This window comes from Microcoleus sp. PH2017_12_PCY_D_A (assembly GCF_020738565.1).
Classification (GTDB): domain Bacteria; phylum Cyanobacteriota; class Cyanobacteriia; order Cyanobacteriales; family Microcoleaceae; genus Microcoleus.
Genome location: NZ_JAEQCI010000058.1, coordinates 29852 through 70414 on the forward strand (window position 1 = coordinate 29852; position 40563 = coordinate 70414).

The 40563-nt window shown below is 45.4% G+C and carries 38 protein-coding genes and 1 tRNA gene; 11 read left to right on the forward strand and 28 right to left on the reverse strand.

Translation table 11 applies throughout. The features are described from left to right. Nucleotides 1-115 precede the first annotated feature (115 nt). The 19 genes from urtD to JGK39_RS17915 all read right to left on the reverse strand — a co-directional run bounded on the left by urtD (nt 116) and on the right by JGK39_RS17915 (nt 17832). Nucleotides 116-862, reverse strand: a complete 747-nt coding sequence (urtD, locus tag JGK39_RS17830; protein ID WP_293251848.1) for an urea ABC transporter ATP-binding protein UrtD — start codon at nt 860-862, stop codon at nt 116-118. Between the two features lie 170 nt (nt 863-1032). Further along, nucleotides 1033-1779 carry a TIGR00266 family protein gene (locus JGK39_RS17835; RefSeq protein WP_293251850.1) on the reverse strand — a complete coding sequence of 249 codons (747 nt, stop codon included), beginning with the start codon at nt 1777-1779 and terminating at the stop codon, nt 1033-1035. A gap of 87 nt (nt 1780-1866) precedes the next feature. Next, the gene (gene urtC / locus JGK39_RS17840) at nt 1867-3009 is read right to left on the reverse strand and encodes an urea ABC transporter permease subunit UrtC (protein WP_293251852.1); all 1143 of its coding nucleotides are present in this window, start codon (nt 3007-3009) and stop codon (nt 1867-1869) included. Between the two features lie 26 nt (nt 3010-3035). Beyond that, the gene (locus JGK39_RS17845; RefSeq protein WP_293251854.1) at nt 3036-4193 is read right to left on the reverse strand and encodes an urea ABC transporter permease subunit UrtB; all 1158 of its coding nucleotides are present in this window, start codon (nt 4191-4193) and stop codon (nt 3036-3038) included. A 244-nt stretch (nt 4194-4437) separates the two neighbouring features. Continuing rightward, entirely contained in the window at nt 4438-5769 is a 1332-nt protein-coding gene (gene urtA / locus JGK39_RS17850; protein ID WP_293251856.1) for an urea ABC transporter substrate-binding protein, read from the reverse strand. A 355-nt stretch (nt 5770-6124) separates the two neighbouring features. Then, nucleotides 6125-6197 (reverse strand) — tRNA-Ala (locus tag JGK39_RS17855). A gap of 129 nt (nt 6198-6326) precedes the next feature. Then, a complete protein-coding gene (locus JGK39_RS17860) occupies nt 6327-7046 on the reverse strand; it encodes an HAD family phosphatase (protein ID WP_293251858.1) in 720 nt (239 codons plus the stop codon). A 133-nt stretch (nt 7047-7179) separates the two neighbouring features. Then, nucleotides 7180-8079, reverse strand: a complete 900-nt coding sequence (locus JGK39_RS17865; RefSeq protein WP_293251860.1) for a class I SAM-dependent methyltransferase — start codon at nt 8077-8079, stop codon at nt 7180-7182. Nucleotides 8080-8135: 56 nt separating this feature from the next. Continuing rightward, the gene (locus tag JGK39_RS17870) at nt 8136-10628 is read right to left on the reverse strand and encodes an ATP-binding protein (protein WP_293251862.1); all 2493 of its coding nucleotides are present in this window, start codon (nt 10626-10628) and stop codon (nt 8136-8138) included. A gap of 560 nt (nt 10629-11188) precedes the next feature. Beyond that, nucleotides 11189-11917: a TVP38/TMEM64 family protein gene (locus JGK39_RS17875; protein WP_293251864.1), complete on the reverse strand. Its 729-nt coding sequence runs from the start codon at nt 11915-11917 to the stop codon at nt 11189-11191. Nucleotides 11918-11988: 71 nt separating this feature from the next. Continuing rightward, nucleotides 11989-12975, reverse strand: coding sequence for an arsenosugar biosynthesis radical SAM (seleno)protein ArsS (arsS, locus tag JGK39_RS17880; RefSeq protein ID WP_293251866.1), 987 nt, complete (start codon nt 12973-12975; stop codon nt 11989-11991). Nucleotides 12976-13169: 194 nt separating this feature from the next. Further along, entirely contained in the window at nt 13170-13571 is a 402-nt protein-coding gene (gene arsC / locus JGK39_RS17885) for an arsenate reductase, glutathione/glutaredoxin type (protein WP_293251868.1), read from the reverse strand. Nucleotides 13572-13687: 116 nt separating this feature from the next. Continuing rightward, entirely contained in the window at nt 13688-14341 is a 654-nt protein-coding gene (arsH, locus tag JGK39_RS17890) for an arsenical resistance protein ArsH (RefSeq protein ID WP_293251870.1), read from the reverse strand. 7 nt (nt 14342-14348) lie between these two features. Continuing rightward, a complete protein-coding gene (locus JGK39_RS17895; RefSeq protein ID WP_293216436.1) occupies nt 14349-15056 on the reverse strand; it encodes an MIP/aquaporin family protein in 708 nt (235 codons plus the stop codon). A gap of 249 nt (nt 15057-15305) precedes the next feature. Continuing rightward, nucleotides 15306-15665, reverse strand: a complete 360-nt coding sequence (locus JGK39_RS17900; RefSeq protein ID WP_293216437.1) for a metalloregulator ArsR/SmtB family transcription factor — start codon at nt 15663-15665, stop codon at nt 15306-15308. Nucleotides 15666-15988: 323 nt separating this feature from the next. Next, entirely contained in the window at nt 15989-16243 is a 255-nt protein-coding gene (locus JGK39_RS17905; RefSeq protein WP_293216439.1) for a hypothetical protein, read from the reverse strand. A gap of 83 nt (nt 16244-16326) precedes the next feature. Next, nucleotides 16327-16695 carry a hypothetical protein gene (locus JGK39_RS33630; RefSeq protein ID WP_366048914.1) on the reverse strand — a complete coding sequence of 123 codons (369 nt, stop codon included), beginning with the start codon at nt 16693-16695 and terminating at the stop codon, nt 16327-16329. Nucleotides 16696-16713: 18 nt separating this feature from the next. Next, nucleotides 16714-16926: a hypothetical protein gene (locus tag JGK39_RS33635; RefSeq protein WP_366048915.1), complete on the reverse strand. Its 213-nt coding sequence runs from the start codon at nt 16924-16926 to the stop codon at nt 16714-16716. A 231-nt stretch (nt 16927-17157) separates the two neighbouring features. Next, nucleotides 17158-17832 (reverse strand): HEAT repeat domain-containing protein, encoded by a 675-nt coding sequence (locus JGK39_RS17915; RefSeq protein WP_293216441.1) that lies wholly within the window; start codon nt 17830-17832, stop codon nt 17158-17160. 364 nt (nt 17833-18196) lie between these two features. On the opposite strand from JGK39_RS17915, the gene JGK39_RS17920 reads away from it, so the two are divergent. After that, on the forward strand, nt 18197-20656 hold the full coding sequence (locus JGK39_RS17920; protein ID WP_293251872.1) for a CBS domain-containing protein: 2460 nt from the start codon (nt 18197-18199) through the stop codon (nt 20654-20656). A 695-nt stretch (nt 20657-21351) separates the two neighbouring features. On the opposite strand, the gene JGK39_RS17925 is transcribed toward JGK39_RS17920, so the two are convergent. From JGK39_RS17925 to JGK39_RS17960, 8 genes are all read right to left on the reverse strand, one after another. Next, the gene (locus JGK39_RS17925; protein ID WP_293251874.1) at nt 21352-23730 is read right to left on the reverse strand and encodes a tyrosine-protein kinase domain-containing protein; all 2379 of its coding nucleotides are present in this window, start codon (nt 23728-23730) and stop codon (nt 21352-21354) included. Between the two features lie 665 nt (nt 23731-24395). After that, nucleotides 24396-24542: a hypothetical protein gene (locus JGK39_RS17930; RefSeq protein WP_293251876.1), complete on the reverse strand. Its 147-nt coding sequence runs from the start codon at nt 24540-24542 to the stop codon at nt 24396-24398. Nucleotides 24543-25120: 578 nt separating this feature from the next. Then, nucleotides 25121-26548: an MFS transporter gene (locus JGK39_RS17935; RefSeq protein WP_293251878.1), complete on the reverse strand. Its 1428-nt coding sequence runs from the start codon at nt 26546-26548 to the stop codon at nt 25121-25123. Beyond that, a complete protein-coding gene (locus JGK39_RS17940) occupies nt 26545-26853 on the reverse strand; it encodes a hypothetical protein (RefSeq protein WP_293251880.1) in 309 nt (102 codons plus the stop codon). Before JGK39_RS17940 ends, JGK39_RS17935 begins: the two co-directional genes overlap by 4 nt. Nucleotides 26854-26963: 110 nt before the next feature. After that, nucleotides 26964-27521: a Uma2 family endonuclease gene (locus tag JGK39_RS17945; RefSeq protein ID WP_293296974.1), complete on the reverse strand. Its 558-nt coding sequence runs from the start codon at nt 27519-27521 to the stop codon at nt 26964-26966. 140 nt (nt 27522-27661) lie between these two features. Then, a complete protein-coding gene (locus JGK39_RS17950) occupies nt 27662-28216 on the reverse strand; it encodes a hypothetical protein (protein WP_293251884.1) in 555 nt (184 codons plus the stop codon). A 109-nt stretch (nt 28217-28325) separates the two neighbouring features. Beyond that, on the reverse strand, nt 28326-29003 hold the full coding sequence (locus JGK39_RS17955) for an ATP-dependent Zn protease (protein WP_293251886.1): 678 nt from the start codon (nt 29001-29003) through the stop codon (nt 28326-28328). Further along, nucleotides 29000-29140 (reverse strand): hypothetical protein, encoded by a 141-nt coding sequence (locus tag JGK39_RS17960; protein ID WP_293296976.1) that lies wholly within the window; start codon nt 29138-29140, stop codon nt 29000-29002. The genes JGK39_RS17955 and JGK39_RS17960 overlap by 4 nt, the downstream gene beginning before the upstream one ends. 107 nt (nt 29141-29247) lie before the next feature. On the opposite strand from JGK39_RS17960, the gene rseP reads away from it, so the two are divergent. The 4 genes from rseP to rpsN all read left to right on the forward strand — a co-directional run bounded on the left by rseP (nt 29248) and on the right by rpsN (nt 32702). Further along, complete coding sequence (rseP, locus tag JGK39_RS17965; protein WP_293251890.1) at nt 29248-30348, forward strand: RIP metalloprotease RseP; 1101 nt, start codon at nt 29248-29250, stop codon at nt 30346-30348. 125 nt (nt 30349-30473) lie between these two features. After that, nucleotides 30474-31211, forward strand: a complete 738-nt coding sequence (locus JGK39_RS17970) for a Uma2 family endonuclease (protein WP_293296983.1) — start codon at nt 30474-30476, stop codon at nt 31209-31211. 228 nt (nt 31212-31439) lie between these two features. Continuing rightward, on the forward strand, nt 31440-32084 hold the full coding sequence (gene nth, locus JGK39_RS17975; protein ID WP_293251892.1) for an endonuclease III: 645 nt from the start codon (nt 31440-31442) through the stop codon (nt 32082-32084). A gap of 315 nt (nt 32085-32399) precedes the next feature. Then, entirely contained in the window at nt 32400-32702 is a 303-nt protein-coding gene (gene rpsN, locus JGK39_RS17980; RefSeq protein ID WP_293142737.1) for a 30S ribosomal protein S14, read from the forward strand. A gap of 281 nt (nt 32703-32983) precedes the next feature. Here rpsN and JGK39_RS17985 read toward each other — a convergent pair whose 3' ends face one another. Then, nucleotides 32984-33313 carry a hypothetical protein gene (locus JGK39_RS17985; protein ID WP_293251894.1) on the reverse strand — a complete coding sequence of 110 codons (330 nt, stop codon included), beginning with the start codon at nt 33311-33313 and terminating at the stop codon, nt 32984-32986. Between the two features lie 65 nt (nt 33314-33378). On the opposite strand from JGK39_RS17985, the gene aat reads away from it, so the two are divergent. From aat to JGK39_RS18015, 6 genes are all read left to right on the forward strand, one after another. Next, a complete protein-coding gene (gene aat / locus JGK39_RS17990; protein ID WP_293296985.1) occupies nt 33379-33957 on the forward strand; it encodes a leucyl/phenylalanyl-tRNA--protein transferase in 579 nt (192 codons plus the stop codon). Nucleotides 33958-34026: 69 nt separating this feature from the next. Next, nucleotides 34027-35175 (forward strand): HEAT repeat domain-containing protein, encoded by a 1149-nt coding sequence (locus tag JGK39_RS17995; RefSeq protein ID WP_293322315.1) that lies wholly within the window; start codon nt 34027-34029, stop codon nt 35173-35175. Continuing rightward, complete coding sequence (locus tag JGK39_RS18000; protein WP_293308682.1) at nt 35132-35407, forward strand: hypothetical protein; 276 nt, start codon at nt 35132-35134, stop codon at nt 35405-35407. Before JGK39_RS17995 ends, JGK39_RS18000 begins: the two co-directional genes overlap by 44 nt. 285 nt (nt 35408-35692) lie before the next feature. Continuing rightward, a complete protein-coding gene (locus JGK39_RS18005; RefSeq protein WP_293296981.1) occupies nt 35693-36478 on the forward strand; it encodes a Uma2 family endonuclease in 786 nt (261 codons plus the stop codon). Nucleotides 36479-36916: 438 nt separating this feature from the next. Continuing rightward, a complete protein-coding gene (leuS, locus tag JGK39_RS18010) occupies nt 36917-39484 on the forward strand; it encodes a leucine--tRNA ligase (RefSeq protein WP_293251900.1) in 2568 nt (855 codons plus the stop codon). 101 nt (nt 39485-39585) lie between these two features. After that, nucleotides 39586-40482, forward strand: coding sequence for an alpha/beta hydrolase (locus JGK39_RS18015; RefSeq protein ID WP_293251902.1), 897 nt, complete (start codon nt 39586-39588; stop codon nt 40480-40482). Nucleotides 40483-40563 lie beyond the last annotated feature (81 nt).

The window sequence follows — 40563 nt, forward strand, 5'->3', positions numbered from 1 at the left end:
GTAATTCCCCGCCAACTAACCAGTAACCAGAACCTTAGTAAGGTGCGCAGTGCGCACCCTACAATTATATTTGATGCGTAATTCCCCGCCAACTAACCAATAACCAATAACTTCTTCACTCTTCTGGTTTTCCCAAATATACCTCAATTACGCGATCGTCATTTTGCACCTCATCCATCGTTCCCTCGCACAAAACAGCACCCTGATGCAAAACCGTCACCTTTTTAGCAATTTGCCGCACAAACTCCATATCATGTTCAATTACCAACACCGAATGACTTTCCGCCAGCGAAATCAGCAAATCTCCCGTTAGCGCCGTTTCCTCATCAGTCAAACCCGCCACAGGTTCATCCACCAACAACAAATCAGGAGATTGCGCCACCAACATCCCAATTTCCAACCACTGCTTTTCCCCGTGAGAAAGCAAACCAGCCGAAACATCAGCTTTATTCACCAAACCAATAGTTTCTAACAAACCCGCCACCGTCCGCTTTTCAGTAGCAGGAGCAGCCTTAAACAGAGTTGGAAACACATTTTTATTGCCATTGCAAGATAGCTCCAAATTTTCGCGCGGCGTTAAATTCAAGTAAACTCGCGGCGTTTGAAACTTGCGACCAATACCCAGACGCGCAATCTGATATTCCGACAATTTTCGCAAATTTTTCCCCTTAAATATCACTCGCCCTTCCGTCGGCTGCACCTTCCCAGTAATCGAATCGAGAAAAGTTGTTTTCCCCGCACCGTTAGGGCCAATGATAACTCGCAGTTCCCCCGCATCCATGCTAAAATTTAAACCGTTTATGGCTTTGAAACCATCAAAACTAACAGTCAAGTTTTCTATTTCTAATACTTTTTCCTTCATATTCTTCTCCTTAGTTTTAGTTGTAGGGTGCGTCAGTCAACAGTCTCTGGAAAAACCGAAAAATCTCCCGGCTGACGCACCCTACATTACTAGATTAATTGTAGGGTGCGTCAGTCAACAGTCTCTGGAAAAACCGAAAAATCTCCCGGCTGACGCACCCTACACAAGCATTAGCCACGATTGCTCATAAAGTCAAACGAAATATTGCTAGAACTGCTCGGGGTTGGAGTTGGCATTGCAGCCATAATCCGCTCAGCTAACTTCGAGAGTGGCAAACTTTGCAAATACACTTTTCCAGGCCCGGTTAGCTTGACCAAAAACAAACCTTCGCCGCCAAACAAAGCATTTCTAAAGCCCCCCACAAACTGAATATCGTAATCTACAGTCGGCGCAAAAGCTACCAAACAACCAGTGTCCGCCCGCAACACTTCACCAACTCCCAAATTTTTCTCAACGATTGTTCCTCCTGCATGAACAAAAGCTAGTCCGTCACCCTGTAATTTTTGCAGAATAAAGCCTTCTCCGCCAAAGAAACCGGCACCCAGCCGCTTGGTGAAAGCTACCTCAATTTCAATCCCGTTGGCAGCACAGAGAAATGAGTCTTTTTGACACAAAAATTTACCGCCAAGTTGGCCTAAATCGAGGGGAATCACTTTACCCGGATAGGGGGCGGCAAAAGCGACCTTTGCCTTGCGATTTCCGGCGTTGACAAAGGTGGTAATGAAAAAACCCGCTCCTGTCAGCATCCGCTTGAAACCTTGAAATAGGCCGCCACCTGTGGATGTTTGCATTTGGATGTCGCCTTCCATGTATGTCATGGTTCCAGCTTCAGCCCTGACGCCTTCTTTGGGGTCGAGTTCAATCTCGATGAGTTGCAAATCGTCGCCGTAGATTTTGTAGTCAATCACATCTGCCATATGTTGCCCCACAAGTTAAGTAACTGAGTATTTTACTACAAAGTCTTTCCTTGGCAGTCCGCAAGCATACCGTACATCATTTAGCAATCAATGTTCAATTTCTTCTTTTTCGTGCTGTACTTCGGGGTCTTGTTCCAGGCTGGGGTAAGTAGATGCGTACTTGGGTTTTCTGAACACGCGGCGGATTTGCTCAAAATCTTGATTTTGCAGCCATCCGACTAAGCCGTCTGGCAAGACTGTGACTACTATTAAGAATAGCGCGCCTTGGAAAAATAGCCACACTTCGGGGAATTGTTCGCTCAAGAAACTTTTGCCAAAGTTGACTAGCAGCGCTCCCAATATTGCTCCTGATAGTGTGGCGCGGCCTCCTACTGCTACCCAAATTACCATTTCTATCGAAAATGCAATATCCATGGCTTTTGGCGAAATTATTCCGGTTTGTACGGTGAATAATGCGCCTGCAATCCCGGCTAAGCCTGCGGATATTGCAAATACTAAAACTTTGTATACTGTGGGATTGTAGCCGGAGAAACGCAGGCGCACTTCGTCGTCGCGAATTGCTAGTAGCAAGCGACCGAAACGCCCGCTTGTCAGCCAGCGGCAGAGGGCGTAGGTTGCTGCTAGAAATAGTACGGTGAGAATGTAGAAAATATATTGAGTATCTCTGTTGTTGACTGTGGCTCCGAATAGGGTTTTAAAGTCTGTGAGTCCGTTGGTGCCGTTAATCAGTTTTTGCTGGCCGTTAAAGAAGTTGAAAAATACAATTGTTGCTGCTTGGGTGAGAATTGAAAAGTAAACGCCTCTAATTCGATTGCGGAATACTAAGTAACCTAAAAGTCCGCCCAAGATGGCTGGGACGAGCATTACTGCGACGACTGAGAAGGGAAATGAATAGAATGGTTGCCAAAACCAGGGCAGTTCGGTGACGCCGTAGAGGTTCATGAATTCGGGTAGTTGACTGCTGGCGTTTGGGGGAATTTGCAGTTTTAGGTGCATGGCGAAGGCGTAGCCACCTAGGGCAAAAAATACGCCGTGTCCGAGACTGAGCAAACCTGTATATCCCCAGATTAAGTCTATACCGAGAGCTACAATTGCTAGTGCTAAAAATCGGCCTAATTGGTTGAGACGAGCGTCGGGAAGTATTCCTGGGATGAGCAATATCAGTATAAGGGCGATCGCTCCTACAATTGCCGCTTCTTTGAACAGAGCCTTTTTTTCTGTATTCTTCATTTTTTTGGCGATCAAAGCTGTAGTTGTTAATTTTCAACTGTGCGTCCTTTTTGCGGAAATATTCCTCCCGGCCGCACTTGCAGAAAAGCCATAATTAAGGCGAATACCATGACTTTTGCCATGCTGGTGGTGGCGAAAAATGTAAAAAAATCAGCTAAGGGCTTGACAGGAGCAAACATTAATGCTAATGTTCCCGAACCGATCAGGTAATTGGCAGTGCCGATCGCCATTGCAGCAACTATACTGCCCATAATCTTGCCCACACCGCCCACAACCACCACCATAAAAGTATCGACTATATAATTTTGTCCGGTATTTGACCCTACAGAACCAATCAAACTAATCGCGCACCCAGCGACACCCGCCAACCCCGAGCCCAAAGCAAAAGTCAGCGCATCTACTTGCTCGGTAGGTATTCCCAAACAAGCGCTCATGCTGCGATTTTGCGTCACAGCGCGAATCCGCAATCCCCACACAGATTTTTGCAAAAATAGGTAAATTCCCGCCAAACAAATGCCTGTCAGCGCAATGATAAAAAGCCGAGCGTAGGGTAACTGAAAAGTTCCCAGCGGGATGCCGCCGCGCAGCCACGCAGGCGCAGTCACATCAACGTTTTGAGCGCCAAACCAAGGTTGAGTTACTGCGAGTTGGTAAGTTTGTGCTAAAAATGCGCTCGCGGCCCAGGAAATACCGAGAGACAGAGGTAAAATTATGGCGGTAAATGTGCTGCGAGTGCGATCGAAATCCGGGCGCCGCTTCAGTACCTGCAAACCCCCAAAAAACAGCAAACAGAACACCGCAATTCCCGTTACCAGCACCCAACTGACGCTGCGGACAAACTGCTGTAAAATCAAACTTACGCCCCAAGTTGCTAGCAGAGTTTCTAGGGGCCGCCCGTAGAGATGGCGAATCACTCCGCGTTCGAGAATTAATCCTACCAATGCTGCCACTAAAAAAGCGAGGGGAATGGCAAATAAAATATAAGTTTCAAAGGCAAATCCTCCGATACCTTTGAAGACATTCTGCACAACAAAAGTTGTATAAGCCCCCAACATCATCAACTCGCCATGAGCCATATTAATCACGCCCATCAGCCCAAAAATAATCGCTAATCCCAGGGCTGCAATTAGCAAAACAGCGCCGATGCTAATGCCATTGAATAAACCGTCCAACAACCCTAACACTACTTATTTTCCTCCTACTTTTAAAATATTTAGGGTGCGCAGTGCGCACCTTACCAATCTGTAGGGTGCGCAGTGCGCACCTTACCAATTTTGTGCAGTTATGTGAGGAACAAGCTATGCCATGGGCACCCTCAGCGATGTTTGACGTGGACATTTATGTAAGGATAAGGTGCGCATTGCGCACCCTACAAACTTCCGTTACATTCGTGGAGCGAATTCGTTGCCGAAGTTCTTTCTTCTCTACTTATGGAGCTTTGAATTTGCCGCCTTTTGCGGGGTCTGACCAATCGCAAGAAAAGCCTTTTGTTTCAGCGACAAACTGATTCCAAGGTATCGGCTTAACTGCTTCGGGCGTAGCAAAAGCGATTTCAAACAAACCATCTTCTCTCACTTGGCCCAACCGCACAAATTTAGCAAGGTGATGGTTAGTTTCCAGCGTAACTTTGCCGCCTGGGGCGTCAAAAGTTTGACCCAAAGCTGCTGCCCGCACTTTTTCCAAATCGTCTGGTGTTCCTGCTTTTTCGACGGCTTGCTTCCACAGGTAAACCATGATGTAAGCTGCTTCCATCGGGTCGTTGGTCACTCTGTCTTTGCCGTATTTTGCCTTGAAAGCTTCGACAAACTTTTTATTAGCGGGAGATTCCACAGTCATGAAGTAATTCCAGGCGGCGTAATGGCCTTTGAGATATTCTACGCCGATCGCCTTTACTTCTTCCTCAGCAATACTGACGGACATTGACGGATATTTGTCTGGGCCCAAACCTGCACCCTGCAACTGTTTGAAAAATGCGACGTTGCTGTCGCCGTTGAGGGAATTGAAAATGACGCCGCCCTCGGGCAAAGCTGCCTTGATTTTAGTGATAATTGGCGTGACTTCTGTACCGCCCAAAGGTATGTAATCTTCGCCAACTAATTCGCCGCCTTTGGCTGCTAGCTGTGCTTTGATAATAGTGTTTGCTGTGCGGGGGAAAACGTAGTCCGATCCGACTAAGAAGAATTTTTTGCCTTTATTTGCTAGCAGCCAGTCTACTGCTGGCTCGATTTGCTGGTTGGGCGCAGCCCCGGTATAAAAGATATTCTTGGAACACTCTTGACCCTCGTATTGTACGGGATACCAGAGCATATGATTTTTTTCTTCAAATACTGGCAATACTGCTTTGCGGCTGGCGGATGTCCAGCAGCCGAAGACGGTGACAACTTTGTCTTGATCGATCAATTTTTTGGCTTTTTCGGCAAAAGTCGGCCAGTCTGAGTTGCCGTCTTCTACTATTGCTTGGATTTGTTTTCCGAGGACGCCGCCAGCTTTATTGATTTCTTCGATTGCTAATTGTTCGGCATCGACAACGCTTTTTTCGCTGATTGACATTGTGCCGCTCAAGGAATGCAAAATTCCTACTTTGATCGTGTTCCCACTGCTGGCTGCGGGTGCTGCTGCTGATGGCGATCCGGTTGCTGTTGGAGAAGCGGCTGGGGTTGCTGTTGGAGTCGGAGTTCTACAAGCTTTTAGAAATAAACTTGATGTTAGGGTAGCAGAACTGTATAAGAGAAATTTCCGCCGATCGAATCGCTTTGTCATTTTTTCTTGATTACTCCTGAATAGTCAGTCAGATGATTGAGAATAATAACACATAGCGACTTGATATTAAGACTCGCTTTGGAAGACTGTTGTACCTTTAGATACAAAACTTATTATTAATTGACAAAATTAAGGTTTTGTGGGGATTGATGGCAACTGTGGCAGAAATGGGGTTTAGACACCAAGATACGTCATTTCAGCAATCAGTCTGAAATTAGAAGTCGGCTTTTTTTTAGAGCGATACCTGATGAATGTTGGGAGTTAGGCAGAAATTGCTCGATCGCACGACGCACACTCACAAGCAAATCTCAAACCACCTCACCCGCCCAAAATTTGTAGAAATATCCCTGATTTATGGAGAATAGCGGACTCGAACCGCTGGCCTCTGCGGTGCGATCGCAGCGCTCTACCAACTGAGCTAATTCCCCTGATTGACTTTCAATTTAGCATTTTAGATGCCCGATTGCCGAATCTCAAAGACTCATAGGTCGCCTTTGTCTTGACTTTGGCAGACAGTCAACTACCTTAGCACGTAATTGCTAAAAAAGTCAAGTGTTTTATGCAGCCGGCTCTGTGGGGGCGATCGAGCAAAGTTGGGCCACTCTATCTAACTCTAAATCAGCAAAATAGTCCACCGTCCAATTAGCTTGGCGCTGAATCATGTGAAACGGGTAAGTGTGAGTCACCCCCGCTACCTGAATCCCGGCTTTTTTCGCCGCTTCTATCCCCGCAAAAGTATCTTCTAATGCCAAACACTCGATCGCCTGCAAGTTAAATCCGGGATATTTCTGGTTGAGAAGTTCCACCGCCAACAAATAGCCGTCGGGTGCTGGTTTGCTCGCCATCAAGTCGTCGCCTGCGACAATTAATTCAAAGTTTGCAGCCAAACCCGATCGATCTAACACCAATTCTATATCCGATCGCATTGCCCCGCTAACTACCGCCATTTTCAGTCCCGAAACCCGAATTTTGTCAATAAATTCTGCCACACCCGAATAAATGGGCAATTTTTCCAAACTATCGATTGTTTCCTGATAAGCTTTTGCCTTGCCGCGCAGCAAGCGATCGAGGTATGTTTCTGTCAGATATCGTCCCCGGCGCTTCAGCAGTTCGGTAATACAAGTGCGATCGCTCTTTCCCAAGCACACTTCACGAAACTCCCCGCGTTTGAGTTGGAGATTTTCATCTAGCATCAGTCGATCGATTATTTTCTCGTGAATCGACTCGTCATTAATAATAACGCCATTAAAATCAAATAAAACTGCTTTTAGAGTCATTAGTTATTAGTCATTAGTCATTAGTTATTAGTCATTAGTCATTGGTAATTGGTAATCGGTAATCGGTAATCGGTAATTGAATACCAACTGTCAACTGTCAACTGTCAACTGTCAACCTGTATGCTGTCAACTGTCAACTGTAAGCTGGTATTCCCGGTAAATCACCATCCAAATCAGGAACCAAATCGATCGGATTCCACACCTTCGCCGCCCGCACCGGTTCCAAATCTTCCCCAGGAAGAGGTTTCACACCCTGCGTCACCTGATGCACCCACCAGTGATCCTGAGTTTGCACCGCCGCGAATCCAGCAGCCCCCGCCCAAGCATCCATACTACCAGCGGCGTAAGACTTAATATAAGGCTCTTCAAAGATATCAGTCAGCCACTCTGTCTGCCGTAAAGTTTTTTGATTTCCGTCCAAAATTGCCACTTGTCCCCCCACCTTCAGCAATCGGAAGCTTTCTCGCAAAATTGCCCGCGATACCGCAGGTGGCGTCTCGTGAAACAGCAAGGAAGCTGCAACTAAATCAAAGCTGGCGTCAGCAAAAGCCACGCTTTCGGCATTTCCGTGCAACCAGTCGATTTTTAACCCGGCTTTTTGCGCTTTCATGGAGGCGACTACCAGCATATATGGCGACAAATCCAGCCCGACAACTTCCGCTTCGGGAAAGGCTTGTTTGAGCATCAAGGTGGTCGAACCGGTGCCGCATCCCAAATCGATGATTCGGCGCGGTTTCACCCGCACAGCGTCAATTAAGCCTTGTCTGGCGACTGTTTCGTGGGGAAGCAAAACGTATTGCGTAATTGGATCGTAGGAAACGGCTGCACTGGGGTTGAGGTAGCCGCCTTCGATGCCGTGAAAGTTTTGACTGCTGTAATATTCGGGATAAACTAGGTTGGGTTGTCGGTGGCGATCGCCCGCTGTTTCCCAGTCGATACCTTCGTAGAGTCGTTTCAGTGCTTGTTCGTCGATCGCCAGTCGTATCAGGGGCGACAAAAAGCGCTCAAAAATTGTATCCTTGCCAACAGCCATAAAACTCCTTGCACAAAACCTCTTCTAATTTTAACCAAAGCCAGCCAACTTAGCATTCAATAAAGCTCCTTTACCTGCGCTGCACTCATCCGCGGCGGAACTTCCCTCTTCCTGCTTGCCTCTTGATGCCCCTCCGCGATCGGAATTTTTATCAAAAACTCCGTCCCCCCGCCCTTAGGTTGAGCAATTTTGATACTGCCACCGTGTCCGTCCACTACAATTTTGTAGCTAATTGCTAATCCCAAACCAGTGCCTTGCCCGACTGGTTTTGTAGTAAAAAATGGGTTAAAAATTTGGTCTTGAATGCTTTCGGGAATGCCCGGGCCGTTGTCGGCAATCGTCACCTTCAGAAATTTACCGCCATTTTGTCGAATTACTCCCGTGGAAATAGTAATGATTTTATCCAGGCGATCGATCTCGTTCAAAGCATCCATCGCATTGCTCAGCAAGTTCATAAACACCTGATTTAGCTGAGACGGATAGCACTCGACTGAAGGCACTTTTCCGTATTTCTTGACTATATAAATTCCATTTTTGATGCGGTTGGAGAGCAGCAGCAAGGTATTTTCCATACCTTCGTGAATGTCCGCCAGCTTTTTGTCAGATTCATCGAGGCGAGAAAAGTTACGCAAAGAAAGAACTATGCTGCGAATGCGTTCGGTTCCTATTTTCATAGAATTCAACATATGCGGCAAATCTTCCTCAATAAATTCCAACTCGATTGATTCGGCAAACTCTTCGATTTCCGGAGTAACTTCTGGGAAGGTTTGTTTGTAGAGACTCACCAAGTCTAATAAATCTTTAGTGTATTTGGTGGTGTGAGGCAAATTAGCCGAAATGAAGTTGACCGGGTTGTTGATTTCGTGAGCTATCCCGGCCACCATTTGACCCAGGGATGACATTTTCTCGCTCTGCACTAAATGAGTTTGTGTTTTTTTGAGTTCATCTAAGGCGCTATTCAGGAGTTTTACTTGGTCTTGGGTTTGACTGTAAAGGTGAGATTGAGTAATGGCGATCGCCAATTGGTCTGCCACAGCTTTTAACAGTTGGATTTCCTCCCCGCTCCAAAACCAATGGGTAGCATGGCTGCAAATTAAATAACCCTGCCGCTCGTTTTGAGTCTGGACAGGGACGGCTAAATAGCTATTAGCTTTAAGTTCGATCGGTTGACTTGTACTCTCGTTACCAGTGTCGATCGACAGAATAACTGGCTCGGATTTATCGCTGCGGACTGACAAATTTTCAAAAAAGTAAGGATCGAACTTTATCGCTTCTTTTGGACACTCAAATTCGCAAGATTGCCCCAGAATTTGTAATGTTTTATCCTGTGGTTCGTGCCAACCAAAAGCTGCCCGTTCTAGATGCAACAAATTTACTATTTCTTCCACTGTGCTTTGCACAATTTTGTCTAATTCTAGGGAAGCTTGAATGCGTCCGGCAATGCGGTTTAACATGGCTTCTCGTTCCGCTTGAGCTCGATTGTTTTCGGAGGAGTAAATTAGCCAAATTGCTGCTAGCATTGCTGGGACGAGCAGTCCACCGACGACGGATGTCAGCAAATTTAATGCTTGCAGTTGGGATTCAATATTTTCGCGGGGAATTACTAGAGCCATTGACCAGTTAACTTCGTTGAGGGGAGCATAGGCTACATACACCCATTTGTTATCTATTTTTACCAGTTCGATATTCGTCTGGTGGCTGGTCATATTGCGCGCAATTGCTGCTAATCCTGGGTCTTGTGATTTTAAAAAAGTTGGGGCTGGCAGGTCGATAGTTCCGATTAATTTATTGTTGGGATGAATAATTGGCACTCCTTCTGAATTAAGCACAAAAGCATAGCTGTCTGAACCGTGGTGCAAGCTGTTAGCTACAGAGGCTACTCGGTCTACTTTAATGCTGCCTGCAAGGACTCCAATTACTTTATTGGGAGTGGGAGGCAATGCCCAAATTGGAGATGCAATTATGATTGTAGAAAGCTTGGTGCTGCGTCCGATCAGCGGGTCGGAAACGTTGACGTTTCCGTTCATTGCCTTTTGAAAGTGTTTGCGGTCTTTGCTGTTCGTGGTAGTACCTAAAGTGTTCTGCACTGAGCCATCGGCTTGAACTAATGACAATACGAAATACTCTTTTAACCTGTATGTTTCTCCTTGCAAAATCGGTTCAACTAATTTCCAGTTGAGAGTGCGAACCGTAGGAGAGTAAGCGATGGTTTCTATTTCTGCTTTGCGACTGCTGAGCCACTTATCGATTTCTTCACTGCCTTTTTCTAATTTTAATAGTGCTATTGCCTTTAAATTGTCGAGGATTAGTCCGCGCACCACGAAATAGCTGATGCAAGCAGTTGTGCTAATGGTTAAGGCCGTACTGCCCAGAATGAGCAGGGTAAGTAAATGGCGGCGCTGCCTTCTGTGCTGCCAAAGACTGTGCGCTTGCTGGCACCGCAATTGAGCAGAATTACTTATTTTTTGCCACAAGCGGCGCAGCTTTTTTGTTTGATGGGGCGGCTGCACAGACACAGCTCGGCCTTGATTTGCTGGGTTTTGCATCATCAAATGTTCTCGTCGAGAGTCTAATAGATCAAACGGCATTTGTTATTGGTAATCCGGCAGAATTAATATTAGATAAATGGTGAGGGTCTGAGTCCTCATTGGTTATACCAATCAGGGGTAATACCACTTTTTATTTGTAACTTTTTGATTAAGAAATTGAAAATGACTGATTAATTTTGGGGCCAAGAATAGAGTTTACAGTGACGTTATTTGAGAGAAATGGTATTACATTTCTCGCTTCACAAACAAATTCCGATCGCGCGATAGCATTCTTTTTTAGCATTAACTTGATATTCAGACTTTGGCTTTACTTACTTGATATTAGTGATTTAAGATATAGTGGTTGTCAATTTTCTCTTCTGTACTTGTCAGCGATCTTACAAATTACCAATATGTGATCTGAATCACTTGAAAATTGCTATATCTTTAATATCTATCTCGTTTTTATAACAAAATTCTTGTAAATAACACAGAGAAAATACGGAGTTTTTTAAATTAGCAATGTATTATAATGTATGGTCAAAACAGTATTGACGATTTTACCAATTTGCGCTATGGCTTTAAGGAGAAATTTTTTCGTCTAAAGCTTTTTTGGCCAAGCGGGTTATATAAACGGTGAGGGCGATCGTTGCTACTAAACCAATGCCGTACAGCGCCCACTCAGCATTAGTGCGCGATCGCCCCTGCGATCCGATTGCAGCCAAACTCCCAGCCAGGGAACCGATATAAACATACATCACGGTTCCGGGAATCATGCCGATCCAAGATGCGAAAAAATAGTCTCTGAGAGATACCTGCGTGATTCCAAAAGCATAGTTAAGCAAATTAAACGGAAAAATTGGCGACAGCCGCGTCAGCAGCACAATTTTCCATCCTTCAGAGGCAACTGCGGAGTCGATCGCCTGAAACTTGAGATTGCCTTCTATCTGTTTGGAAACCCAATCGCGAGTTAAATACCTGCCTGTTAAAAAAGCGCAAGTTGCGCCCAAAACTGAGCCTACGGAAACGCAAACTGTGCCGCCTCCTACTCCGAACAAAACGCCAGAACCGAGAGTCAGCAAGGAACCGGGGATAAATAAAACTGTGGCTACAATGTAAATTAGAATAAAAGCTGCGGGGGCCCAAGGGCCGAGATGGGCGATCGACTCCAGGGCATTTTTGATAATTCCTTGAAAGTTAAAAAACTTTGCTGCCACAATCAAAGCCGCAGCTAAACCAATCCCTAAAAACAGCTTCCACTTATTTGATGGTGGTGGATTTTCTTCACCGGGCGATCGCAAATCATTCATTACTTCAACTCTCCACTCTGAATTACTAATTATGTAGGGTGCGCAATGCGCACCCTACTTATTCCTCCTTCTCAAATCAACGTACCGCCGCAACTAGAACCGCTACCCGCCGTACAGCCGTAGCAATAAGCAGCAGTTTGCACCTCTTGAATTAGATCTAAACTACCAGATTCCAGCAATTTAGCAACTGTTATCCTTTCCCCGCTGCCCGTTTTCGCGGGCAGATTTTCCATTTGGTTAAAATCGCAGTCGTAGACATTGCCCAAATAGTCGATCGACAATTCATTGCGGCACATTAAATAATCCAGAGTACCGGGATTAAAATTATCCTCCAAAAACTCCAGATAAGGCTTGTGCAGTTTTTTGTGTTCCAAATGAAACTTAGTCCGTCCCACAGGCAAATTAGTAATCGCGAACAATTGATTAAAACAAATCCCAAAATGTTCGGCTAAATAAACCTGATAATCTTGCTGTAACTTGCCCTGTTCCGGTGTCAGAGAAAACTTATCTGTGGTCGGCACTTGTGGATTGTACACCAAATCCAGGATTAAATTTGGGTTTTTCCCGTATCCCAACTGATTCAGCTTTTGCAGCGCCCGAATCGAACTGTCAAAAACACCGCTGCCGCGCATTTTGTCAACATTGTCAGCTTGGTAACAGGGAAGCGACGCCACAATTCTGAGTTGGTGCTGCGCGCAATATTCGGGAATATCTTCAAAGCCTTTTTCAAAGTAAATCGTCAAATTAGAACGAACAATTACCTCTTTACCTGTTGCCCTCGCAGCTTCCGCCAGCGGTTTAAAACCGTAAAGCATTTCGGGAGCACCGCCCGTGAGGTCAACAGTTTTAATTTGAGGAAAACGGCGAATGATTTCAATTAATTGTTCGCATATTTCCGGGGAAAGTTCTTCTGTTCGTGTCGGGCTAGCTTCTACGTGACAGTGACTGCAAGCGAGGTTGCAGCGTTTCCCTAGATTAATTTGTAAAACTGTAATCTGCTTTTTAGTTAAAGCTGAGTTGAGTTTGTTTTTGAAAGGCGTGATTGCGGTCTGAATCATGTGCTAAATTTTTTAGTATGCGATCGCAACGAATGTAGAGGCATTCCGGGGAACGCCTCTCATAATTTAGCACTAATTATCAAAGTCGGGGACGTATCAAAACCAAAGAAACCGGGTTTTTTGCGGTTTTTGCGAGCTATAATGCGTCTTCTCGAAAAAAATCCGGTTTCTGACCGCCCGTGCGTCCAGGACTATTAATCTGGCTTGAGAGAGTCAACTAATTTTTCAACTCGTGCTTTGATTTCATCTCGAACGCGGTGAAAAGTTGCGATTGGTTGTCCGTCGGGATCGTCGAGTTGCCAATCTTGAAATACTTCTCGCAAAACCCAGGCTTCGGGTAAATTCACGCCGCAGCCGCACAGAGAAATTACTGCGTCGTAATCTTCGGCATTGAATTCGCTTAATGGGTTAGATGTTTGATCGGTGATATCAATGCCGATTTCTGACATGACTTGAATTGCTGTCGGGTGAACTCTGCTTGATTCTAAACCGGAACTGGTGACGGCAATTTTGTCTTTGCCGATGGTTTTAGCGAATCCTTCTGCCATTTGCGATCGACAGGAGTTTCTTTTGCACACGAACATTACTTTTTTCATTGTTTTTGCTACTTCCGATATGATGTTCTCTCGATAAAATTGGTTCGATCGTTCGGACTTTAGTCCGCATCAATCAGAGGACTAAAGTCCGAACGATCGAACGTGGCCCGATCGCCTTAATTAACTTCCAGGGCGCGATTTGTTAGGGCGATCGCCTCGGAAGCCGCTTGTTCCTTGCGTTCGCTGTGGCGATCGGTCAAATAGTCAGCGTGTTCCCGCAACAGCAAGGTAAACTTGTACAGTTCCTCCATGACATCGATCGCGCGATCGCGAAAAGGAGAATCCTTCATTGTCCCATCATCATGAAACTCCTGATAAGCCTTAGCAACCGAAGACTGATTAGGAATCGTAAACATCCGCATCCAGCGGCCCAAAATCCTCAAAGTATTAACAGCATTAAAAGACTGCGAACCGCCGCTAACCTGCATCACCGCCAAAGTGCGGCCTTGAGTCGGTCTGACGGCCCCAATACTTAAAGGAATCCAGTCAATTTGATTTTTGATAATGCCCGTAATATTGCCGTGCATTTCTGGACTCGACCAAACTTGACCCTCCGACCAAAGGCTCAATTCCCGCAATTCTTGAACCTTGGGATGCGTATCGGGAACGCTGCCGTAAATCGGCAATTCCCGAGGATTGAAAAAACGTACTTCTGCACCCAAATCTTGGATGATTCTAGCCGATTCTTCCGCTAACAAGCGGCTGTAAGAACGCTCTCGCAAAGAGCCGTATAAAAACAGAATTCTCGGTTTGTGCGTGAAATTTCCCATGATACTTTCAATTACAATCTCGAAATCCGTTAGATATTTGTCGGTAAACAGCGACTGCTAACTGCGCGCCCCAAATCGGAGCAACCCAGTAAACCCAGTGGTGTTCCCAAATGTCGCCAATTAATGCCGGGCCGAGCGATCGCGCTGGATTCATGCTCGCTCCGGTAATCGGCCCCATAAATGCAGCTTCTAAGCCTACAGTCAAGCCAATTGCTATCCCCGCAAAACCGATATGAGCGCGCCTGTCAAGTCCCGAACCGAGAATGACAAACATCAGGATAAAAGTTAGAACTGTTTCTAAAATTAGAGACTGCAACCAATTACCGTTAAGAGGGATAGTTGCACCCAGATTTGCCACTTTTCCTAAGCTAATTAGCAGCAGTGCGGAAGCTGCGATCGCCCCCGCACACTGCGCCAAAATGTAAGGTAAAACTTTGTATTTTGGGAAAAACCCGCTCGCCCAAAATCCTAAGGTTACGGCTGGGTTAAAGTGCGCGCCGCTGATATGTGCGATCGCATAAATCATCGCGGCTACAACTGCACCAAATACAAAACTAACGCCCAAATGAGTTACAGAACCACCGCTAATCTTGTTAACCATCACAGCGCCGGTGCCTGCAAAAACTAGAATAAACGTGCCGAGGCCTTCGGCGATCGCTTCTCGGCTGCAATCTCGATTTTCGCCCAAAGCTAACTTTTTTGCTGCTGCACCCATCACTGTCAACTCATTGGTTCAAAACAATCATATCAAAAAAGTTTGATACGTCAACTATCAAGGTTCGTAGTGAGGACTTTAGTCCTTCTTTCTGAGGACTGAAGTCCTCACTACCAACCAATAGGCGTCAACTATCAAGGTTCGTAGTGAGGACTTTAGTCCTTCTTTCTGAGGACTGAAGTCCTCACTACCAACCAATAGCACTTACTTTAGGGGACATAATATTACTTATCAAAAAATATTGATGGGTCAACCCGCCTCAGCACAAGGCCGCGCCGGCAGCATCTGGCTGAAACGGCGGTACTGGGCGAGGTACTCTTCCAGGGCGATAAACTGAGCTAAATTGAGGCTGTAGTAGATCCAGCGGCCTTCTTGGCGGCTGCGAACTAAAGCGGCTTCTTTTAGGGTTTTGAGGTGAAAAGAGAGTTTAGACTGAGGGACTCCCAGCCGATCGCACAATTCGCAAACGCACAATTCCTGTTGCTGCAGCAACTCCAGAATCTGAATCCGCAGGGGGTCAGACAGAGCGTGAAAGCCTGCGGAGACCAGTTTTTGGGAAATCTGAGGTTGTGGAATGCGATCGGGCGCAATTTGAGAATTTTTAAGCATCAATTATAGGAGAAGGAAGAAGGAATAAGGAAGAAGGAATAAGGAAGAAAAGCAACGGTTTCAACAATTAAGAACGTCCTCACCGCCGGCCGCGGTTGCTCTATTAGAATTGAATTGCAAAAGTCCTTTCAATCAAATTTTATGACGATGCTCAGAGCAGCGTCCCACAAGAAAAAAAATTGTGGGATGGCTTTGAGCAGCGTCCTAAGTAATTTTACAATTCAAGTCTATTGTGAAAAAATCCATACAAAACATCATATTTTCTCAAGATTTATCCCAGAAAATTGGTGTATTTAGCATCAATAAATCCTTGGGAATCGATATTACTTCGGATTCTGTACCCGCGCCGGCACATCAGTCAATCCGGCTTTTTGCATCAGCGAAATCACGCCTACAGATAGAACCCCACCAATCACTACCCCGACAACTATCAGAATCAGAAAGAATTTTTGGAGAGTTTTTTTAGTAGCTGGGTGGTACTGTCTCGGCAATTCTTCACCTCGATCGTCAAGTTGTTGCTCTAAGGGGTCTAGCGGATTGGATGGATTTGAGTTAAAAGGATTTGGCGCTTGATTCATGGCTAGTGATGGTTAAAGGATGTAAACAACTATTTTAACTTGCGATTTGCCGTCGCAGCTTACATCATACATTCTGATTTTACTCAAGCCTCGATAAAATTTATTAAGATACCGAGGATTTTAGCAACATTATTGATAAAATATTCGTCTGTGTCAATCTCGATCGCAATTCCTTCTAGCTGAAAGAATTTCCAGATACTCCCAGTTGTCACAACTCCATAAATTGTCTGAATGTCATTTTCTTGACGCTGGTTAAATATTTGCGCTGCAATGGTTTCTGCCATGCACTGCCCCAAGCCGGATTGAATGTTGTCGTTTTTGGCTTCAACCAAGGCGATAACAGGGGATTCGATGACTAGCTGTTCGGGCGATCGGCTAATGAGAAAATCGCAATAACCGCTCAAACCCCTGGCAGGGTCTACATTAAACTCTCTACCTGAAAATAAACTCATCCGTTCCGGCAGCCGTTTTTAAATTTCCACTAATATCGGCGCGACAATTAGTTCGGAGCGAGCTTTGTCGGAATTAATCTCTAGTGCTAAAGGTAGATTGAATTGCAAAGTTTCTTGCAAAAAAATGCTGGGTTCTATTTCGGGGATGTCGGCAAACAAGCCAACCCTCCTAGTAAAAGTTATGCCAAAATTTGTCTTAATTTGTTCGAGGCTAAATTGACTGTATGGCATTTAACTCCCTCTTCCAACACAATCAAAAAACTTCTCGCCCTCATTCCTGGCCTGGAAAAACCTCTGCGTTTATCTGTGTTTATCTCCCCTGCATCTGCGGTTGTTCTATCAATCAAAGATTTAGGCAATTCAAGTCTAATAACTTGTTTAAAACATCCCAAAGAGGGCTGGGCGGGTTTATCTGATTCTACTGCTTTTACAGATTTTTGGTGAACCCGCCTCTAAAAAATTTTAGGCTTCTGTTTTCTCTAAGCGATTGAGAGAAAATGTTGCGGCCTCAGCTACTTGAGAATTTTTATCTTTTTCTAAGTATTTCAAAGCCGAAACGCTCTTCACACTCGGCAAATGCCCCAAAGCTTCAGCCAGCCTCTGCCGGATCAGCCAATCTTCTGACTGAGCAAAGTTGAGGATGCGATCGATCGCGCCCATGTCCTTAATTTCCCCCAAAGCCGAAATTGCCGCCTGCTGGATCACCACTTGCTCGCAGTCGAGAGCTTTCAGCAGCACGTCGCGAGCCCGGGGATCTTTGAGATTTCCCAGAGAAACAGCAGCACTGAAGCGCACCAGCCATTCTGTATCCTCATAAAAAGCGCGCACCAAAGCCTCAAAAGCTCTGATATCTTCCAGATAGCCCAAAGCACCCGCAGCGTCAGCACGAATGCCGTAATCCGGGTCTGTTTCTAGCAATTTGACTAGAATGGGATAGCATTCTGCTGTCGGTTTGACACCGAGAGCAAACACAGCCATCGATCGCACTTGCAAACTTTCGTCGTTCAACACCTTTTTAATCAAAGGTACCGCCGTTTCAGCCGGCACGTTCCGCAAGTTTGCCAAAGCCACCATGCGATCGGCTGAGTTTTCGCTTTCTAACTTGGCTGCAATTTGCTCTAAGCTTAAAGTTGTCATTATGGGTAGATTTTGTAGTAAAACTTTACATTCTGCTTATTTTGATTATAGGCGGGTCTCAGGAAAAAAGCAGGCAGTAAAAACCGCCCCAGGATTTGAGCTCAGTGAAATTACGGATTAGTGAGAGTATTAATCTAAAGCTCAAATTGCATGAAAATAATAAATGAGCAAGTCTATTATTTAAAATTCAACCACAGGCGAGGTGTTTGGGCCGTTCCCTAAGGCTTTGCCCGATTGTTATACCATTTACACAAAATAATGCAAATCGAGGGAAGCTCCAAACCCTTATGCAATAAGCTATTCCCCATCGAAAATCAAAAATAGAAAATGGTATTAGCCGTTCTCCGATCACCTGCAATTAACTATGCCCTTTTATCACCCGCCCTTTTACTCCTCAGCCTTAGAACAAGCGATCGACCGCTACCCCCTAACAGCCGGGCCAGAAACTTCCCTAGCAGTGGCGATCGCCCTGATGAGTCAGTTGCAAAACAGTTGTCCCCTAGTCAAAGGGCCTTTATCCTCAGACAAGGGGGCGATGAGCGAATCAGCCGCGCCGGACAAGGTGCGGGCCCGCTGCGTCCTCGTCGTGCAGAACCAGCAGACTATCACCACAGGCAACTTATCCGAAAACCCCAGTCGCGGGCTGTTAATCGGCATACTAACCCCCGCCGACTTAGTGAGGCTGATTGCTTCTGGCAAAATAAACAGCCTGCAAAAAGTAGCCCTCCACAAAATACCAATTGCCGAAGTCATGTCCCCGGTGTCGGTTTCCCTCACAGAATCCGACGATCAAGACGTGTTTACCGCTTTATCGTTATTTCGCCAGCACCGAATTCGCTATTTGCCTATTGTCAATCAATTCCGGCACTTGGTAGGAGTGCTGACGCGGGAAAGAATTCGCCAAGTATTGCAGCCTTCCAACATTCTCAAATTGCGGCGGGTAGCAGAATTGATGACTACGCCAATTACAGCGCCCCACACCGCCTCGCTGCTGAGCATCAGCGAACTGATGTCCGAGCATCAAGTCAGTTGCGTAGTCATTACAAAAAACAAAGAATTAACAATGGAGAAGCCCAAAGAGGACTCTACCTCGGTTTTTCATTATTCCTTTCACCAACCTTTAGGAATTGTTACCGAATACGACATCGTGCAGGCGCAGTATCTAGAACTAAATTTCGAGCAAACCCCAGCTCAAAAAGTCATGAGAACTCCCCTGCAATTTCTGGAACCTTCCGATTCCCTGTGGACGGCGCACAAACAAATGCAGCAGCAACAAGTGCAGCGGTTGGTGGTGTGCGGCGGGCGCGGAGAACTGTTGGGAATTATTACTCAAACCAGCTTGCTCAGAGTCCTCGATCCGACAGAAATGTACCGAGTTGTCAAACAGTTGCAGCAGTCGGTTTATCAACTGCAATCGGAAAAATTGGAACTGCTGCAAAGCCGCAATGCTAAATTGGAACAGCAGGTGCGCGAACGGACTGCCAAACTCCACGAACAGGTGCAGCGCGATCGGCTGTTAACTCAAATTTCCTTCCGAATTCACCAATCCTTAAACCTAAACGAGATTCTCCACGCCAGCGTCGATGAAGTCCGGCAAGTTTTGCAAGCCGACAGAGTGGCGATCGTGCGTTGGGAATCGAGCAATTGCGGCATTTTTGTGGCAGAATCCGTTGCCCCCAACTGGTCTTCTATCTTGGGAGAAATGATGCCAGACAATATTTGGCAGGAAGATGCCTTTGCGATCGAACAGGAGATTTATGCCGTCCCAGACATCGACAAAGCTAGTTTGAGTGCGGAAAAATATGCGCGCTTTCAGCAAGCGCAAATCAAAGCTTATTTGATTGTACCAATTTTGCAAGACGGCAATTTGTGGGGGATGATGTGCGTCCATCAGTGTTCCAAACCCCGGAAGTGGCAGGCTTCGGAATTGGATTTGCTGCTGCAACTGGCAACTCAAATCGCGATCGCCATTCAGCAAGCCCAACTCTACCAGCAAGTACAAAATCTCAACACCGACCTCGAACGCCAAGTCCAAGAACGCACCGCCCAATTGGAACAAAAAGTGCAGGAACTCCAGCATTTAAACATTCTAAAAGATGAATTTCTCAGCACGGTTTCTCACGAACTGCGGACGCCTTTATCTAATATGAAAATGGCTATTCATATGCTGAGAATTTCTCCCACACCAGACAGGCGCCAGATTTATTTAGAAATTTTAGAAACAGAATGTACTAGAGAAACCGATTTGATTAATGCTTTGCTCGATTTGCAGCGCCTCGAAGCAGCAACTTGTCCGATCGACCTCGAACCAGTAAACTTAGCAGTCTGGCTGCCTACAATTATCGACCCGTTTTACACCCGCGCCCAGAACCGCCACCAGCATTTGCGAGTAGAGTGCGATCGCCAACTCCCCACGATCAGTTCCAACCGCGCTAGTTTGGGACGAATTTTAGCAGAACTGCTCAACAATGCCTGCAAGTATACTGCCAATGACGGCGAAATATCTTTGAAAGTTGAGTGCATCAAGGGAGACGGGGAAAAAGAAGGAAGCGGCAAAAATTCCGCACAAGCAAGTGTTAGGGCTTCGGAAATTCAATTTACATTCAGTAACCAATCTTCCATTGCGATCGAAGAATTGCCTCGAATTTTCGATAAATTTTATCGAGTTCCCAACGCCGATCCCTGGAAACAAGGAGGTACAGGTTTGGGTTTAGCTTTGGTTCAAAAACTTGTGGAACAGTTACAGGGAAAAATTGAGGTTGAAAGCAGCAAGGGCTGGACTAATTTTACCGTCACATTTCCTACCAAGCCAGATACAAATTAGTCCGCCACTAGCCGATTTTAGATTTGAGATTTGAGATTTTAGATTGACTTGCAGCATTGAATCTGGGAAGTTGAACAGGAGTCTAAAATTTTGGGGTGGGTTCATCTTGTTTACTCTGATGATACCAAATCCGGGTTTACTACCCCCTTTTATTGGTAGCTAATTTTTCCCAATCTCCCCGTCTCTCTGTCAAAAAATAGAGATAGGGGTTATTTAACCCAGATTTACCAGAAAGAATTGGTTTAATATCATGTCCGATCGAACGATTACAATAAGATTGGTTCGTAGTGAGGACTTTAGTCCTTCATTTGCAAGGACTAAAGTCCTCACTACAAACCTTTTTATTACTGGCGATCGACCGGACATGATATAAAGCCTCTGCCTTTTAAGGAGATATTAAAATCCGACTATTCATTACTCCAATCCTCGGACTTCTAGGTAGAGGTCGCCCTCAATTGTCAACTGTCAACCCAACGACTGCGCTCGGGGGCAAGCTGTTAACAGTTAACTGTTAAATGTTAACTGTTAACTGTTAACTGTTAACTGTCATAGCAAGTCTGGGTTATTCACCCCCTTTATAAATTGTAGGGTGCGTCGCTCGTTTAATCTCGATCGTAAGCGAGAGTTGTTCCTAGCGACGCACCCTAGGATCTCTGTTAACTGTTAACTGTCACAGGTCAACTGTCAACTGAATCTCATTCTTTTTTGGGAGCTAGTTTGCGGATGCCAGACGGTACTGGTGTCAAATTCAAATATTCATGTTTATCTTCCACAAGTGATGATGATTTAGATATTTGATACTTCTTGCCTTTGGTAGGGTGATTAGCCACGGTGCCCAAGCAGGGTATGCCAAAATTTTCTAATTGACTGAAAACTGTTTTGACTACAGAAAACTTCACCTGGCGAACTGATACAACCATCAGTATTCCATCTGTGCGCGCCGCCAAAAAATTCGTATCTTTACTATCAACCAGCGGTGGCGTATCGTAAATAACTAAGTCAAATGTGGCGTGCAGTTCTTCCATTAAATACTGCATTTGAGATGAGGCCAGCCGTCTGGCAGTACCGGGGACAGGAAGACCGGCAGTTAATACAAAAAGATTCTCTGCTAGGTGCGATCGCTGGATAATTTCATCCGGTTCATTTTTATTTTCGAGCAAGTTGCTCAATCCATTGACATTAGGCAGTTCCAACAGCCTGTGCAGGCTGGGTGAATGCAAGTTCGCGTCTACCAACAGCACTCGCTGACCCGCCAGCGCTGCCACGTGGGCTAGATTTAAAGCAACGGTAGATTTGCCTTCGCCAACTGTAGCCGAACCAACTACCAAAGAGCTAATCGTTCGATTTGAAGAAAGAAAGCGGATATTAGTATAAAGAGAGTCAAAAGCTTCTATAAATTCCGAAGCATTTTTATGATTCCCCTGTTTGCCTTCAAGATAAGCATAGGCATTAGCAATAGAAGGCGGAAATTTTTTAGCATTTTTGTCACGAGGAATTACTCCCAATAAAGGCGCATCAAACGCATCTTTAATGTCATCAGCACAGTAGAAAACATTGCGGATTTTTTCAATAAGAATAGCCGCTCCCAGACCTAACACGAGTCCTCCAAAAATCCCCATCACAAAGTTGTTTGTACTTTTCGATGCCACTGGAATGTATTTGCCTGTTTTGATATCTTTGGGGATTTGGGGTTGAGAAATAACTTCCCAAGGTACTTGGCTTTGGGCTGCTTGGACGCGCAGAGTTTCCCGCTGAGTTAAAAGTTGCTGGCGGCTGGTGGAAGCTATGTCTAATTGCTGTTGCAGTTCGTTGTAGCGACGAGCTACAATCGGAAAATCTCTTACTTTTCGGGTCAAATCTTCTTTACTTTGGGCGATCGCCTGACTGCGAGCTTCTAAGACTTGAACTTGGTTCGCAGTATCCACCAATTGTTTGATCAAGCCTATGCGAATCGAGTTTTGAAAATTCTGAACTTTAGAATTGGCTTGAGAGCCTACCAAATTTTGTCCCAAAATGCGATCGGTTTGCTTGTTGAGCAAAGCTACTAAATTTGCCCGCTTGCGCTCTAAAGCTTCCACTATAGGGTTAGCAGATTTAAAACGAGCTGTTTCTACAGCAATCTGACCTTCTACTTCCTTAACCTTGGTCAGCAACTCTTTGTATTGAGGTTCTTCGCTTAAAGCTGAAGCGGCAATAGCTTCATTTGGTGTAAAATCCAATTGTTTTTGCAAGTTAGCGTACAGCATTTTCTGTTCCTGTAGCAGCCTTTGAGTTTCTAACTCTAAAGTTTCTATAGCCCGAACTTGCGCGATCAATTGCCCGCCTTGTTCTTTAGGATCGGTAATTTTTTGCTGCTGCTGTATCATCTGTAACTCAGACTTCAGGTCATTTACGCGCTTGTTGAGTCCCGGAAGCTGGTTTTCAATAAAATTAACACCTTGACCAATGCGAGTCTTGCGTTCGTCAAGGCTGTACTTTAAATATTTCTTTTTAGTTTCTTGTAAAACGAACTCAACTAACTCAGGGTCTTGCCCCAGGAAACGAACTTCCAAAATTTTAGTTTGCGTCAACTCATTTTCTCCGAGGCGCAACACGAGTAATCCTTTTTTAAGAAGTTCCTCGGTCATTTCTGGATATTTTTGTTGGACTTGTTTGGTAATAGCCGACAGCATCTGAGGGCTCTGGAGAATTTGAAGCTGAGTTGGATAGTCCAAACTAAAAAATTCTCGATTAGGCACTCCACCCCCCTCACCGCGATTGGCGAGGGCAGATGCGTCGGTAAGTCTTGCCTCAGTTGTCACGGGTTCCACCAGTATCCGAAAATCGCCTTGATATGTTTTCTTGCCTCCCTTGACCTTATAATAAACTCCACCGCCTGCTAGAGCTACAATCGCAATGATAACTAGGGCTTGTCGCCCAAAAGTCCTGAACAAGGGCTTGAGATTCAATCCTTTCTGAGGCGGCCCGCTTACTTCTTCTCCCTCGTCAACGGGAAATTGCTGCACCTGTCTGCTCTGGTTGCTAATTGGTACGATATGAGCGTCCTGTTCTTTTTCCATGTTGACCTCTTTCATATTGTTTTGGTAAAATCAGCTTGGTTCTGCGAGCCTTCTGGTTGATACTTTCACCCTTGACTTCAGGATATCACAGGAGATTCTGGGTTGGTTGGTTCTATTTCCTGCCCATAGTTCTCACTACTTTCACATAGTATACAAAAATAACTAAATCCATAGGTTGTGCCGGCTGCAAAAGTTATTTTACTAACCTAAGAGAGAGTTGTCTCCAACTGTATTTCTGTCGGCTGTGTTCTGCTTGTATTCCTGGTTTGTCGGTTACTGTGCCAAGTTTTTCTGGTATCTCTGAGCTTCACCGCAGCTCGCGCCATAACTTTACCAAAATTTTACAATTTCCCGTCACACCTGGGCCGCCGATCGCGCTGGTATTGCCTTGTCATTTCTGCCATTTTTGCGATCGCCACCAATAGCTGCACTACCTGTTAACTTACCCGCTTTCCCGATCGGCTAAAAAGTTTTGGATTTTCCACGTAGATATAATAATTAACACCATTGGGCCGATTTGTGGAACGACAAGTAATCCAATCAATTTCCGACAAAAATCTTTCTTTATCTTTTAATTGTCAACTTTTTGAAGATTTGGATGACTGTTTAACTTTACATAATTAAACTGCCGGACAATCATATCACAAACCGAGTTCAATAGTGGGTAAACGACATAAAAATTAATATTTTGTGATTGCAAAGTCGATCGACATTTGGAAAAACTCAAGGCTTCTAGATTTTGCTACCGGGCGGATGGCGCTGGGCGATGCGATGTTTTGTCGCAGAAACACGGGGTTTCTGGGCTTTTCCACAATTGCTAAAACCATCGCTGCGATTCGCCCATCCGACTATGAGAGCTATAGCAATACTAACGGGAAACGCGCAACGGGCTGTTTTTTTTTCGACAAACCGATGATATCATGTCCGATCGATTGACCCTAATAAGCAAGGTTTGTAGTGCGGACTTCAGTCCGCAACCGAAGAGCGGACTGAAGTCCGCACTACAAACTGATGGTAATCAACCGGACATGATAGGAAAGAAGTTTAGGACACCTTCGTAAGAAAATACAAATGGTTGGCAAGCGTTCTAATTATTGTTCGGGAATATCGCCCGGATAAGCTGTTGGCAATTGTGTTTTTTTTAGGCTGATTATAATTCAATACGGTTTACTTAAGACTATTTATGCCCCGGAGATCCCCCTCGCATCCCCCTGATTGTCGGGGGACTTTAAGAGCTTTCTTATCCCCCCCTTATTAAGGGGGGTTAGGGGGGATCGATCTTAAGTGAACCGTATTGGATTAGAATTGCATTGCCTCAATCTTTGATTGAGAGGAAAACCGCCGAGCGACGATGATGAATTTCATGATAGGAGAGCGCATGAATGCAATCAAAGTCTATTAAAGCTTAGTGATTTTGTGCTTTTTTTTCTCGAAGTTTCAACAAAATTTCTGCGTGAACTTCGCGGGTAATCGGATAGAAATAGGTGAGAATCATGCCGCAAATTAAAGCAATTGTGGGCAGCGGCCCGATCGCAACTCGAATCGCGAACAGTGCAGAATCCGGCTGTACGGGTGCAGCCTCTCCCTGAACAGTGGCAAGAAATCCAGCTTGTTCTAATGCTTGGCCTACCAACCACAAGCCGATCGCCAAACCAATTTTTTGCAGCAAAACCATAAACGAATAGAACACGCCTTCGCGTCTTTCGCCTGTTTGGAGTTCGTCGAGTTCAATCACATCCGGTATCATCGACCAAGGTACGAGATAAGCAGTGGAAACTCCCACACCTGCCATAACTGCTAACAGGTACATCTGAACTACTTGTCCGGGTTGCAGGAAAAACAGTCCGGCTTGGGCGATAATCCACAAACTCATGCCCATAAAATAAACGGCTTTTTTGCCATATCGCTCGCTAACTCTACTCCAAACAGATAACATGGCGAGTGCGGTGCCTTGAACTGCGATCGCAGTTTGGGTAAAAGTGGCTGGTGGCAGATTCATCCAGTTGATGACAAAGTAGGGCAAAATCGAAGCAGTTAATTGCACTCCCAGCCAAGAACAGAGGTAAATTCCAATTACGTACAAAAAAGGGCGATTGTTAAATGCAATCCGCAACTGTTCTGCGATCGGCAAAGAGGTAGAATTGTCTTCTAGAGGATTTTCTTGCAATTGAGAGAGGACGTGTTTGCGGGTTCCGAAAAAGCACCAGTACAAAGGCAATACTGAAATTACGGTACAGAGTGCGCCTAATATTATGTATTTTTGGATGTCATCTTTAACTAAGGCAAAGATAATTTGGGCGATAATTAACGATAAAATGCTGCCGCCGATCGAGAAAGTAAACCGGAAACTGTTAAGGCTAGTGCGTTCGTTGTAGTCTTGGGTTAATTCTGGGGTGAGGGCGGTGTAAGGCAGGTTGACGGCGGTGTAGGCGGTGTTAAACAATATGCCGATCGCCACATAGTACCAAAATAGTATCGTAGGATCTTTGCTGGGCACAATCCACTGCAAAAAGAAGAAGATCCCGAAAGGAATTGCGCCGTAAACCATCCAAGGATAGCGGCGGCCCCAGGGGTGAGAGGTGCGATCGCTCAGAACCCCCACAATCGGGTCATTTACGGCATCCCAAACCTTGCCAATTAGCAAAATGTTACTAGCAGTCCCCGCAGCCAAACCCGCCACGTTGGTAAAGAAAAACAGCAGGAAAAATACCAAAACATTCGCAGTAATTGCGGGGCCTAGGTCTCCCGCGCCGTATGCTAACTTTGTGGAGAAGCTGAGTTTTTTGGTTTGGGGGTTGTCGGCGGCCCTTTCAGGGGGGGAAGTGTTGCTCATAAACTTTGATTTCGGGATTTTTGGGCGATCGCAGTCTTTCCAGTAGGAGTATAACTCGCGCTACGCTGTAATACTAAGTTTTTTTTGGGCGATCGGGACTTTCCTGAAGAATTGGTAATTGGTAATTGGTAATTGGTAATTGAATAGTAGGGGCGGGTTTCACCAACAATCTTTAATGAGTACCAACAATCGAAATAAACCCGCCCCCACCCAGCGACAACAATCTTTAATGAGTACCAACAATCGAAATAAACCCGCCCCCACCCAGCGACAGAAACTCGATCGCACATTTTCAAATTTCCCAAAAAGGTCAATCGCCCATGGATAAATTACGTAGGGGCGCCTTTAACCAGCAACATTTATCTGTAGCCCCCCAAATCAATAAACCCGCCGCCTAACTATACAAATAACTCCCTTAAGGAAACAATCGCCCTACCTGAACTTCTATTTCGGGAAATGCCAACATTGACAAAATTCCATATTCATCAAATATAGTTTCTTGTCGGTAATTTCCCCCCACAGGTTCGCGAAAAACATAAACTTGCCGCGTGTTAACATCAAGTATCCAATAATCAGCAATTCCCGCCTCAGCATAAACCCGTGCTTTGCGGTTGCGGTATGTTTCTAAAGTCGTGTCAGCTACTTCTACCAACAACAAGATGTTAGCGGGGGCGGGATGAAAATCTTGGTACAGCCGAATGTCGATTTGCACGACAGCAATATCCGGTTCAGGTTCGGAATTTGCGCTCAGAGTAACGGGGTCTTGGATGCGAATTAAAGCGAGTCCTGCTAGCAGATTTCTCAGATAGTCTGCCGCACAGAGATTAGTTGCAGCATGGGGAGGATTTTTAGCACTCATTGAAACAATTTGTCCGTCAATTAATTCGACTCGTTCATCTGGATCGAGAATACCCGTTTCGGTCATGCGGCGGTATTCGTTTACAGTCCACAAGCGTACATCTGTTGCAGTCATTGCCCTATTTCCTGTTATAATTGGCGAAAAATTGACGGTGGCAGGATTTCTGACGTAGTTGCAACTAGGAAGTTGAATTTTTTAATTTTGTGAATTATTCAATCTCAAATCCCCAATCTCAAATCCCCAATCTCAAATTACTAGGTTAGCAATCTAGATTTGGCGGTAATTGCTCCTACACACCACAAAATAGCATTGACAATTTCCGAACGCTGGATGTCTTCTTCAGCTAAAAAACTGGCAAACTCTTCTTCAATATTCAAGTGGTCTGCAAAAGCATAAAGCACGCGCTTGTACTCTGTGGGCATCGGTGTTAATGTGGCTTTAACTAAATTTAACAGCGCGTTCAAACAGTTAAGCATAGTCCCTGATTCGTCATCAATATCTTCTGCATCGAGCAAGTACAGGGTTTCTGCTATGTCGCAAATAGCATCTATTTGTGTTGGCGGCTTTCCCAGTTCGCTGACATCGATATCGCAAAGTTTGAGAGCGTTAATTGCTAGTTCTGGACGGGTAAAAAATACAAGTTGACCGCCGGCTACTAAAGGCGGTTCTTCTTCTCCACAGACGATGAGAGTATAGAGATTCGGTACTTCGGTGTCGGGGTCGATGCGGAAACCGAACAGCCGCAGCAATTTTTCTTGATTTGGGTTGGCTGTTTGCAGTTTTGTTGCGAAAAGTTTTGATTGTGACATGATTTTTTAATGGCGATCGAATTAATGCTATTAAACCCGATTTCTATGCAAAATCGGGGCGGGAGTGAGACATCTACAAAGAAACTGGGTTAAAAAAGCAAGTTTTGTGCTACAAGTTTTGCTGGATGATGTCGCAGCATTCAGCGACGGTTGCTCTTTTTTCCATGGCTGCGACTAGGGCTTCGTAAGCGGATTGATGGCTTTCGATTAGGGTTTTTGCTCGCAGGGAACCCCAGTTTTGTTTGAGTTGAATTTCGGAAATAGGACGGCGCATTTGTGTTAAAATTGCGCTAATTTTTGTGCGGTCTTCTGCTCCTCCTCGGGCGTTGCCGTAAACAACTTTTTCGGCGACTATTCCTGCCATCCACACGGTGCAGTATTGGTCTAAAAGTTGGACGGAAAGTGTGCCGTTTTCGAGTTGAGATGCTAGTTGTTGGTCTGCAAATCGAACGCCGCCTTGGGCTGTTTGTCCTTGTTTGAATGCTTCAAGGGCGTTGAGGGCGTAGCTGGTGATGGGAATTCCTAACAGGTGGGCGACGAGGAAGTGTCCGGCTTCGTGGTGGAGGATGCGATCGCGCTTTTCTTTAGAACTTCCCCCCAGCAAATCTACTAATATTGTACCGCCTTGACCTTGCCACTGGAAAGTGTCCAGGGTGGCTAGCCCCAACAGGCAAAAGGTGGCGATCGCAGGTACGGCCTCTGGTAGGTTGAATAGGGGGCCCAATAATATGGAAACGGTGATGGCGAAGATAGAAATAGCGATAATATTCAAAGAAGTGTCTTTCATAATTGGGAATTGGTAACTGGGAATTGGTAACGGGTAATTGGTAACGGGTAATTGGTTTTTGAGGTAAACTCAGGTACGATCGCGCGATCGCGAAAGCCGCCGTGTCCGGTCGATCGCAGTACCGGGACTTCCGACAAAAAACATCATCTTCCAGTTTGACTGAAATTTGCAGGTCGGAAGCCACCAATCTTAAAAAGATATTAAAATAAATCAAAGTCAAGTAAAAGTGTTAGTGGAATCCTTCATGTCAGTTTTGGCAGCGATCGCAGTTTTAGGTATCTTGATTGTCGTTCACGAACTCGGCCACTTCTTGGCGGCGAGACTTCAACACATTCACGTCAACCGCTTCTCCATCGGTTTCGGGCCCATCCTGTGGAAGTACCAAGGCCCGGAAACTGAATATGCCCTCCGCGCCTTTCCCCTGGGAGGTTTCGTGGGTTTCCCGGATGACGATCCAGACAGCACTATTCCCCCCAATGACCCGAATTTGCTGCGAAATCGCCCCGTGATCGATCGGGCGATCGTCATTAGTGCAGGAGTAATTGCCAACTTAATTTTTGCTTACTTCCTGCTGCTGGTGCAATTAACCACCGTTGGCGCGCCCTCCATGAACTACCTACCGGGAGTTAAAGTCCCGGAAGTCGCTGCGGAAGTTAGTTCGGCGGCATTCCAAGCGGGAATTCGATCGGGCGACATTGTTCTGTCCGTTGATGGCAAGGAATTGGGCGCTTCCCGCGAAGCAATCAAATCTTTAGTCTCAGCAATCCAAGATCGTCCCAACCAACCCCTGGCGCTAGAAATTCAGCGCCAAGAACAAAAATTTGTGGTGACAGTTACTCCCGAATTGTCCCCCGACGGTAAAGGTAAGATTGGCGTGCAGCTAACTTCTAACGGTACCGTCGTGCGGCAGCGAGTCGGAATTGTAGAGGCATTTAGCAAGGCCGCGACTGAATTTGAGCGGATTGTAGTGCTGACGGTAGAAGGTTTTGGGCAATTAGTTAGCAATTTCAGCCAGACTGCTGAAAAGTTGTCCGGGCCCGTGGCAATTGTGGCCGCTGGTGCAGGGATTGCGCGATCGGATGCTGCGAATTTGTTTCAGTTTGCGGTATTAATTAGTATAAATTTGGCTGTGATTAATATCTTGCCTTTGCCTGCTTTGGACGGCGGTCAGCTAGCTTTTCTGTTAATAGAAGGACTGCGGGGCAAGCCTCTGCCAAACCGCATTCAAGAAAATGTGATGCAGACTGGTTTGGTGCTGTTGTTGGGTTTGGGAATTTTCTTGATAGTTCGCGATACTGCTAATTTGGCGGGCTTTGATTTGATGCGAACTCTTCGGCAGCAGTAGTCAGTTGGCAGTTGACAGTTGACAGTTGGCAGTTGATTGTTGGCAGTTTTCAGCAGTCATTAGTCATTACACAACTGATGACTGCTGAGCAATATAAATTAACCAGTAAATTAGGAGAAATAGCAATGGTCACACAACTGCAATCTCCCGAAAAAGCAAAGATTATCTATCCAGATGATAACGGCGAACCAATGTCAGATAATACCGAACAGTTTAGATTGATCGTGTGGATCAAAGAAAATTTAGAACTGTTATTTGCCAGCCGGGCTGATGTTTTTGTAGCGGGAAACTTACTGTGGTATCCAGTAGAAGGAAACAACAAAATTTCTCAAGCGCCAGATGCGATGGTAGTCTTCGGAAGACCGAAAGGTTATCGAGGCTCCTACCAACAATGGAATGAAGAGAACATTGTGCCGCAAGTGGCGTTTGAAATTTGGTCGCCGGGAAATCGGCTGACTCCGATGCTGCAAAAACTGAGATTTTACGAACAGTACGGCGTAGAAGAATATTATCTGTACGATCCGGCTAATGTGGATTTAACTATATGGGAGCGCCGAGAGGAACGATTAGAACCAATCGAACAAGTCAACGGCTGGGTAAGTCCAAGAATGGGAGTGCGGTTTCAACTATCAGAAACTGAACTGCAAATATTCAGGCCTGATGGAACACCGTTTGTGAGTTTTGTGGAACTCGCTCAACTTCGAGAACAAGCAGAATTAAGAGCCGAACAAGAACGGCAAAGGGCCGAACAAGAACGGCAAAGAGCCGAACAAGCAGAAACCATGTTGGAGCAAGAACGATCGCGCTCGCAAGCTTTAGAAGCTCGGCTCCGAGACATGGGAATTGACCCCAATCAGTTGTAAATGACTAATATCAAGTTCGATCGATTGACCGCAATAAGTAAGGTTCGTAGTGCGGACTTCAGTCCGCTCTCATGCGGAGAACTCAAGTCCGCACAGATCCGTTTTTGTTATGGTAATCGACCGGACATGATATAATATCAAGTTCGGTCAATCACTGATGACTAATGACTAATGACGTTCGCTCTTCTGGGACAGCACGAATGACTGATGACTAATGACTGATAACTAATGACTAAAAAGTTAAGTTTAAAACAAAAATCGCTCGAAATTCTAATTCGCCTCAAACGGCTGTATCCAGAAGCCCCTTGCACTCTCAACTATGAAACTCCGGTGCAGTTGATGGTGGCGACGATTCTGGCGGCTCAGTGTACGGATGAGCGAGTAAATCTGGTAACGCCGGCGTTGTTCGATCGTTTCCCGGATGCGGAGGCTTTGGCAAATGCTGATTTGGATGAATTGGAGCGTCTGGTGCGATCGACTGGTTTTTACCGGAATAAGTCTAAAAATATTAAAGCTGCTTGTTGGGCGATCGTCAACAAATTCAACAATCAAGTACCGCAGCAAATGGAACTGCTGCTAGAATTGCCCGGAGTCGCGCGCAAAACGGCTAATGTAGTCCTCGCCCACGCTTTTGATATTCACCAAGGCGTGACGGTAGACACTCACGTCAAGCGTTTGAGTCAGAGGTTGGGATTGACTGAACACGCCGATCCGATTCGGATCGAGCGGGATTTGATGCTATTGTTGCCGCAGCCGGATTGGGAAAATTGGTCAATTCGGTTAGTTTATCACGGTCGGGCGGTTTGTAATGCGAGAAAGCCGATTTGCAATATTTGCGAACTTGCCGATTTGTGCCCTTCTGCTAATAGTTAGATTTTCCACTAATGTCAGGGACAGGCTTTCCGGCCTGTTCCACAATTAAGGCATAGATCCCCCCTAACCCCCCTTCCCAAGGGGGGAACCAGAAATAAATCAAAGTCCCCCTTCTTAAGGGGGATTTAGGGGGATCTCGCAAGAGGATGTGAACGAGATATCTAAAAGTTTTTCAGCTTAAGTTGACACCAATAGCATCTTGCCTGTTACCAAAAATCTTGTCAACAAAAAAAGTAATGAAAATAAAAGCGATCGCAAATCACCAAAATATAGTAAAATAGTAGATTGTGATTTATCTAAGGATATCAACAGATTATGGCTAAAAAGAGCATGGTCGAGCGCGAGAAAAAGCGCCAAAGACTCGTAGACAAGTACGCTGACAAGCGCGAAGACCTGAAAGAGCAGTTCGACCAAGCAGCGAACCAGATGGACAAAATGGCGATTCACCGCCAACTGCAACAGCTACCCCGCGGCAGTTCGCGGACTCGCTTGCGGAACCGCTGCTGGGCAACTGGTCGCCCCAGAGGTTACTACCGCGATTTCGGACTGTCTCGCAACATGATGCGAGAAATGGCCCACGAAGGTCTTTTGCCCGGTGTTGTGAAGTCTAGCTGGTAGTACGAAGAAAGAAGGAAGAAGTTCGGCAACGGATTTTTTAACGGATTTAAAGGATAGAAGAAAGAAGGGTTTAGTTATCTAATAGAGAGGGAAGAAGGAAGAAGGAATGAAGAAAAAACTTATGCATAATCAGTAAGATTATATTTGGGGTTTATTTTTGTTTCAGATTTCAGCTAAAACCTCCTTCTTGCTTTTTCATTCTTACTTCTTACTTTTTCCTGCTTCTTTCTGACTGACATCCGTTACATCCGTTACCAAATCCGTTGCCGAACCTTCTTGCTTCATTGGCCGCAGCATTTATCGATACCGAGACTTTCGAGTAATAAGTCGCTGACGGCGTTGGCGATCGCAAATTCGCCGTAAAAGCTTTTAGAAAAATCATAGGCCTGCATTTCGGTGACGATCGCAATTACGAGGCTGCCCAAGTCGTTTTCGCCTTCCATGCGCTGGCGGAGGTAGATTTGGGCGGCTCTTTTAGCTATTTGCTGGTTGGCGGCTTCTGGGATAAACTCGGAGTCTAGCCAAGCAAGGAGTGTTTCTTGGAGCCATTGGCCTTCTTGCTCGGGGTTTTGGGCGGGCGGTAAAGTAATAGGTTCGATGGTTTCAGACATGATTATTCCTAATTGCTAATGTTGACGAATGAAAAGTTAGCGGACAAATGACAACTGATAAATTTATGCAATATGATATACCGTCAATTATACAGGGATACGCGCAAGGCTACTTCTTGATGGCCAATGACGGCGAGGAGAGTTTGGGGTGGTATTCCAGCCGCCAGCGGGCGCTGATTCCGCTGGATGAGAGATTTACCTATCCGCGATCGCTGCGCCGCCAAATCAATCAAAATCGGTTTTCGGTGGCTGTAAACCGCGATTTTGGGGCGGTGGTTGAGGGTTGTGCCGATCGAGAAACAACTTGGATTTCTAAGGAGCTCAAGCAGATTTACTGGGGTTTGTATGAGGCCGGTTGGGCCTACAGCTTCGAGACTTGGTACGGCGACGAATTGGCGGGCGGTATTTTGGGATTGTCTATAGGTGGCGCATTTATCGGGGAATCGATGTTTTACCGAATTCCCGAGGGCTCTAAGGTGGCGATGGTGAAGTTGGTGGAGAGATTGCGCGATCGATCTTATCTACTTTTCGACGCCCAAATGAACAATCCGCACTTGGAAAGATTCGGAGCATATACTGTTAAGGAAAAACTGTACAACACTATTTTACAAGAAGCTTTAAAACGCCGCTGCTCGCTATTTTGACAGCTTTGAGCTAATCAGGACTCAATTCCGCGACTGCAAACCACTTTTATTATGGATAATTAACCGGATATGATATTATCTCTTTGTGCTTGGGAGTTTTTGCGGCAATTTGAAAAACAAAAAACGATTGAATTAGATGGTTTGATTCAAATTTTTCGGGAACACTGGCGAGATGAGTCCTGGCATGAAGTGTTACGTTTAATGGCGGGAATGCTGGATGCTAAATTTACAGGTGAAATCCTGGAATACTTGATTGATGAAAATGGGGAAGCCGAAAACTTTAGTAATCTGTTTTTGGCAGCGGAGTGTGTTTCAGAAGTCAAGAATAGAAATGATATCGCTGCTATTGCTAGTAAGTTGCGCGAGCGAGTCAAAGAGTTAACTAAATACGAAAATAGCAGTGCTTCTACACCTCAAGAATATGACAACCTAGTTTATGAAATTCGCAGACAAGCAGTAGCAGCAGTTGCAGCAACTTGGAAAGATGACCACGAAACCTCACCTTGGCTCAAACAAATTGCTAAATCTGACAATAATTGGACTGTGCGACAAGCAGCCATTCAAGAATTAGCGCGCGGCTGGAAAGATGACCCCGAAACCTCACCTTGGCTCAAACAAATTGCTAAATTTGACAATAATTGGACTGTGCGACAAGCAGCCATTCAAGAATTAGCGCGCGGCTGGAAAGATGACCCCAAAACCTCACCTTGGCTCAAACAAATTGCTAAATCTGACAATGATTGGATTGTGCGACAAGCAGCAGTTCAAGAATTAGCACGCGGCTGGAAAGATAACCCCGAAACCTTATCTTGGCTCAAACAAATCGCTCAATCTGACGATGATAGAAATGTGCGAAAAATAGCAGTTCAAGAATTAGCACGCGGCTGGAAAGATGACCCCGAAACCTTATCTTGGCTCAAACAAATCGCTCAATCTGACGATGATGAGGATGTGCGACAAGCAGCAGTTCAAGAATTAGCGCGCGGCTGGAAAGATGAGCCCGAAACCTCACCTTGGCTCAAACAACGCGCTCAATTTGACGATGATAAGTATGTGCGATGTGCGGCCGTTCAAGAATTAGCACACGGCTGGAAAGATGACCCCGATATCTTACCTATCCTCAAACAACGCGCTCAATTTGACGATGACAAGTATGTGCGATGTGCACAAGTATGTGCGATGTGCAGCAGTTCAAGAATTAGCACACGGGTGGTGTAAAGAGGACTCCGAAATCTTTGAATTATTGTGCGATATTGCTATTAATGACCCCGTTTATCGCGACTATGATTGGCAAATTAGCCCCCGGCAAACAGCTCTTGCAGATATTATTGAGCTATATCCCGATCGCCCTCAAACTTTAGAACTTGTGCGCGATCTGGCCCAGAACGATCGCGACCAAAACCTCCGCGAATTTGCCCAGAAAAAATTGGCAGAATTAGAACGCAAATGAGCGATAGATTCGATCGCAGATAGCCATTTTTTCTAATTTTAGGGACTTGTCGTTGGGTAGGGGCGGGTTTATAAGATTATTGGTTTTCAACATAGATGCTTGGTAAAACCAGCCCCTACAAAATTATCAATTACCAATGATAAATTGCGGGTTAAAAAATATTTATGTAGGGCTGGTTTCACCCACAATAATTGCCTGAAACCCATAATATCGTAAACCCGCCCCGACCCGATGACTACCATAAATAGTATAATTAAACCAAGATACTTCTCGGAGACAACCACAATGCAAGTCACAACAGAAGAAATTATTTATCCATCCAGCGACGGTCAACCAATGGCAGAAAGCACCATTCAATACAAATTAATTGTCACGATCAAAGAAGGTTGCGAATCGCTGTTTGAAAATGACCCCAACGTGTTTGTAGCAGCCGACTTACTTTGGTATCCGGTTGAAGGTAGACCAGATATTTCTCAAGCACCGGATACGATGGTGGTATTTGGCAGGCCAAAAGGCGATCGGCCTTCCTACATACAATCTCGCGAAGAAAATATTCCTCCCCAAGTCGTCTTTGAAATTCGCTCCCACAACGATAGTAACACAAAAATGAACAAGAAACTTTCATTTTACTATCGTTATGGAGTCGAGGAGTATTACGTTTACGATCCCGAAAAAAATCAGTTAGAAGGTTGGCAAAGAATTGAAGGAATCTTAGAACCTATTGAACCGATGGAGGGATGGATAAGTCCCAGACTGGGAGTGCGGTTTGAGTTACCAGAATCAGGGTTAGAAATCTATCGCCCTGATGGAGAAAGATTTCTTTCCTATTCCGAAATAAATGCAGAGCGGCTATTAGAGCGACGGCGCGCAGAACAAGAATTTCAGCGTGCAGAACAAGAATTTCAGCGTGCAGAACAAGAATCGCAGCGCGCCGAACAAGAATCGCAGCGCGCCGAACAAGAATTTCAGCGCGCCGAACAAGAAGCTCTCAAGGCTCAACAAGCAGCTCAAAACTCTCAACTTTTAGCTGCCAAGCTGCGGGAATTGAACATCGATCCAGATAGCATTTAAGCCGGAATAAATGCTAAGAAACCAGATTTGTCAAATAAATCTGGTTTCTGGGAATTGCAGTTATTTATGCTTTTAGGACTTACGCATTTGTGACTCCTCGAAACCGGGTTTTTTGCGGTTCGATCGACTGTAACGAACTATTCTCCTAAAAACCCGGTTTATGACCACGCATTTGTGACTCCTCGAAACCGGGTTTTTTGGGGTTTTGCCGACTGCAACCAAATATTCTCGTAAAAACCCGGTTTCTGACCACCCGCGCATAAGTCTGATTCTTTTAACCTAGCGATCGCCCCCGATCGCAAATTCCATATACTACAATATATAATACAGGTATTAGAGCCAAAATCCTTGGGGGTGCAAAAGAATCCTAATCGCGGCCCCATGAATGTGCAAAAATACTGAAGCCAACCTTACTAAACTCTGCACGGAGCAATTGCTGTGGACTCCAGATACAACCCCCAATCCATAGAAGAAAAATGGCAACAGACATGGGCTGAGCAAAACTTAGACCAAATGCCAGAAGACAGGGAAAAGCCTAAATTTTATGCCTTATCCATGTTCCCCTACCCGTCGGGAAGCCTGCACATGGGACACGTCCGCAACTACACAATCATCGATGTAATTGCCAGACTCAAGCGGATGCAAGGCTATCGCGTACTCAATCCCATGGGATGGGATGCTTTTGGTTTGCCGGCCGAAAATGCCGCCATCGAACGCGGAATTCCCCCCGCACAATGGACATATCAAAATATTGCCCAGATGAAAGGCTTATTTCGCAGCCTGGGTATTTCTTTCGACTGGGGAAAAGAAGTTACAACCTGTTCTCCCGATTATTATCGGTGGACGCAATGGCTGTTTTTGCAATTTTTAGAAGCAGGATTAGCATATCAGAAAGAAGCCGCAGTTAACTGGGACCCGATCGACCAAACCGTCTTAGCTAACGAACAAGTAGACAACGAAGGTCGTTCCTGGCGTTCCGGTGCAAAAGTCGAACGCAAATTATTGCGGCAGTGGTTCCTCAAAATTACCGATTACGCCGAACAGTTATTAAACGACTTAGATAAATTGCCAGATTGGCCCGAAAGAGTCAAATTAATGCAAGCCAACTGGATTGGCAAATCTGTCGGCGCTTACTTAGAATTTCCCATCGTCGGCATGGATGAAAAAGTCGCCGTTTTCACCACTCGTCCCGATACAATTTATGGCGTGAGTTACGTTGTTTTAGCACCGGAACATCCGTTAACTCAGCGCGTGACCACGGCAGACCAAAAAACCGCTGTTGATACCTTCATCAAAGAAGTTGCATTGCAAAGCGAAATGGATCGCACGGCCGATGACAAACCAAAGCGCGGCATCCCCACAGGCGGCAAAGTAATCAATCCTTTCAACGATGAAGAAATCCCAATTTGGATTGCCGATTACGTGCTGTACGAATACGGGACAGGCGCAGTCATGGGAGTACCCGCCCACGACACGCGAGATTTCAAATTTGCCAATCAATATGAACTACCAATTAAAGTAGTAATTGTCGATGATGATGAAGTTCCGCTGACGGAAGCTTACACAGAACCAGGAATTATGATTAATTCCGAAAGCTTCAACGGGATGGATTCAATTAAAGGCAAAGCCGCAATTATTCAAGCTGCCGAAAATTCAGGTTGTGGCAAAGCGCGCGTGCAATATCGCTTGAGAGATTGGCTAATTTCTCGCCAGCGTTATTGGGGCGCTCCGATTCCGGTAATTCACTGTCCCAACTGCGGAACAGTCCCCGTCCCACAATCCGATTTACCTGTATTGTTGCCGGAAAATGTACAATTTACTGGCAAAGGTTCGCCCTTGGCAAAGATGCCGGAATGGGTAAACGTTCCTTGTCCGAGTTGCGGCACTCCGGCGCAGCGCGAAACGGATACGATGGATACTTTTATGGATTCATCGTGGTATTTTTTGCGCTATCCCGATGCTCAAAATCACGAGCAAGTCTTTGATTCTGCGAAGACGAATGATTGGATGCCGGTAGACCAATATGTCGGCGGCATCGAGCACGCAATCCTGCATTTACTGTATTCGCGGTTCTTTACGAAGGTTTTGCGCGATCGGGGTTTGATCGATTGCGACGAACCATTTAAGCGCTTGTTAACTCAAGGAATGGTGCAAGCAAAAGCCTACAAAAATCCTGTGACTGGCAAATATGTTGCTGCATCAGATGTAGACCCAGAGAATGCTAAAGATCCGCAAACTGGCGAAGCTTTGGAAGTCTTTTACGAGAAGATGTCCAAATCTAAATACAACGGTGTTGACCCCTTGGAAGTTATGGGGAAATATGGGGTTGATACGGCGCGGATGTTTATTTTATTCAAGGCGCCGCCAGAGAAGGATTTGGAGTGGGATGATGCTGATGTGGAAGGGCAATTCCGCTTTTTAAATCGCGTTTGGCGCTTGGTGACAGAGTTTGCTTCACTCCCCAGGGCGGGCACGGGGGCACCGCCCCTACAAGGGGGGGAGAAAGAGTTGCTAAGTAAAGCTGAAAAGGATTTGCGGCGAGCGATTCATACGGCAATTAAGGAAGTTCGAGAAGATTTGGAGGGCGAGTATCAGTTTAATACTGCTGTTTCGGAAATGATGAAGTTGAACAATGCGTTGGCTGATGCTAAATGTAAGGATTCATCTGTTTATGCAGAGGGAATTAACACTTTAATTTTGCTGTTAGCGCCTTTTTCGCCGCACATTGCTGATGAATTGTGGCATTTGATTGGTAACAGCGAATCTGTACATTTGCAAGCTTGGCCTATTGCCGATCCATCTGCTTTAATTACAGATGAAATTACGCTGGTAATTCAAGTTATGGGTAAGACGCGCGGCACTATTCAAGTGCCTTCTGGTGCTGATAAAGCTGCTTTGGAAAATTACGCCCGCGAGTCGGATTTGGCTAAGCGTCATCTTGAAGGTAAGGAGATTAAAAAGGTGATTGTGGTTCCTGGAAAGTTGGTTAATTTCGTTGTAGCTTGAGTGAGCGAGTAAATAAGTTTGTAGTAAGGACTTTAGTCCTTAAAAAATAGCTGAGTAGGACTAAAGTCCTTACTACGAACCTAATTTTAAAAATGAGATTGATGAAAAATAAAAAGCACGACAGGTTAAAGTTGCTATTTTTAATGGCAAAAATTTTGGCGATCGCCTACATATTTTTCTGTATACTGTTGTTTGTTCTGCAAACTCGCTTCATCTTTCAACCAACATCTGTAATCCAAAAAACACCCGATGCTTTCAACATACCCTACGAAGAGGTTTGGTTGCCAGTTAACGGGCGATCGCCCAAAACGCCCAAAACAGACAAAATTCACGGTTGGTGGCTGCCAACCGCCAATCAACAGCCGCTGGGAACCCTATTGTACCTGCACGGCAAGGGCTTTAACATCGGTGCGAATATCAATCAATCTTACCGCTTTCGGCAATTGGGTTTTTCCGTATTGCTGATAGATTACCGGGGTTACGGGCGCAGTCAAGGCAGTTTTCCCAGCGAATCTCGAATCTATGAAGATGCGGAAACAGCTTATAATTATTTAGTCAAACAGCGGCAATTGTCGCCTAGCGATATCTTTTTGTACGGCCATTCACTCGGAGGTGCTGTTGCTTTAGAATTAGCAGTTGCACATTCGGAAGCTGCGGGCTTAATTGTGCAAAGTTCGTTCACTTCCATGCTAGATATGGTAGAACGCCAAAGTTTGATGCGGCTGTTTCCGGTGCGGCTGCTGCTGACACAAAAGTTTGATTCTTTGAATAAAGTTAAATTGCTCAAAATTCCGGTTTTGTTCGCCCACGGAACTGCCGATCCTTTGATTCCTGCTCCGATGAGTGAAAAGTTGTATGCTGCTTCTGGTGAACCCAAGCAAATTTTGCTGATTCCTAACGCTAAGCACAATAATGGAGATGCTTTTTTTAACAGCAGCGAATACCGCCAAACTATTGTTGATTTTGCCGAACAATCTAAAATTAAGATGAATAAATAGGTTCGTAGTAAGGACTTTAGTCCTTTCTTATTGGATGGGGACTAAAGTCCTCACTACGAACCTATTAAGATGAATAAATAG

Bases quoted from the DNA above. Each gene is read 5' to 3' on its own strand.
- urtD (WP_293251848.1), bottom strand. From the start codon at position 862: ATGAAGGAAAAAGTATTAGAAATAGAAAACTTGACTGTTAGTTTTGAT.
- JGK39_RS17835 (WP_293251850.1), bottom strand. From the start codon at position 1,779: ATGGCAGATGTGATTGACTACAAAATCTACGGCGACGATTTGCAACTC.
- urtC (WP_293251852.1), bottom strand. From the start codon at position 3,009: ATGAAGAATACAGAAAAAAAGGCTCTGTTCAAAGAAGCGGCAATTGTA.
- urtA (WP_293251856.1), bottom strand. From the start codon at position 5,769: ATGACAAAGCGATTCGATCGGCGGAAATTTCTCTTATACAGTTCTGCT.
- JGK39_RS17860 (WP_293251858.1), bottom strand. From the start codon at position 7,046: ATGACTCTAAAAGCAGTTTTATTTGATTTTAATGGCGTTATTATTAAT.
- JGK39_RS17865 (WP_293251860.1), bottom strand. From the start codon at position 8,079: ATGGCTGTTGGCAAGGATACAATTTTTGAGCGCTTTTTGTCGCCCCTG.
- JGK39_RS17870 (WP_293251862.1), bottom strand. From the start codon at position 10,628: ATGATGCAAAACCCAGCAAATCAAGGCCGAGCTGTGTCTGTGCAGCCG.
- JGK39_RS17875 (WP_293251864.1), bottom strand. From the start codon at position 11,917: ATGAATGATTTGCGATCGCCCGGTGAAGAAAATCCACCACCATCAAAT.
- arsS (WP_293251866.1), bottom strand. From the start codon at position 12,975: ATGATTCAGACCGCAATCACGCCTTTCAAAAACAAACTCAACTCAGCT.
- arsC (WP_293251868.1), bottom strand. From the start codon at position 13,571: ATGAAAAAAGTAATGTTCGTGTGCAAAAGAAACTCCTGTCGATCGCAA.
- arsH (WP_293251870.1), bottom strand. From the start codon at position 14,341: ATGGGAAATTTCACGCACAAACCGAGAATTCTGTTTTTATACGGCTCT.
- JGK39_RS17895 (WP_293216436.1), bottom strand. From the start codon at position 15,056: ATGGGTGCAGCAGCAAAAAAGTTAGCTTTGGGCGAAAATCGAGATTGC.
- JGK39_RS17900 (WP_293216437.1), bottom strand. From the start codon at position 15,665: ATGCTTAAAAATTCTCAAATTGCGCCCGATCGCATTCCACAACCTCAG.
- JGK39_RS17905 (WP_293216439.1), bottom strand. From the start codon at position 16,243: ATGAATCAAGCGCCAAATCCTTTTAACTCAAATCCATCCAATCCGCTA.
- JGK39_RS33630 (WP_366048914.1), bottom strand. From the start codon at position 16,695: ATGAGTTTATTTTCAGGTAGAGAGTTTAATGTAGACCCTGCCAGGGGT.
- JGK39_RS33635 (WP_366048915.1), bottom strand. From the start codon at position 16,926: ATGCCATACAGTCAATTTAGCCTCGAACAAATTAAGACAAATTTTGGC.
- JGK39_RS17915 (WP_293216441.1), bottom strand. From the start codon at position 17,832: ATGACAACTTTAAGCTTAGAGCAAATTGCAGCCAAGTTAGAAAGCGAA.
- JGK39_RS17920 (WP_293251872.1), top strand. From the start codon at position 18,197: ATGCCCTTTTATCACCCGCCCTTTTACTCCTCAGCCTTAGAACAAGCG.
- JGK39_RS17925 (WP_293251874.1), bottom strand. From the start codon at position 23,730: ATGAAAGAGGTCAACATGGAAAAAGAACAGGACGCTCATATCGTACCA.
- JGK39_RS17930 (WP_293251876.1), bottom strand. From the start codon at position 24,542: ATGGTTTTAGCAATTGTGGAAAAGCCCAGAAACCCCGTGTTTCTGCGA.
- JGK39_RS17935 (WP_293251878.1), bottom strand. From the start codon at position 26,548: ATGAGCAACACTTCCCCCCCTGAAAGGGCCGCCGACAACCCCCAAACC.
- JGK39_RS17945 (WP_293296974.1), bottom strand. From the start codon at position 27,521: ATGACTGCAACAGATGTACGCTTGTGGACTGTAAACGAATACCGCCGC.
- JGK39_RS17950 (WP_293251884.1), bottom strand. From the start codon at position 28,216: ATGTCACAATCAAAACTTTTCGCAACAAAACTGCAAACAGCCAACCCA.
- JGK39_RS17955 (WP_293251886.1), bottom strand. From the start codon at position 29,003: ATGAAAGACACTTCTTTGAATATTATCGCTATTTCTATCTTCGCCATC.
- rseP (WP_293251890.1), top strand. From the start codon at position 29,248: ATGTCAGTTTTGGCAGCGATCGCAGTTTTAGGTATCTTGATTGTCGTT.
- JGK39_RS17970 (WP_293296983.1), top strand. From the start codon at position 30,474: ATGGTCACACAACTGCAATCTCCCGAAAAAGCAAAGATTATCTATCCA.
- nth (WP_293251892.1), top strand. From the start codon at position 31,440: ATGACTAAAAAGTTAAGTTTAAAACAAAAATCGCTCGAAATTCTAATT.
- rpsN (WP_293142737.1), top strand. From the start codon at position 32,400: ATGGCTAAAAAGAGCATGGTCGAGCGCGAGAAAAAGCGCCAAAGACTC.
- JGK39_RS17985 (WP_293251894.1), bottom strand. From the start codon at position 33,313: ATGTCTGAAACCATCGAACCTATTACTTTACCGCCCGCCCAAAACCCC.
- aat (WP_293296985.1), top strand. From the start codon at position 33,379: ATGCAATATGATATACCGTCAATTATACAGGGATACGCGCAAGGCTAC.
- JGK39_RS17995 (WP_293322315.1), top strand. From the start codon at position 34,027: ATGATATTATCTCTTTGTGCTTGGGAGTTTTTGCGGCAATTTGAAAAA.
- JGK39_RS18005 (WP_293296981.1), top strand. From the start codon at position 35,693: ATGCAAGTCACAACAGAAGAAATTATTTATCCATCCAGCGACGGTCAA.
- JGK39_RS18015 (WP_293251902.1), top strand. From the start codon at position 39,586: ATGAAAAATAAAAAGCACGACAGGTTAAAGTTGCTATTTTTAATGGCA.